This window comes from Roseospira goensis, assembly GCF_014197795.1.
Classification (GTDB): domain Bacteria; phylum Pseudomonadota; class Alphaproteobacteria; order Rhodospirillales; family Rhodospirillaceae; genus Rhodospira; species Rhodospira goensis.
This window is the reverse complement of record NZ_JACIGI010000024.1, coordinates 1-55,890: the sequence shown is the minus strand read 5'-3', so window position 1 is coordinate 55,890 and position 55,890 is coordinate 1. Positions and strand designations below refer to the sequence as shown.

The 55,890-nt window shown below is 72.4% G+C and carries 46 protein-coding genes; 32 read left to right on the top strand and 14 right to left on the bottom strand.

Annotated elements, in window-relative coordinates; genetic code table 11:
• The first annotated feature begins 321 nt into the window (after positions 1–321).
• Positions 322–999, top strand: coding sequence for a YceI family protein (locus GGD88_RS13430; RefSeq protein WP_184436283.1), 678 nt, complete (start codon positions 322–324; stop codon positions 997–999).
• A 13-nt stretch (positions 1,000–1,012) separates the two neighbouring features.
• Here GGD88_RS13430 and GGD88_RS13425 read toward each other — a convergent pair whose 3' ends face one another.
• Genes GGD88_RS13425 through GGD88_RS13415 form a run of 3 tightly spaced genes read right to left on the bottom strand, consistent with a single transcriptional unit; the run spans position 1,013 to position 4,648 of the window.
• A complete protein-coding gene (locus GGD88_RS13425; protein ID WP_184436281.1) occupies positions 1,013–1,780 on the bottom strand; it encodes an ABC transporter ATP-binding protein in 768 nt (255 codons plus the stop codon).
• Positions 1,777–3,279: a hypothetical protein gene (locus GGD88_RS13420; protein ID WP_184436279.1), complete on the bottom strand. Its 1,503-nt coding sequence runs from the start codon at positions 3,277–3,279 to the stop codon at positions 1,777–1,779. Before GGD88_RS13420 ends, GGD88_RS13425 begins: the two co-directional genes overlap by 4 nt.
• Complete coding sequence (locus tag GGD88_RS13415; protein ID WP_184436276.1) at positions 3,272–4,648, bottom strand: EAL domain-containing protein; 1,377 nt, start codon at positions 4,646–4,648, stop codon at positions 3,272–3,274. Before GGD88_RS13415 ends, GGD88_RS13420 begins: the two co-directional genes overlap by 8 nt.
• Positions 4,649–5,129: 481 nt before the next feature.
• Between GGD88_RS13415 and GGD88_RS13410 the strand changes: the two genes are divergently transcribed.
• The 14 genes from GGD88_RS13410 to GGD88_RS13345 all read left to right on the top strand — a co-directional run bounded on the left by GGD88_RS13410 (position 5,130) and on the right by GGD88_RS13345 (position 22,882).
• Positions 5,130–5,897, top strand: a complete 768-nt coding sequence (locus GGD88_RS13410; RefSeq protein WP_246423760.1) for a metallophosphoesterase family protein — start codon at positions 5,130–5,132, stop codon at positions 5,895–5,897.
• 235 nt (positions 5,898–6,132) lie between these two features.
• Positions 6,133–7,779, top strand: a complete 1,647-nt coding sequence (gene fliF, locus GGD88_RS13405) for a flagellar basal-body MS-ring/collar protein FliF (protein ID WP_184436274.1) — start codon at positions 6,133–6,135, stop codon at positions 7,777–7,779.
• Positions 7,780–7,809: 30 nt separating this feature from the next.
• Entirely contained in the window at positions 7,810–8,829 is a 1,020-nt protein-coding gene (gene fliG / locus GGD88_RS13400) for a flagellar motor switch protein FliG (protein WP_184436272.1), read from the top strand.
• A gap of 109 nt (positions 8,830–8,938) precedes the next feature.
• On the top strand, positions 8,939–9,853 hold the full coding sequence (locus GGD88_RS13395; protein WP_184436270.1) for a FliH/SctL family protein: 915 nt from the start codon (positions 8,939–8,941) through the stop codon (positions 9,851–9,853).
• 129 nt (positions 9,854–9,982) lie between these two features.
• Complete coding sequence (fliN, locus tag GGD88_RS13390) at positions 9,983–10,261, top strand: flagellar motor switch protein FliN (RefSeq protein WP_425502595.1); 279 nt, start codon at positions 9,983–9,985, stop codon at positions 10,259–10,261.
• 5 nt (positions 10,262–10,266) lie between these two features.
• Positions 10,267–11,106: a motility protein A gene (locus GGD88_RS13385; RefSeq protein ID WP_184436264.1), complete on the top strand. Its 840-nt coding sequence runs from the start codon at positions 10,267–10,269 to the stop codon at positions 11,104–11,106.
• 27 nt (positions 11,107–11,133) lie between these two features.
• Positions 11,134–12,621 carry a sigma-54-dependent transcriptional regulator gene (locus GGD88_RS13380; RefSeq protein ID WP_184436262.1) on the top strand — a complete coding sequence of 496 codons (1,488 nt, stop codon included), beginning with the start codon at positions 11,134–11,136 and terminating at the stop codon, positions 12,619–12,621.
• A gap of 104 nt (positions 12,622–12,725) precedes the next feature.
• The gene (gene flhA / locus GGD88_RS13375; protein ID WP_184436260.1) at positions 12,726–14,906 is read left to right on the top strand and encodes a flagellar biosynthesis protein FlhA; all 2,181 of its coding nucleotides are present in this window, start codon (positions 12,726–12,728) and stop codon (positions 14,904–14,906) included.
• A gap of 202 nt (positions 14,907–15,108) precedes the next feature.
• Positions 15,109–16,167: a flagellar biosynthesis protein FlhF gene (locus GGD88_RS13370; protein WP_184436258.1), complete on the top strand. Its 1,059-nt coding sequence runs from the start codon at positions 15,109–15,111 to the stop codon at positions 16,165–16,167.
• Positions 16,164–16,955, top strand: coding sequence for a MinD/ParA family protein (locus GGD88_RS13365; protein WP_184436256.1), 792 nt, complete (start codon positions 16,164–16,166; stop codon positions 16,953–16,955). Before GGD88_RS13370 ends, GGD88_RS13365 begins: the two co-directional genes overlap by 4 nt.
• A 28-nt stretch (positions 16,956–16,983) precedes the next feature.
• Positions 16,984–18,996 carry a hypothetical protein gene (locus tag GGD88_RS13360; RefSeq protein ID WP_184436254.1) on the top strand — a complete coding sequence of 671 codons (2,013 nt, stop codon included), beginning with the start codon at positions 16,984–16,986 and terminating at the stop codon, positions 18,994–18,996.
• A 188-nt stretch (positions 18,997–19,184) separates the two neighbouring features.
• The gene (locus GGD88_RS13355; protein WP_184436252.1) at positions 19,185–20,042 is read left to right on the top strand and encodes a hypothetical protein; all 858 of its coding nucleotides are present in this window, start codon (positions 19,185–19,187) and stop codon (positions 20,040–20,042) included.
• An 81-nt stretch (positions 20,043–20,123) separates the two neighbouring features.
• Positions 20,124–21,455: an omega-aminotransferase AptA gene (gene aptA, locus GGD88_RS13350; RefSeq protein ID WP_184436250.1), complete on the top strand. Its 1,332-nt coding sequence runs from the start codon at positions 20,124–20,126 to the stop codon at positions 21,453–21,455.
• A gap of 356 nt (positions 21,456–21,811) precedes the next feature.
• Positions 21,812–22,882, top strand: coding sequence for a sensor histidine kinase (locus GGD88_RS13345; protein WP_184436248.1), 1,071 nt, complete (start codon positions 21,812–21,814; stop codon positions 22,880–22,882).
• Positions 22,883–23,045: 163 nt separating this feature from the next.
• On the opposite strand, the gene GGD88_RS13340 is transcribed toward GGD88_RS13345, so the two are convergent.
• On the bottom strand, positions 23,046–24,725 hold the full coding sequence (locus tag GGD88_RS13340) for a glycine/sarcosine N-methyltransferase (protein ID WP_184436246.1): 1,680 nt from the start codon (positions 24,723–24,725) through the stop codon (positions 23,046–23,048).
• Positions 24,726–24,748: 23 nt separating this feature from the next.
• Positions 24,749–25,924, bottom strand: coding sequence for a methionine adenosyltransferase (gene metK / locus GGD88_RS13335; protein WP_184436244.1), 1,176 nt, complete (start codon positions 25,922–25,924; stop codon positions 24,749–24,751).
• Between the two features lie 616 nt (positions 25,925–26,540).
• Here metK and GGD88_RS13330 point away from each other — a divergent pair.
• Both GGD88_RS13330 and GGD88_RS18900 read left to right on the top strand, forming a co-directional pair.
• Positions 26,541–27,191 (top strand): DUF3047 domain-containing protein, encoded by a 651-nt coding sequence (locus tag GGD88_RS13330; protein WP_246423757.1) that lies wholly within the window; start codon positions 26,541–26,543, stop codon positions 27,189–27,191.
• 318 nt (positions 27,192–27,509) lie between these two features.
• Positions 27,510–28,394 (top strand): cold shock domain-containing protein, encoded by an 885-nt coding sequence (locus GGD88_RS18900; protein WP_184436240.1) that lies wholly within the window; start codon positions 27,510–27,512, stop codon positions 28,392–28,394.
• A gap of 72 nt (positions 28,395–28,466) precedes the next feature.
• Here the strand turns inward: GGD88_RS18900 and GGD88_RS13320 are convergent, their stop codons facing one another.
• From GGD88_RS13320 to GGD88_RS13310, 3 genes are all read right to left on the bottom strand, one after another.
• The gene (locus GGD88_RS13320; protein WP_184436231.1) at positions 28,467–29,687 is read right to left on the bottom strand and encodes a trypsin-like serine peptidase; all 1,221 of its coding nucleotides are present in this window, start codon (positions 29,685–29,687) and stop codon (positions 28,467–28,469) included.
• A 238-nt stretch (positions 29,688–29,925) separates the two neighbouring features.
• A complete protein-coding gene (locus GGD88_RS13315; protein WP_184436229.1) occupies positions 29,926–30,159 on the bottom strand; it encodes a BolA family protein in 234 nt (77 codons plus the stop codon).
• A 196-nt stretch (positions 30,160–30,355) separates the two neighbouring features.
• The gene (locus GGD88_RS13310; protein WP_184436227.1) at positions 30,356–32,638 is read right to left on the bottom strand and encodes a primosomal protein N'; all 2,283 of its coding nucleotides are present in this window, start codon (positions 32,636–32,638) and stop codon (positions 30,356–30,358) included.
• A 90-nt stretch (positions 32,639–32,728) separates the two neighbouring features.
• On the opposite strand from GGD88_RS13310, the gene fsa reads away from it, so the two are divergent.
• The 4 genes from fsa (at position 32,729) to GGD88_RS13290 (ending at position 36,272) form a co-directional block, all read left to right on the top strand.
• The gene (gene fsa / locus GGD88_RS13305; RefSeq protein ID WP_184436225.1) at positions 32,729–33,391 is read left to right on the top strand and encodes a fructose-6-phosphate aldolase; all 663 of its coding nucleotides are present in this window, start codon (positions 32,729–32,731) and stop codon (positions 33,389–33,391) included.
• Positions 33,392–33,439: 48 nt separating this feature from the next.
• Entirely contained in the window at positions 33,440–34,144 is a 705-nt protein-coding gene (locus GGD88_RS13300) for a DUF484 family protein (protein ID WP_184436223.1), read from the top strand.
• A 197-nt stretch (positions 34,145–34,341) separates the two neighbouring features.
• Positions 34,342–34,968 (top strand): SH3 domain-containing protein, encoded by a 627-nt coding sequence (locus GGD88_RS13295; RefSeq protein WP_184436221.1) that lies wholly within the window; start codon positions 34,342–34,344, stop codon positions 34,966–34,968.
• Positions 34,968–36,272, top strand: a complete 1,305-nt coding sequence (locus tag GGD88_RS13290) for an MFS transporter (RefSeq protein WP_184436219.1) — start codon at positions 34,968–34,970, stop codon at positions 36,270–36,272. Before GGD88_RS13295 ends, GGD88_RS13290 begins: the two co-directional genes overlap by 1 nt.
• Positions 36,273–36,358: 86 nt before the next feature.
• Here GGD88_RS13290 and GGD88_RS13285 read toward each other — a convergent pair whose 3' ends face one another.
• The 4 genes from GGD88_RS13285 to GGD88_RS13270 all read right to left on the bottom strand — a co-directional run bounded on the left by GGD88_RS13285 (position 36,359) and on the right by GGD88_RS13270 (position 40,841).
• Complete coding sequence (locus GGD88_RS13285; RefSeq protein WP_184436218.1) at positions 36,359–37,945, bottom strand: bifunctional GNAT family N-acetyltransferase/carbon-nitrogen hydrolase family protein; 1,587 nt, start codon at positions 37,943–37,945, stop codon at positions 36,359–36,361.
• Between the two features lie 100 nt (positions 37,946–38,045).
• Positions 38,046–38,657, bottom strand: coding sequence for a biotin transporter BioY (locus tag GGD88_RS13280; RefSeq protein WP_184436217.1), 612 nt, complete (start codon positions 38,655–38,657; stop codon positions 38,046–38,048).
• A gap of 163 nt (positions 38,658–38,820) precedes the next feature.
• The gene (locus tag GGD88_RS13275) at positions 38,821–39,906 is read right to left on the bottom strand and encodes a MaoC family dehydratase (protein WP_184436216.1); all 1,086 of its coding nucleotides are present in this window, start codon (positions 39,904–39,906) and stop codon (positions 38,821–38,823) included.
• A gap of 41 nt (positions 39,907–39,947) precedes the next feature.
• A complete protein-coding gene (locus GGD88_RS13270; protein WP_184436215.1) occupies positions 39,948–40,841 on the bottom strand; it encodes an HpcH/HpaI aldolase/citrate lyase family protein in 894 nt (297 codons plus the stop codon).
• A 346-nt stretch (positions 40,842–41,187) separates the two neighbouring features.
• Between GGD88_RS13270 and pdxY the strand changes: the two genes are divergently transcribed.
• The 10 genes from pdxY (at position 41,188) to GGD88_RS13220 (ending at position 50,981) form a co-directional block, all read left to right on the top strand.
• On the top strand, positions 41,188–42,069 hold the full coding sequence (gene pdxY, locus GGD88_RS13265) for a pyridoxal kinase (RefSeq protein WP_184436214.1): 882 nt from the start codon (positions 41,188–41,190) through the stop codon (positions 42,067–42,069).
• A 310-nt stretch (positions 42,070–42,379) separates the two neighbouring features.
• Positions 42,380–43,129 carry a peptidoglycan L,D-endopeptidase MepK gene (gene mepK, locus GGD88_RS18895; RefSeq protein ID WP_184436213.1) on the top strand — a complete coding sequence of 250 codons (750 nt, stop codon included), beginning with the start codon at positions 42,380–42,382 and terminating at the stop codon, positions 43,127–43,129.
• Positions 43,130–43,257: 128 nt separating this feature from the next.
• Positions 43,258–43,665: a cyclic nucleotide-binding domain-containing protein gene (locus GGD88_RS13255; RefSeq protein WP_184436210.1), complete on the top strand. Its 408-nt coding sequence runs from the start codon at positions 43,258–43,260 to the stop codon at positions 43,663–43,665.
• 231 nt (positions 43,666–43,896) lie between these two features.
• Entirely contained in the window at positions 43,897–44,199 is a 303-nt protein-coding gene (locus tag GGD88_RS13250; RefSeq protein ID WP_184436208.1) for a helix-turn-helix domain-containing protein, read from the top strand.
• A 460-nt stretch (positions 44,200–44,659) separates the two neighbouring features.
• Positions 44,660–45,511 (top strand): fructosamine kinase family protein, encoded by an 852-nt coding sequence (locus tag GGD88_RS13245; protein WP_184436206.1) that lies wholly within the window; start codon positions 44,660–44,662, stop codon positions 45,509–45,511.
• 112 nt (positions 45,512–45,623) lie between these two features.
• Positions 45,624–46,154, top strand: a complete 531-nt coding sequence (locus tag GGD88_RS13240; protein ID WP_184436204.1) for a GNAT family N-acetyltransferase — start codon at positions 45,624–45,626, stop codon at positions 46,152–46,154.
• A gap of 633 nt (positions 46,155–46,787) precedes the next feature.
• Complete coding sequence (locus GGD88_RS13235) at positions 46,788–47,183, top strand: DUF952 domain-containing protein (protein ID WP_184436202.1); 396 nt, start codon at positions 46,788–46,790, stop codon at positions 47,181–47,183.
• The gene (locus tag GGD88_RS13230) at positions 47,180–48,265 is read left to right on the top strand and encodes a quinone-dependent dihydroorotate dehydrogenase (protein WP_184436200.1); all 1,086 of its coding nucleotides are present in this window, start codon (positions 47,180–47,182) and stop codon (positions 48,263–48,265) included. The genes GGD88_RS13235 and GGD88_RS13230 overlap by 4 nt, the downstream gene beginning before the upstream one ends.
• Entirely contained in the window at positions 48,262–49,137 is an 876-nt protein-coding gene (locus tag GGD88_RS13225) for a TIGR01459 family HAD-type hydrolase (RefSeq protein WP_184436198.1), read from the top strand. The genes GGD88_RS13230 and GGD88_RS13225 overlap by 4 nt, the downstream gene beginning before the upstream one ends.
• 335 nt (positions 49,138–49,472) lie before the next feature.
• Positions 49,473–50,981, top strand: coding sequence for an autotransporter outer membrane beta-barrel domain-containing protein (locus tag GGD88_RS13220; RefSeq protein ID WP_184436196.1), 1,509 nt, complete (start codon positions 49,473–49,475; stop codon positions 50,979–50,981).
• Between the two features lie 178 nt (positions 50,982–51,159).
• Here GGD88_RS13220 and mutL read toward each other — a convergent pair whose 3' ends face one another.
• Positions 51,160–53,043, bottom strand: coding sequence for a DNA mismatch repair endonuclease MutL (gene mutL, locus GGD88_RS13215; protein WP_425502594.1), 1,884 nt, complete (start codon positions 53,041–53,043; stop codon positions 51,160–51,162).
• The gene (pgi, locus tag GGD88_RS13210) at positions 53,040–54,728 is read right to left on the bottom strand and encodes a glucose-6-phosphate isomerase (protein WP_184436194.1); all 1,689 of its coding nucleotides are present in this window, start codon (positions 54,726–54,728) and stop codon (positions 53,040–53,042) included. The genes mutL and pgi overlap by 4 nt, the downstream gene beginning before the upstream one ends.
• A gap of 190 nt (positions 54,729–54,918) precedes the next feature.
• On the opposite strand from pgi, the gene cobA reads away from it, so the two are divergent.
• Complete coding sequence (cobA, locus tag GGD88_RS13205; RefSeq protein WP_184436192.1) at positions 54,919–55,770, top strand: uroporphyrinogen-III C-methyltransferase; 852 nt, start codon at positions 54,919–54,921, stop codon at positions 55,768–55,770.
• The last annotated feature ends 120 nt before the right edge of the window (positions 55,771–55,890 follow it).

Sequence of the window (55,890 nt, the reverse complement as noted above, 5' to 3'; positions counted from 1 at the left end):
AGGACATGGGGCCTCCCACTTGATGCAAGGGAGTCCCCTACAGAATCCATTTCAAGCTCGACCGCTACCCCGATTTCTCAAATGCGATTCCCTTGGGGACGACCCCGCCCGACTCCCGTCCGCTCCCATTGCGACTCCGAATCGGTCCAGCCTGGACGGCGCGCGCCCGCGCTCCCATGTCTCCCGGGATGCCGTCACGGCGCCGTCACGGGGCCGTCGTGGCGCCGCCCGATTGCAGCCCCAGACACTCACCCCGACTCACACTCACCCCGACTCACACCCGACCACAATCAAAAGACGATCGCACAGGGAGACGCCAGGATGATCACCCCGCTCGCTTCCCCTCCCCGTCCGCGCCGGCGCGCCCGGGCCGTGGCCGCCGACGCCGGCGCCGGCGCCCGTCGCGTTCGCGTCGTCCTCGCCGCCGGGCTCGGCCTGCTGCTGGCGCTGGCCGCGGCCCAGGCCGCCCGCGCCGCCACCTGGACGCTGGACGACGGCGCCTCGTTCCTCAGCTTCGCCTCGATCAAGGCCTTCGACATCGGCGAGGTGCACAGCTTCAGCGACCTCTCCGGCGGCGTGGCCGAGGACGGCACCGCCACGGTCCGGATCGACCTGGGCTCGGTCAACACCGGCATCGACATCCGCAACGAGCGCATGCGCGACATGCTGTTCAACGTGGCGCAGTTCCCGGTCGCCACCATCACCGCGTCGGTGCCGCTGGACAACATGGAGAGCCTGGCGGTGGGGGACAGCGCGGTGCGCGACGTCACCGCCCAGTTCTCGTTGGTCGGGGAGAGCAACGACCTCGCCATGCCGGTCATGGTCACCCGCCTGGGCGAGGGCCGGGTGATGGTGCAGCCGCTCCAGGTCCTGATGGTGCAGGCCGACGACTACGCCCTGGGCGAGGGCATCCGCAAGCTGCGCGAGGTCGCCGGGCTGGAGCACATCAGCCACGCCGTGCCGGCCACCTTCACCCTGTTCTTCGACCGCACCGAGTAGCCCTCGCCCGCCGTCACGCCGGCGCGGCCTCGTCGGGCCGGCGCGCGATGTCCAGGAACACCTCCTCCAGGGTGCGCCGGCCGTACCGGGCGATCAGGTCGGCCGGCGGTCCCTGGTCGTGGATGCGGCCGGCCTTCATGATCAGCACCTCGTCGCACAGGCGCTCGACCTCGGCCATGTTGTGCGACGCCAGGAACATGGTGGCGCCGACACGCCGGCGCCAGCGGTCGAGGTAGCCCCGCACCCAATCCCCGGTGTCGGGGTCGAGCGAGGCCGTGGGCTCGTCCAGCAGCAGCAGCACCGGGTCGTTCAGCATTGCCTTGGCCAGCGCGACCCGGGTCTTCTGCCCGGCGGACAGCTTGCCGGCCGGGCGGTTCAGCAGGCCGGTCAACTGAAGGTCCTCGGCCACCGTGCGGATGCGCCCGCGCACGTCGCGCACGCCGTAGAGGTGGGCGTAGACCACCAGGTTCTCGCGCACGGTCAGGCGGTGCGGCAGATCGACGTAGGGCGAGGAAAAGTTCATGCGCGCCAGCGCCAGGTGGCGCTCGTGCCGCATGTCGCGCCCCAGCACCCGCAGGCTGCCGTCGCTGGGCAGCAGCAGGCCGACGATCATGGAGATGGTGGTGGTCTTGCCGGCGCCGTTGCCGCCCAGCAGGCCCACGGTGCGGTTCAGCGGCACCGAGACGTCGAGGCCGGCGACGGCGGTCACGGTCTCGCCCGCCGGCCCCGCGAACACCTTGGTCAGCCCGCGCGCCTCGATCGCGGCCGGCGTCTCGCTCATGGCTCCGCTCCCGTCCCGTCCGCGCCGGCCCCAGCGTTGCTCCCGGCGTTGCTCCCGGCGTTGCTCCCGGCGCCGAAGCCAGCGACCCCGCCGGCCAACAGGGTATCGACGTGATGGCCCTGGAACATGGTGATCTCCAGCTCACGGCCCAACGCCACCGCCGCCGGATCGTCGCAGCGCGCCAGGATGGTCCGGGCGCCCTCGCCGCGGCGCAGGCGCTCCGCAAGGGCGCGGCCGTCGCCGGCCGCCATCTGCGCCGGCAGGCCGGCATGCCAGAACAGTTTCATCAGGTCGACCCCCAGGCGGTCGCGGTCCAGCAGCCCCAGGGTACGCGGGTCCAGGTAATCCACGCACACCCGGTAGCCGCGCTGGTGCACGAAGTCGCGGGCGAACGCGAACGCCTCCAGGTCGGCGAAAATGTCCTCCACCCGCAGTTCCAGCACCACGGTGCCGTGCAGACCGGCGGCCAGGGCCTGCTCGAACTTCAGGAACGCCTCCGACAGGATGGTCTGGACGTTGATGTTGATGGAGAAGCCGCCCTTCGTCAGGCGCGGCCCCTCGCGGTTGAGCCAGGCCAGCACGCGCCGGTCCAGGGTCTCGGTGAAATGCTGGAACAGCCACCGGTTGGCCATCAGGTCGACCCGGGGCGCAATGGTGTCGCGCAGTTCCGGAATCGAGACGTACAGTTCGGAGAACAGCGGATGCGGCGGCGCCGCGCCCACCAGGGCGCACACCGCCTGGCGGCGTACGTGGTTCGACAGGTCGGCGCGCGCCAGGCCGTTCTCCAGACGGTCGAGAATGTCGGCGTCGATGGGCCGGCGGCCCCCGGCGCCCGCCGCTGCGGGCCGCCCGCGCCCCTCGGCGGCGAACGGCCGCCAGTCGGGCTCGACCTCATCGCCGTCGGCGGCGCCGGCGCGACGATCGCCCGGTCCGCCGGCGCGCGCCGGCTGGCCCGCCACGGATACGCCGAGCCGCGCGGCGGCGGCCTGTTCGGCGGCCTCGGCGGCGGCGCGCGCGGCGTCGCCCTTGGCCATGCCGGCGCGGGTGCCGTCGCGGCGCGCCCGCGCCTCGGCCTGGGCGATGGCGTCGGACTCGTAATGCTCGGCCAGCGCCCGCAGGCGCGGGAAGTCCGTCTCCAGGTCCCACCACTGCAACAGCGGGCTGTCGCGCCCGGGCGGGTCGTCGAAGTGGACCGCCAGCGGATCCTCCGGCATCAGGAACCGCAGCCGCACCAGCAGCGCCCGCACCCGGTCGGTCTCGTCGCGCGGGAAGCCCAGCAGGTAGTCCCCCTCCGGCAGCCGGAAGACGCGCGCCAGCCCGGAGCGCACCAGCGGGTCCAGGGCCGCCTCCAGGGCGCGCAGGGCGTCGTCGTCGCGGTTGTCCGGCCGCAGCTCGGCCACCCTCAGCCTGAGCATGCGCAGGCCAAAGTGGGTGGCCGCGATCTCGCGCACGTAGTCCGCCAGCAGGAAGCCGGAGCGGATGGCGGGCGGGTCAGCCATCGTCGGCCTCCGGGCGGGGATCGACCATCTCCGCCAGCCGGCGCGGCAAGGCCCGCAACTCGGTCACCGCGTTGAGCCGCGGCGGGTTGGGGCAGCTCGCCCGCGTCGGGCCGGCGGCGGCGCGGCGGCGCTCGACGCACTGGGTCAGGGTGCACAGCGCCCGCTTGGGGCACCCGGTCATGGTGGTGGCGCCGATCACGCGGTCGACGAAGAAGCCCTGGAACCGCCGCAGGCCCCGCCCCAGGCCCCACAGCAGCGCGGTCTCGTCCTCGACGTGGCTCAGCACCACCCGGTCCGGGCCGAGCGCCTGGAGCAGCACCACGGGATGGGGACCGTCCCACACGCTGGCCGGGTCGGCCAGATCGGGATCCCAGACCAGCTTGAGGCCGTCCACCGCCAGACGCGCCGGGTCCAGCAGCGCGAGGGTGCGCGGGGTGACACCGTCGAGCACCAGCGTGTGGCCGCGCGCGTGCAGCCGCTCGGCGGCCTCCGCCAGTCGGTCCAGGTAGGTGAAGGTGTCGATCACGCGCACCTCGACGACCAGGCGCGTGCGGGCGGGCAGGGCGCGCTCCAGCGCGTCCAGGCCGTCGCCGAGCACCGTCTCCAGGTTCAGGTTGAGCGCCATGGTCTCCGGCAGCAGGGCGCGGTCCAGGCGGGCCAGGGCGTCGGTCAGGCGGCGGTCGAGCAGCCGGCACACCTCCTGAAACAGCCACCGGTTGGCGGTCAGGTCGAGGTCGGGGGCGCAGCGCCGGCGCACTTCGGCCAGCGCGACGAAGACCTCCTCGTGGACCAGATGGCCGCGCCGGGCCTCGTCGATCTCCACCACGGCCTGGCGCTGGATCAACGGCTGCGGGTCGAGCTGCGCCAGTGCCTCGGCCACGCGGATCAGCAGGCGCGGCGCCAACGCCCGGTCTTCCGTCGGCACGGTGCGCTGGATCACCCGCCAGGGATCCACCCGGCCCTGGCGGATGGCCTCGATGCGGCCGCGCAGGGTGCGGCCGTCGTGCTCCAGCTCGTAGGCGGCCGCGAACAGGTCGCGCCCGTCGGGGGTCTCGGCGCGGCTGCCCGGATCGGCCCGGAACAGCGCCCGCAGCCGCTCCACCTGGGTCTCCAGCGCGCTGGCCGGGACGTCGCGGCCGACCACCACCAGATCGCCGTTGGACAGCAGAAACACCTCGCAGCCGTACCCCGTGACCAGGGGCGCGAACAGATGGGCGGCGATGCGCAGCCGGATCCAGGTCCGGTTCGCCGGTCGCAGCCGGGACAGCGAGACGTAGACCGCCCGGCAGCCCTCGGGCGCCCGCGACAGCCGCTCCAGGCCATCCAGAAGACTCTGGTCCCCATGGACGAGGGAATTGCTGGGTGTCATATGCTAGAGTGCTACCAAGTCGAAGGGGTCTGCGGCCGGCTCGCCGCGCACGGAGCTGGCCCCAAGGCCGACACCATCGACGATATCATGGTTCGGCCGGGTGTCGCCAAGATGCAGACCCGCCGCGTGCAGGCCGGACCCGGAGTGGCGTTCAAGGTGGAGGTGGAGGTGAAGTTGGGGTCGGGGCCGGGGCGGCGGCACGGCACGGACCCGGGGAAACGGGCTGGCGCATCCGGCACGATGGGGTGCCATGCCTTATTCGGGGCGCGATTGGGCGCGCGCAACGGGTCCGGCACGGCCCGAGGCACCAGACCGCCCCGCGATCCCCAGGCCGGGCGCGACGCCGGTACGGCCGTCACGGACGTCCGGCAGACAAAGGCCCGGCAGACAAAGGCCCGGCAGACAAAGGCCCGGGGGACAATGGACCGGCGGGCAATGGACCAGCGGGACACGACCGGGAGGGAGAGGTCGAGACGTGACGATGATGGAGGGAGCATGGCCTGTCGACTTCTGGATTCCGGCACCCGGCCGGGTTCCGGAGGGCGTCAGGGTTTATGCCATCCCCGACATTCATGGCCGCGCCGACCTGGTGGAGCGGCTGCTCGGACTCATTGATCTCGACCTGGCCCGCAGCGGCGCCGAGCCGGAGCGGGCCGTGGCCGTGTTCCTCGGCGACTACATCGACCGCGGACCGCGTTCGCGCCGGGTGCTGGACATCATCACCAACGGCATGCCCAAGGGGCTGGAGACGGTCTTCCTGATGGGCAATCATGAACATTTCGTGTTGTCGTTCCTGGACGGCGAGGCCGAGCCCGCCGGCTGGCTGTTCAACGGCGGCATGGATACGCTGGCCAGCTACGGCGTGCCGGTGCCGGACACCGGATACCTGACGGCCGAGTCGGAGAACAACCTCAGGGCGGCCCTGCTGGATGCCCTGCCCGAGCGGCACATGATCTTTTTGCGCAACCTGAAGCTCATGCATCGCGAGGGCGACTACCTCTTCGTCCATGCCGGCGTGCGCCCCGGCGTGACGCCCGAGCATCAGGCCACCGACGACCTGCTGTGGATCCGGGGGCCGTTCCTGACCAGCACCGCCGACTTCGGCGCCGTGGTGGTGCACGGCCACACCATCACCCCGCGCCCGCTGGTGCTGGCCAACCGGATCGCGCTCGACACCGGCGCGCACGAGACCGGACGCCTGACCTGCGGGGTGTTCGAAGCCGACCGGCTGCGCTTCCTCCAGACCTGACGCGCGCCCGTCCCGGCGCGCGCCCCGCGCGCGTCGCTCCCGGCAACTTCTGCCTACCGTTAAGGAGTTCTTCAGCCTCGCTGGCTAGCCTGTGCGTGGGTCAGCGGCGGTTGCGGCCGCCCGCCCCCGGTGCGGAGCGGTCCGAATACCGTCCCGCCACGACCCGCCCGATCACAGGTTTTCCGCGTCGCCGCCCTGCCCGCAGGCCGGCGCGCCCGACCAGAGAGGCCATGCCGTGAGCGGCTTCATGGACCAGATGCGCGGTCTCGGACCGGCCCGCCTCGCCGCCATGGCGGGCGTGGCGGTGGCGCTGATCGGCCTTGTCATCTTCTTCGCCACCCGCTTCGCCAGTCCGCAGTACGAGTTGCTCTACAGCGGGCTGAACCAGGCCGACGCGCGCGCCATCGTGCAGAGCCTGGAGGACCAGAACATCCCCTACCAGATCGCCGGCAACGGCACGGAGGTCCGCGTCCCCGCCGACCAGCGCGACCGCATGCGCCTGCAAACGGCGGAGCTGGCAGCCGGCGGCGGTGCCTCGGTGGGGTACGAGGTGTTCGACAACACCAGCGCCCTCGGCTCCACCAGCTTCATGCAGCAGGTGAACCTCAAGCGGGCGCTGGAGGGCGAGCTGTCGCGCACCATCCGCTCCATCGACGGGGTGCAGAACGCCCGCGTCATGCTGGTCATGCCCCAGCGCGAACCGTTCTCGCGCGAGACCAACGATCCCTCGGCCTCCGTGACTCTGGCGCTCAACGGCCGCCGCCTGGACACCAGTCAGGTGGTGGCGATCCAGAACCTGATCGCGGCCTCCGTCCCCAAGATGTCCACCCAGCGCGTCTCCATCGTGACCAACCGCGGCGAGATGCTGACCCGCGGCATGGACAGCGACGGCAGCCTGGCCGCGCTGACCCGAGAGGACCAGCGCCGGGCGACGGGCGAGAAATACGCCCGCAAGATCGAGGACCTGCTGGGCGCGACCCTGGGCATGGGGGCGGTGCGCGCCGTGGTGACCGCCGACATGAGCTTCGACCGCGTGGTCACCAACGAGGAGGTCTACGACCCCGACCAGCAGGTGGCGCGGTCCACCGTCACCGTGGAGGAGACCCTTCAGAGCAATGACCGCGAGCCGGCACCGGTCACCGTGGGCCAGAACCTGCCCGAGGGCCAGTTCAACCAGACCGACGGCGCCGGCACCTCGACCAGCGAGAACCGCACCGAGGAGACGGTGAACTTCGAGATCTCGCGCCGGGTCACCAACCAGGTGCGCGAGGGCGGCGTGATCGACCGCCTCAACATCGCCGTCCTGGTCGACCACGCCCGGGTGACGGCCGCCGACGGCACCGTGACCTACGAGCCACGCAGCCCCGAGGCGATGGAGCAGATCACCGCCCTGGTGCGCTCGGCGGTGGGGTTCGACGCCACCCGCGGCGACCAGATCGAGGTGACCAACCAGCGCTTCGCCGCCATGGACGACATGATGGGCGAGGAGCCCTGGATGTTCATGGGCTTCACCAAGGACGAGATCATGCGCATGGCCGAGGGCCTGGGCGTGGCCGTCGTGGCGGTGCTGGTCATCCTGCTGGTGGTGCGTCCGCTGGTCACCCGCGCCTTCGAAAGCCTGCCGTCGGGCGCCGACGGCGGCGGCACGGGCCTGCTGTCGGCCGAGGCCGCCGGCGCGCCGCAGCTTCCGGGACCGGCCACCGCCCCGGTGCCCATCGGGCTGGGCCTCGACGACATGGAAGACGCCGACGAGCTGATCGACATCGAAAAGGTCGAGGGCCGGGTGAAGGCATCGAGCCTGCGCAAGATCGGCGAGATCGTCGAGAAGCACCCCGAGGAAGCCCTCAGCATCATCCGCAATTGGCTCTATCAGGAAAGCTGAGCCCCGCCATTCGTCAACGGAGGTCGCGCCGTGGCCCGCGTCAAGGAAGACTACCGCAGCCTCACCGGACCCCAGAAGGCCGGCATCATGATGCTGTCGCTGGGGGAGGAATACTCGGCCAAGCTGTTCTCCATGATGGACGACGAGGAGATCCGCGAACTTTCGCAGGTCATGGCCAATCTCGGCACCATCAGCTCCAACCTGGTCGAGCGCCTGTTCGTCGAGTTCGCCGACGCCATCTCCAACACCGGCTCGCTGGTGGGGTCCTACGACACCACCGAACGCCTGCTCATCCGGTCGCTGCCCAAGGACCGGGTCGAGGCCATCATGGAGGAGATCCGGGGCCCGGCCGGCCGCACCATGTGGGACAAGCTGGGCAATGTGAACGAGCAGGTTCTGGCCAACTACCTGAAGAACGAGTATCCGCAGACCGTCGCCGTCGTGCTCTCCAAGGTCAAGCCCGACCACGCCGCCCGCGTCATGTCGCTGTTGCCCGAGAACTTCGCCATGGAAGTGGTGATGCGGATGCTGCACATGGAGGCGGTGCAAAAGGAGGTGCTGGACGGCGTCGAAAAAACGCTGAGGACCGAATTCATGTCGAACCTGGCCCGCACCGCACGCCGCGATGCCCACGAGATGATGGCCGAGATCTTCAACAGCCTCGACCGCAACACCGAGAACCGGTTCGTCACCGCCCTGGAGGAGCGCAACCGCGAATCCGCCGACCGCATCAAGCAGCTCATGTTCACCTTCGAGGATCTGGTGCGGGTGGACTCGCAGGGCGTCCAGGTGCTGTTGCGCCACGTCGAGAAGGACAAGCTGGGGCTGGCCCTCAAGGGCGCCTCCGACAGCGTCAAGGAACTGTTCTTCAAGAACATGTCCGAACGCGCCGGCAAGATGCTGCGCGAGGACATGGAATCCATGGGGCCGGTGCGGGTGCGCGAGGTCGACGAGGCCCAGAACTCGGTGGTCTCGCTCGCCAAGGAGCTGGCCAACAGCGGTCAGATCGTCATCTCCGATGGCAAGGAGGACGACGAGCTGGTGTACTGACCGCCCGTCCCGACTCCTGCGGGCGTCGGCCTGCCTCCGTGTCCCGTTCCCCCGGGCGCCCCCCTGCGCCCGCCCCTTGTTCCCGCGATCCCAGCGGAGCCCGTTGTCCATGGCCACCGTGCAGAAGTTCCTGTTCGACCGCTCCTTCGACGATCCCGACGTGCGCCGGGCCGCCGAACGCCGGCTCGATGCCGCGCGGGCGCGCGACGACGAGGCCGAGCACCGGCGCCGCGACGACGGCGGCCGCAGCGGCGACGAGGACAGCGGCGAAGCCTATGCCGGGCTCGACCGGCGCCGGCGCGCCAGCGACGACCCGCCGCCGCCGCCCCCCGACCTGTACACGGCGGCGCAACTCGAAGCGGCCCGCGAGGAGGGCTATATCAAGGGCCACACGGCGGCGCTGGAGGAGGCGGCCACGGCCGACGGGCACGTCAGCGCCACCGCGCTGCGCACCATCGCCGAGGCCGTCCACCACATGGACGCCGCCCATGCCACCCATGTGGCCGGCCTGGAGAAGACCGCCACGCGTCTCGCGCTGGCGATCGCCCGGCGCCTGCTGCCGGCCACCGCCGAGCGGGTGGCGGCGGAGGAACTGGAGCATCTGGTCGCCCATCTGCTGCCGGACCTGATGGACCAGCCGCGGCTGGTGATCCGGGTGCACGGCGCCCTCGCCGAGACCGTGCGCGCCGGCGTGCGCGACCTTCAGACCACCAGCGGCTATGAGGGCCGCATCGTGGTGCGCCCGGACAATGCCCTGGGCCGCGCCGACTGCCGCCTGGAATGGGGCGACGGCGGGGTCGAGCGCGACACCGGGCAACTCTGGGAGGAAATCGAGGCCGCCGTGGAACGCCATCTGCGCGAGCCGGTGCCCCCGGCGCCGGCGGCCGCCCCCTCCGCGACCGAGACGCCCCCGGCGCCGCCCGCAGCGTCCGCCCCAGCGTCCGCCACAGCGTCCGCCACGGTTCCGAACGAAACCTGGCCGTCCGGACCGGCCCTCGAAGCCGCCCCGGCAGAGACCGCGTAACCCCCGCCACCACCGGCCGGCCCGTCGGCCGCCGAGAGGGAGACCAGCATGTCCGACGAGAACGACTTCAGCCTCGACGAACTGGGCGATGCGCAGCGCGCCGAGGCCGCCGAGGACGCCGCCGAGGACATGGGCGCGCACGTGCCCGACCGGCCGCGTTCGGCCTCCGATCTGGAGGCGGTCTACGACATCCCGGTGCAGGTCTCGGCCGTGCTGGGTAAGTCCCACATGCAGGTCAACCAGCTTCTCAAGTTGGGCCGCGGCGCCGTGGTCGAGCTGGACCGCAAGGTCGGCGAGGCCATCGACATCTACGTCAACAACCGTCTGGTCGCCCGCGGCGAGGTGGTGGTCGTCGAGGAGCGCCTGGGCGTGACCATGACCGAGATCATCAAGACGGACCGGAGCTGACCGGCATGGCCGACGGCGGTCCTTTTCTCGACCGGTCGCGCCGGGCGCTGTCAGCGGACAGTCACGCCGGGGTCGATCTGGCCACGGTGATCGGCATCGGCGGCGCGCTGGCCCTGATCGCGCTGGCCATGCTGCTGGGCGGCTCACCGGGGTCGTTCCTGGACATTCCGGCGATCCTGATCGTGGTCCTGGGCACCCTGGCGGTGACCCTGGCCGCCTTCACCTTCGACGAGGTGGCGGCCGCCTTCGCCGTGCTGCCGCGCACCGTGCTGCATCCACGCCTGGATGCCGGCGACGCCGCCGACCGCATGCTCGACCTGGCCGAGGAGGCGCGCAGCCGCGGCCTGCTCAAGCTCCAGGGGGCGCCGCTGGAAGGCACCGCCGACGAGCCGTTTCTGTACAAGGGCCTGTCGCTGGTCATCGACGGCACCGCCGAGGACGAGGTGGAGGCCATGCTGCGCCAGGAGATGGACGCCACCGCCGCCCGCCACGCCCGCAGCGTCGGGGTGCTGCGCCGGGCGGCCGAGGTCTCGCCGGCCATGGGGCTGATCGGAACCCTGGTCGGCCTGGTGCAGATGCTGGGCAACCTGGACGACCCGGCGCGCATCGGCCCCAGCATGGCGGTGGCCCTGCTGACCACCTTCTATGGCGCCATCCTGTCCAACGTTGTCTTCGCGCCCCTGGCCAGCAAGCTGGAACGCAACGCGGCCGAGGAACAACTCGTGAATCATCTTTATGTCGTGGGGGTCGTGTCGATCGCCCGCAAGGAAAACACCCGGCGGCTGGAGATGCTGCTCAACAGCGTCCTGCCGCCGCATCAACGGGTGCGCCGGGTCCATGTCTAAGCCTCACATCTCATCGCGGGTCCAGCCATGCGCGTGCTGATCATCGGCGCCATGGAGGGCCAGGTGGGCGCCGCCGCCCGCATCGCCGTGCAGCGCGGTGCCAAGGTGGCGCAGGCCGACGACGTGGCGGCGGGCCTGGAGGCGCTGCGCGGCGGTCGCGGCGCCGACCTGGTGATGGTCGACGGCCAGTTCGACGTCGCCGGCCTGATCGACGCTCTCGCCGCCGAACACATCGTCGCCCCGGTGGTGGCCTACGGCGTCGGCACCGACGCCCGCATCGCGGTGCGGGCCATCAAGGCCGGCGCCAAGGAGTTCATCCCGCTGCCGCCCGACCCCGCCCTGATCGCCGCCGTGCTGGAGGCGGTGGCCGAGGAGCGCCACGCCCTGGTGTTCCGCGACCCCGCCATGGCGCGCGTGGTGCGCATGGCCGAGCAGGTCGCCCCCAGCGACGCCAGCGTGCTGGTGACCGGGGAGTCCGGCACCGGCAAGGAACTGATCGCCCGCCACCTGCACCGCAAGAGCCGGCGCGCCGACGGCCCGTTCATCGCCGTCAACTGCGCCGCCATCCCCGAGGCCCTGCTGGAAAGCGAGCTGTTCGGGCACGAGAAGGGCGCCTTCACCGGCGCCGTGGCGCGGCGCATCGGCAAGTTCGAGGAGGCCAACAACGGCACCCTGCTGCTCGACGAGATCTCCGAAATGGACGTGCGCCTGCAGGCCAAGCTGCTGCGCGTCATCCAGGAACGCGAGATCGACCGCATCGGCGGCAAGCAGCCGGTCCGGGTCAACACCCGCATCGTCGCCACCTCCAACCGCGACCTGCGCGCCGAGGTGGCGGCCGGGCGGTTCCGCGAGGACCTGTTCTTCCGGCTCAACGTCATCACCCTGGCGCTGCCGCCGCTGCGCCAGCGGCCGCAGGACATCGACCTGCTGGCCGGGCATTTCGCGCACAAGTACGCCGAGGCCAACCAGATTCCGGACCGGCCGCTGGCGGCGCCGGCGCTGGCGGCGCTCAGGGCGCATCCCTGGCCGGGCAACGTGCGCGAACTGGAGAACACCCTGCACCGCGCCGTGCTGCTGGCGGACGGTGACGAGATCGGCGTGGAGGCGGTCATGATCGAGCCCGACGGCAGCCCCCTGAGCCCGCACGGCCCGGAGGCCGCGGCGGCGCCGGGCGCGAACGGCGGCCACGGCGGACACGGCAGCCCCGGCGCCGACCCGGCGGCGCCGTCCGCGGCCGGTTCCGACGCGGCCACGCCCGGTGGGGGGACGGGCGGCGGGGTCGGCGGTCTGGTCGGACGCACGGTGGCCGACGTGGAACGCGACCTGATCATCGACACCCTGCGTCACTGCCTGGGCAACCGCACCCACGCGGCCACCATCCTGGGCATTTCCATCCGCACCCTGCGCAACAAGCTGCGCCAGTACGCCGACGAGGGCGTCGCGGTGCCGGCCCCCGGCGGTGGCTCGCCCTCGGCCGGCGCCGGTCCCGAGACCTCCACGGCGCCCCGGGCCTGAAGACGGCCCGCGACGCCAGACCCTGACGGCAGCCCGTGACGGTTGGCCCCGACGACCGCCCGTGACCCCCTCGGGCGGCCCCCGCGAAACGAAAGACGACGGCGATGGCCGAAGAGACCGGATCACAGGGACAGGTGGTGACCGCCGACGGCGAGGGCGGCGTGCCGGACGGCACCGCAGGCACCGGCGGCGGTGGCGCCGGGGCGGGCGCGCTGGGCGCCATCGGGCGCCGCATCCAGGAAACCCTCTACAGCGGCGAGATCGGGCTGGCGCTCGGCGTCATCGCGATCCTGGTCGTGCTCATCCTGCCGATGCCGCCGTGGCTGCTGGACATCATGCTGGCGCTGTCGCTGACCTTCTCCACCCTGGTGCTGATGACGGTCATCTACGTGCGCAAGTCCATGGAGTTCAACTCGTTCCCCATGGTGCTGCTGATCGCCACGCTGCTCCGGCTGGCGCTCAACCTGGCCTCGACCCGCCTCATCCTGGCCAACGGCCATGAAGGCCCCGACGCCGCCGGCGAGGTCATCCAGGCCTTCGGCGGCTTCATCATGGGCGGCAACTTCGTGATCGGGGTGATCGTCTTCGCCATCCTGGTGCTGGTCAACTTCATGGTCATCACCAAGGGCGCGACCCGCATCGCCGAGGTTTCGGCCCGCTTCACCCTGGACGCCATGCCGGGCAAGCAGATGGCCATCGACGCCGACCTGTCCACCGGCCTGATCACCGAGGACGAGGCCCGTGCCCGGCGCGAGGAGATGCAGCGCGAGGCGGACTTCTTCGGCGCCATGGACGGTGCGTCGAAGTTCGTGCGCGGCGACGCCATCGCCGGCATCCTGATCACCGTCATCAACATCGTCGGCGGCATGGTCATCGGCATGGTCCAGGGCGGCCTGAGCTTCGGCGAGGCCGCCGACGTCTACACCCGCCTGACCGTGGGCGACGGCCTGGTGTCGCAGATCCCGGCGCTCATCGTCTCGGTCGGGGCCGGCCTGATGGTCGCCAAGGGCGGCCTGAAGGACAGCGCCGAGTCCACGCTGGTCACTCAGTTCAAGGCGTATCCGCGCGCGCTTGGCATGTCCGGTCTGATGGCGATGGCCCTGGCGCTGCTGCCGGGCACGCCGTTCCTGCCCTTCACGCTGCTGGCGCTGGCGGCCGGCGGGGCGGCGCTGTACCTGGACCAGAAGGCCCGCACCGCCGCCCGGACGGCGGCCGAGGCGACGCCCGCCGAGCCCCCCGCGCCGGTGGCCGAGGAACCGATCTCGACCGCGCTGCGCATCGACCTGGTGCGGCTGGAGCTGGGCTACGGCCTGCTGTCGCTCATCAACAACGCCACCAGCTCGCGCCTGACCGACCAGATCAAGGCATTGCGCCGCTCGCTGGCGATGGAAATGGGCTTCGTCATGCCCTCGGTGCGCATTCAGGACAACATGCAACTCGGCGCCAACACCTACGTGATCTACATCAAGGAGGTCGAGGCGGGGCGCGGCGAGCTGCGCCCCAACATGCTGCTGGTCATGGATCCGCGCGGCGAGTCCATCACCCTGCCGGGCGAGAAGACCACCGAGCCCACCTTCGGGCTGCCGGCGGTGTGGTCGGACCGCTCCAACCGCGAGGAGGCCATGTTCCGCGGCTACACCGTCGTGGACCCGCCGACCGTGGTGACCACCCACCTGACCGAGGTGGTCAAGGACAACATGGCCGACCTGCTGTCGTTCGCGGAGACCCAGAAACTCCTCGACGAACTGGACAAGGAACACCAGAAGCTGGTGGCCGACCTGATCCCGACCCAGATCTCCACCAGCGGGGTCCAGCGTGTGCTCCAGAACCTGCTGGGCGAACGGGTCTCGGTGCGCGATCTGCCGACCATCCTGGAGGGCATCAGCGAGGCCACCGCGACCACCCGCAACATCCTGCTGGTGACCGAGCACGTGCGCGCCCGCCTGGGGCGTCAGCTCTGCGACGCCAACGTCAACGCCGACGGCATCGTGCCCCTGGTCACGCTGTCGGCGCAGTGGGAGCAGGAGTTCGCCCAGGCGCTGGTGGGCCAGGGCGAGGAGCGCCAGCTCTCGATGGCCCCGTCGCGGTTGCAGGAGTTCATCATGACGGTGCGCCAGACCTTCGAGCGCTTCGCCATGCAGGGCGAGGCGCCGGTGCTGCTGACCAGCCCCGGCATCCGGCCCTACGTGCGCTCCATCGTCGAGCGCTTCCGGCCCAGCACCGTGGTCATGTCGCAGAACGAGATCCACCCCAAGGCGCGCATCAAGACCCTGGGGCAGATCTAGGCGTCCCGGCCCCCCCCTGGTCAAACGGCCAGCGATGTTAGGACAGAGTTAAGGGAGGGGTGCGTACCATCGGCGCAGGGGTGGGCCAAGCATCGCCCGCCGCCTCCTCCGGTCGTGGGACCCTGCCTCCACCCCCCGGTGCCCCCGGCATCGCCGGGGCCGCCGGCGCGGCCCGACCGGATCACGAGAGGACCGCCGGTTCATGCGGCTGAAATGCTACTCCGCGCCCAGCATGGCCGAGGCCATGGCCCTGATCCGCCAGGAACTGGGGGACGACGCCATCATCGTCTCCACCCAGCGGGCGGCCGGCGACGGCGGCATCCGGATCACCGCGGCGGTCGAGGAACCCGGCTCCGACGGCGACCTGCGCACCGCCCTCGCCGACGAAACCGGCGCCGCGGGCCAGGATCTCAGCGACGGCCGCGTGCTGGAGGCGCGCGCCGCCCTGGCGTACCACGGCGCCCCCGAGCGCCTGACCGAGCGCCTGCTGGCCCAGGTCCGCGCCGCCGCGTCGCCGGACCCGGTCGAGGCCTGCGCGGCCGCCCTGGAGTCCGTGTTCGCCTTCGCCCCCCTGCCCGAACGCAAGTCGCCGCGCCCGTTCCTGATCGTCGGCCCGCCCGGGGTCGGCAAGACCATCGCGGTCGCCAAGCTGGCGGCGCGCGCCCGCCTCGCCAACCGCCCGGTCGGCGTCATCAGCGCCGATTCCGTGCGCGCCGGCGCGGTCGCCCAGCTCGCCGCCTTCACCCGCATCCTGGAGGTGGACCTCAAGCGGGCGCGCGGTCCCGACTCGCTGCGCGCCCAGGTCGCCGACAGCGTCGGCGTCCACGATCTGGTGTTCATCGACAGTCCGGGCATCAACCCCTTCTCGACCCACGACACCGCGTTCCTGCGCGAGCTGATCGAGGCCGCGGACGTCGAGCCCATCCTGGTCCTCGCCGCCGGCATCGACCCCATGGAGGGGGCCGAGGCCGGCGAGAGCTTCGCCCGCGTCGGCGCCACCCGCCTGATGGCGACCCGGCTGGACATGGCGCGCCGCCTCGGCGGCATCCTGGCCGCCGCCGACCACGGGCAACTGATGTTCAGCGAGGTGACGATCAGTCCCCACGTCGCCAACGGCCTGGTGCCGATCCACCCGCTGTCCCTGGCCAAGCTGATCCTGCCCCGCCGCGCCCAGGAGGGAGCGCCGACGGGACAGACCCGCGGAGATCCGGCTGACGGTCCGGACCCGTCCTCCCCCTCCGTCGCCGAGGCAACCCGATGACCAACCTCGATCCCACCATGGCCCCGCGTGCGCCGGCTCCGGAGTCCGGCCACAATGTCCTGGCCATCGCATCCGGCAAGGGCGGTGTCGGGAAAACGTGGTTCGCCATCACCCTGAGCCATGCCCTGGCCAAGCGTGGCAAGCGGGTGCTGCTGTTCGACGGCGACCTGGGGCTCGCCAACATCGACATCCAGTTGGGGCTGATGCCGCGCTATGACCTGGGCAGCGTGGTTGCCGGCAAGCTGACCTTGAACCAGGCCGCGACCACGTTCGACACCGGCGGCTTCGACGTCATCGCCGGCCGCTCCGGCTCCGGCAGCCTGGCCAACATCCCGGCCAGCCGCCTGCAACTGGTGGCCGACGACCTGGTGCTGATGGGGCGCGACTACGACCATGTGCTGATCGACCTGGGGGCGGGGGTCGAGAAGGCGGTGCGCCAGCTCGCGCGCGCCGCCAGCACGCTGCTGGTGGTGACCTCGGACGAACCGACCGCGCTCACCGACGCCTATGCCTTCATCAAGATCACCGCCATCGAACGCCCGGACGCGACGCTGAAGGTGGTGGTCAACGCCGCCAACTCGACCCGCGAGGGCGAGCGGACCTACAGCACCCTGCTGAAGGCGTGCCAGGGCTTCCTGCGCATCTCGCCGCCCCTGGCCGGCGTGGTGCGGCGCGACACCCGGGTGCGCGAGTCGATCCGCAACCAGATTCCGCTCCTGACCCGCTATCCCAACAGCGAGGCGGCGCTGGACGTGGAGGCGCTGGCCGACCGTCTGCTGGCCGAGTGACCCGAGCGGCGGCCGGAGGCCCGCGCCCATGAGCACCGTTCCCCCCCCGGCACCGCCGCCCGTACCGGCCCCGGCGCCGGCCCCCGCCGGACCCGCCACCGCCACGGTGACCACGCCGCCGCCGGCCCTGGCGCGGCTGCCGGCGGCCACCCTGCTGGAGGCCCAGGTGGTGCAGGCGGCCCAGCGTGGCCAGCCGGCCCAGGTGCAGACGGCGCTCGGTCCCGTCACCCTGCGGGCCAGCGTGGCGCTGCCGGCCGGCGCGGACATCACCCTGCAACTGCTGTCGATCGCCCGCGGCGAGGCGCTCCTCAAGATCACCGCCCTGAACGGCCGCCCGCTCGCCGCCCCTGCGCCGGCCTCGGGCGGCGCCAGCCCGCCGCCGACGCCCCCGAGCGGCGCCGCGACCCCGACCGCCGCCTTGACCGGGCAGGCCCCCGTGGATGCGGTCGGCGGCGCCGGCGGGCGCGGCCTGCTGACCGCCACCGTGGTGCGCGGGCCGACGGCCGCCCAGCCGGGGACCCCGGGGCCCGCCACCGGGACGATCCTGGGCGAGCCGGCCCCCGTTGGGACCCGCGTCAGGGTCCGGCTGGTCGCCATCCAGTCTCCCGGCCAGTCCCCCAGCCAGTCTCTGGGCCAATCTCCGGGCCAGTTTCCGGGCCAGGCCGCGTCGGGTGCGGCGGCGGCCGGCGGCGCACGCCCCGGTCCCGTCGGCACGGGCGGCCCGGGGACGGTCACCCCTGCCGGAACGACGGGGGCCGCCACGTCCGCGTCGGCGTCCCCGGCCGCCGGCGGCGCGGGCGCCCCGGGCCCCGCCCCAGGAGCCATCCCAGGACCCGTCCCGGGCGCCGCCTCCGGCCGGTTGGCGCCCACCACGGCCCCCGGAACCGGACCGACACCGGGACCAACGGGGGGACCAACGGGGGGACCAACGGGGGCCGGCGGATCCGGCACGGCCGCGCCCACGGCGGGCGCCGCTTCCCCCACCCCGGCGGGCACGCCGGCCAGCGCGGGCGCCGCTGCGGACGGGCCGTCCCCGACGGCCACGGCGGGGCGGGGCGGCGCCACCGCGCCCACCCCGTCCGGCGCCCCCCCGCCGCCACCGGGCGCGGCCGGCGACGGCGCCAGCGCCGGACCAGCCGCGGCCCGCCTGAGCGGCACCCTGTTGAGCGGCGGCCCGGCCGGCCAGAGCCTGTTGCGCACCCCGGCCGGCACCCTGGCGCTGACGGTCCGGCTCGACGCGCCGCCCGGCAGCCAGGTCACGCTCGACCTCGCGGCCCGCCTGCCCCCGCCCGCCGTGGGGACGGCCGGCGCCGCGACCCCGGGCCTGCCCCAGGGCGGCACCACCGGATGGCCGGCCCTGAGCGAGGCGGTGGAGACGCTGAGCCGGGCCGATCCAGCCGCCGGCCGCGCCCTGGAGGCCGCGATCCCGCGTGCGGGACCGCAGCTCGCCGCCGCCATGGTCACGCTGTCGGGGGCGCTGCGCGCCGGCGGCGACATCCGCCAGTGGCCCGGCGAGTCCACCCTGCGCGCGCTGGAGCGCGCCGGCCCGGGCGGCGCCCGGCTGGCCGCGGCCCTGAAGCGCGACCTGGGCGATCTGGCCGGCCGCACTCGCGAGAGCCCCGGCGGCGAGTGGCGCGCCCTGACGCTGCCCCTGGCCGACCATGCCGAGATCAGCCCGATCACCATCATCACCCGGGTGATGGGCGGGCGCGGCGACGCCGACGGCACCGACCCGGAGGACGGCGGCGGCGGAGCGGAGGCGGGCCAGCGGTTCCTGGTCGACGTCACCCTGTCGCGCCTGGGGCGGCTCCAGATCGACGGCCTGATGCAGACCAAGGCCCGGCGCCTGCATCTGATCCTGCGCACCGCCCAGCCGTTGCCGGCCGACATGCGCCACGACCTGCTCGGGCTGGCCCAGAGCAGCCTGAGCGCGCTGGGCCTGGAGGGCGGGCTGTCGTTCCAGGCCGACGGCGCGTTCTTCACCCCGGTGCCGGAGGCCGTCCCGGCCCCGGTCACCCCGAAGGGCGGCGTGATCGCGTGACTCCGGCCGACCACGAGATGGCCCCGGATCGTCGGCCCGCCGGCGTGACCACGCGGCGCGGGCGTTTCCCGGGTGCCCAGAGCGGGCGGCGGCGTGCTAAGACCGGACGGCAGACCGGCCGGGACCGGCGGCCGCCGCCGTCCGGCTCTGCGTCCCCCGTCCCTGCTGCCGCGAGGCGCCGCGCGCCGATGATCGTCGAATGGATCCGTCACCGTCTCACCCCGGCGCCGCGCGGGCTGCGCCGGATGGGCTACCTGCGCGAACTGATCGCCGTGGACGCCCGCCGCCGCCGCAACCGGCGGGCCTGGGGGCCGCACCTGCGGGCCACGCACAGCGTGATCCTTGACCAGGTGGCCCAGCTCGACCGCTGGAACCAGGTGGTGGTGGTCGGCGCCGGCCTGCTCAGCGACGTGCCGGTGGCCACCCTGGCGCTGCTGTTCCGCCGCGTGGTGCTGGTGGATGTGCTGTTCATGCCGTCGGTGCGGCTGACCGCGTTGCGCATCCCGTCGGTGGAGCTGGCCCCGTGCGACGTCACCGGCGTGGTGGAGGCGGTGCGCACCCTGCCGCGCGGGGCACCGCTGCCGCCGTCGCGGCCGGTGATCCCGGGCCTGGCCGACGCCGACCTGGTGGTGTCGTGCAACGTGCTGTCGCAATTGCCGCTGCTGCCGGCGCGTTGGCTGGCGCGCCACCACGACACCGACGAGGCGGCGCTGCTGGCCTTCCGCCGCCGCCTGATCGCCGACCATCTGCACCTGCTGATGGAGGCGCCCTGTCCGGTCTGCCTGGTCACCGACACCGAGCGCCAGGAGATGACGGCCGACCGCCCCACCGCCGCCGAGGACCTGCTGTGCGGTATCGTGCCGGACGTGGAGGGCGCGACCTGGTGGTGGCGGATCGCGCCGCGGCCCGAGGAACTGTGGCTGCACGACGTCCGTCACCACGTCATGGGCGGCCGGCTGCGCGGCGTGCACATGCCGCGCGACGGCGCGGCACGGCCCGGCGCGGCCGCGCCGGCGGACCAGCCGGGCGTGACCGGCGGGGGGTGAGCGGCGGGGGGTGACCAGCGGGGTCGGGCCGGCCTATCCTTGCGATCGCGTCTCGACCCCGTCCGCCGGAGCCCGCCCGCCATGACCTTCGACCCGCACGCCCCCGTGGCCAACGACCTGACCGCGTTCTGGATGCCGTTCACCGCCAACCGCCAGTTCAAGGGCGCGCCGCGCCTGCTGGTGGCGGCCGAGGGCATGCACTACACCAGCCACGACGGCCGCGCGATCCTGGACGGCACCGCCGGCCTGTGGTGCGTCAACGCCGGTCACGGGCGGCGCGAGATCGTCGAGGCCGTCCGCGCCATGGCCGGCCAGCTCGACTACGCCCCGGCGTTCCAGATGGGCCACCCGCTGGCCTTCGACCTGGCCAACCGGCTGGTCCAGGGGATGCCCGAGGGCATCGACCATGTCTTCTTCACCAACTCGGGCTCGGAGGCGGTGGAGACCGCCCTCAAGATCGCCCTGGCCTACCACCGCACCCGCGGCGAGGGCAGCCGCACCCGCCTGATCGGGCGCGAGCGCGGCTACCACGGGGTCAACTTCGGCGGCATTTCCGTCGGCGGGATCGTCAACAACCGGCGCCTGTTCGGCGGCCTGCTGGGCGGCGTCGACCATCTGCCCCATACCCACCTGCCGGAACGGAACGCCTTCACCCCGGGCCAGCCGGCGCACGGCGCCCACCTGGCCGACGAGCTGGAGCGGCTGGTGGCGCTGCACGGGGCGGAGACCATCGCCGCCGTCATCGTCGAGCCCATGGCCGGCTCGACCGGGGTACTGCTGCCGCCCCGGGGCTACCTGGAGCGGCTGCGGGAGATCACCGCGAAACACGGCATCCTGTTGATCTTCGACGAGGTCATCACCGCCTTCGGCCGTCTGGGCAGCGCCACCGCGGCCGAGCACTTCGGCGTCACCCCCGACATCCTGACCACCGCCAAGGCGATCAACAACGCCGCCGTGCCCATGGGGGCCACGTTCGTGACCGGCGCCATCCACGACGCCTTCATGACCGGGCCGGACCACCTCATCGAACTGTTCCACGGCTATACCTATTCGGCCCACCCGCTGGCCTGCGCCGCCGCCATGGCCACCCAGGAGCTGTATCGCGCCGAGGGCCTGCTGACCCGCGCCCGCGACCTGGAGGCGGCCTGGGCCGACGCGGTGTTCTCGCTGAAGGGCCTGCCCCACGTCATCGACCTGCGCTGCATGGGCCTGATCGCCGGCATCGAGCTGGAACCGCGCCCCGGCGAGGCGGGCAAGCGGGCCTTCGAGGTGTTCCTGAAGGCCTACGAGATGGGCCTGCTGATCCGGGTCACAGGCGACATCATCGCGCTGTCGCCGCCGCTCATTATCGAGCCCGGGCAGATCGACCAGCTCTTCGGCACGCTGGCCGAGGCGATCCGGGCAGTACCCTAGCGCGGATCGCAATCGGCTGTAACCGGGGGCGGCCAACGCCCCCCACTCCGGACGAGTCCAGCTATTCGCATGCGACCCTCAAGACCTGACACCACTTCTGATCACCACAAGGAAGACCGTGCCCAATCTCGGTCAGTGTGATAGTCTGCGCGTGAAGAATGGTCCGGCTATCCCCAGGTGTATAGTCTCCGGGTTTATTCGCGCATTGCGCCCTTCGTTTTTTGGAGCCTCGTCTCGCGGATACCGCGATCGCAGCCTCCAACCGGTCCGCGCCGCTGAGGCGCCGGTGCCGCGTTCACCGTCCGCCGTACCACGGCGGACGGGCCCCGTCCCGTCTTCTGCCGCAGGCCCCCGCGATGACCCCGTCAGGCCCCCGCCCCCGTCCCCCCTCCAGCGCCCCGGATGACGGCACCGAGCCCTCCGTCAGGGCCGACCGGCGCTGGGCGCGGATCGAGGCCCTGGTGCTGCTGTTCACCGGGTTGACGGTGTTCCTTGTGGCGATCGACCTGGACGCCTTCGAGTGGCTGGCCGCGTATACCCGGCGCTACGAGGACTACGAGGTCGACGAGTTTTTCACCGCCGCCATCGTCATGGCCGGGTTCCTGCTGGTCTTTTCCATCTCCCGCATGGTGCAGTTGACGCGGGTGTTGCGGCGATTGGAGCGCACCCAATACGAGTTGCGGGAGGCCGTCGCGTTGTCGGACCGGTTGCGGACCGAAGCGGAGGCCGCCACCAAGGCCAAATCGAACTTCCTGGCCGCCACCAGCCACGAGCTGCGCACCCCGCTCAACGCCATCCTCGGCTTCGCGGAGATTATGCGCGACCGCCACATCCCCAACGCCGACCTCGACACCTACGCGACCTACGCCGGCGATATTCATCGCAGCACCACCGACCTGCTGGCCATCCTGGAGGACCTGCTTGACATCTCGAAGGTCGAGGCCGGCCGCACCACGCTGACGTTGGAAGCGGTGGCGGTGCGCCCCGTGGTCGACCGCTGCCTGAACACCCTTCGGGAACGCGCCCGCGAGCGGCGCCTGCACATCAGCGTCCGCATCGCCGACGACGACGGCACGGTGTGGGCCGACGCCCATGCGCTGCTGCGCATGATCACCAACCTCGTCACCAATGCCATCAAGTATAACCGGCCCGGCGGCTCCATCGTCATCCGGGCCGGCACGGTGACCCCGGCGCGCTACGAGATCAGCGTCTCGGACACCGGCATCGGCATCCCGCGCAAGGACATCCCGCGCATGCTGCTGCCCTACGAGCGCGGCGCCGGCACGACCACGGCGGCGGAGCCCGGGGTCGGGCTCGGCCTGGCCATCGTCAACACGTTGATGGCCCGCCACGGCGGCACGGTTCACGTGGACAGCCTGGTTGGCGAGGGCACCACGGTCACCCTGCGCTTCCCCGCGGTGACCTGACGCGGTCCCCGCGCCTCCGGACTCGCCGCGCGAGTCCGGTTTGTCGCAATCGGCTGAAACGCGCCCGAACGCGCAACCGCCCCACCCCGGCGGGCGGGATGGGGCGGCTTCGCGGGGATGCGCCGCCGGGCGCCGGACGACGCCGACGCCCGGCGGCCCGGGATCACGCCTCCGGCTTGCGGAAGTGCAGGATGCCCCAGACCAGGTGCCCGGCGGTGCCCGCCTTCACCCAGTTGTCCAGGCCCACCAGCATGCGGTCCAGGTAACCGCGGCTGGAGAGGCGGGCGACCTCGTTGTACTGCTCGCGCAGCACCTCGGCGACACGGCCGTAGTGCTTGGGCAGGTGATCCGTCAGGTCGGTGACCGAGACGGTCTCGAAGCCGACGCGCGCGGCGGCCTCGCGGTAGAACTTCACCGAGCCCAGGTTCTCCAGGTGGATGCGGTCGTACACCGGCTGCAGCACGCCGTCGGGCACGTCGTCCACCTCCATCGGGTCGGTGAAGATCAGGTGCCCGCCGGGCTTCAGCACCCGGAACGCCTCCTCCAGCACCAGTTCGCGGTCGCCGGCGTGCAGGATGGCGTCCTGCGACCACACCACGTCGAAGCGCGCGTCGGGTTCCGGCACGTCCTCGAAGCTGCCGTGCACGACGGTGATCTTGTCGGCCAGCCCCTGCTCCTCGGACAGGCCGCGGTTGCGGGCGTTCTGGGTCTCGGAAATGTTCAGGCAGTGCACCCGGCAGCCGCGCAGGGCCGCCAGCCGCCGCGCCGCCCCGCCGTAGCCGGCGCCGATGTCCAGCACCCGGCTGTCCGGCCCAAGCTGCACCTGTTCGGCCATGGTGTCGACGGTGCGCCGGCTGGCGTCCTTGATGGTCTCGCCGGCCTGATCGGTGTACAGGCCGATGTGGATGTCCTCGCCGCCCCAGATGTGGAAGTAGAAGTTGTCGGCGTCGTCGCTATCGTAATAGGTCTCGGCCACCGAGGCGATCTTGTGCAGGTCACGGTCGCCGCGCCCGGCCTCGTAGCTCTTGTCCACGATGTGGATGAAGAAGTCCGGGTCGTCCTCCTGGTAGGTTTCCTGGAAGTCCCCGAAGGTGCGGATGCGCTGGAACCCGGCCTCGCTCAGCAGCCGCCGCATGTAGTTCTTGCGCAGCGGGAACATGTTGAGCTTGTACTCGGACTTGTCCGGGAAGGCGTAGCGGAAGCGCGTCAGGCCCTCGTCCACGTGCTCGGGCTCGGCCGTCACGCGGTCGCCGCAATAATAGAACTTGTGCTTGGTGGAATAGCCATTGTCCAGAATGGCGTCGTAGTTGCGCTGGTCGATGATCAGCACGCCGTCATGCTTCAGCGCGGCGTAGAACTCCGCCAGTGCGCGCCGCCGGTCCTGCTCCTGGAACAGGTGGGTAAAGCTGTTGCCCAGGCAGATGATGGCGTCGAACTTGCCGTGGATATCGCGGTTCAGGGTGCGCCAGTCGGCGTGACAGGTGCGCAGGATGATGTGGTGATCCTTGGCGTTCTCGAACGCCTTGGCCAGCATCGCCGCCGAGCCGTCCACCGAGGTGACGTCGAAGCCGGCCTTGACGAGCTGCACCGAATGGAAGCCGGTGCCGCAGGCGACGTCCAGGACCTTGGTCTTGCCGCGGGCCTTCAGCATGTCGATGAAGAACTGCCCCTCGCTCTCGGCGCGGGCGCCCCAGTCGATCAGCTCGTCCCATTTCTCGACGAAGGTCTGGACGTATTCGCCGCGGTACAGGTCGCTGTCGCGGGCGGCGATGGGATCGTCGCCGATGTCCTGTTCGCGGGCCACCAGGTCACTGTTGCGGTCGCGGAAGTCGATCGTGTCCATGGTCGGGGGTCCTCCTGTTCGGCCTATTCGGCGGCGGGGCGGGTGCCGGCCGCATCGGCCAGCGCCGCGGCGCGATCGGTCGCCTCCCAGGGCACGCCGGCGCGGCCGAAGTGGCCATTGGCGGCGGTCTGGCGGTAGATCGGGCGCAGCAGGTCGAGCATCGCGATGATGCCCTTGGGCCGCAGGTCGAAGTGGGTGCGCACCAGGGTCTCGATGCGGGCTTCGGGGATGGTGCCGGTGCCGAAGGTGTCGACCCGCACCGAGACCGGCTGGGCGACGCCGATGGCATAGGCGAGCTGGACCTCGCAGCGGTCGGCCAGGCCGGCCGCCACCACGTTCTTGGCCACGTAGCGGGCGGCATAGGCGGCGGATCGGTCGACCTTGGACGGGTCCTTGCCCGAGAAGGCGCCGCCGCCGTGGCGGCCCATGCCGCCGTAGGTGTCGACGATGATCTTGCGGCCGGTCAGGCCGCAGTCGCCGACCGGACCGCCGATGACGAAGCGGCCGGTGGGATTGATGTGATAGGTGGTGGCGTCGTCGAGGAACGCCGCCGGCACGCATGGCTTGACGATTTCCTCGATCACCGCCGCGCGCAGGGTGGCGTGGTCGACGTCCTCGTCGTGCTGGGTCGACAGCACGATGGCGTCGATGCCGGCCGGCCGGCCGCCCTCGTAGCGGACACTGACCTGGCTCTTCACGTCCGGCCGCAGCCACGGCAGCGTGCCGCTCTGGCGCACCGCGGCCTGGCGCGCGGTCAGACGATGGGCGAGCTGGATCGGCAGCGGCATCAGGTCGTCGGTCTCGCGGCAGGCGAACCCGAACATCAGGCCCTGGTCGCCGGCGCCCTGCTCCAGGTCGAGGCCGCGCCCCTCGTCGACGCCCTGGGCGATGTCCGGCGACTGCTTGTCCAGTGCCACGAGAACCGCGCAGGAGCGGCCGTCGTATCCATACCGCGGGTCGTCGTAGCCGACGTCGAGGATGGTATCGCGGGCCACCTGGGCGTAGTCGACGTGGGCCGTGGTGGTGATCTCGCCGGAAAGGATGCACATCCCGGTGTTGACCATGGTCTCGCACGCCACGCGGGCGGCGGGGTCCTGGGCCAGGATGGCGTCCAGGATGGCGTCCGAGATGCTGTCGGCGAGCTTGTCGGGGTGTCCGGCACCCACCGATTCGGAGGTGAAGATATAGCTGTCGGTCAAGACGCTCGGTCTCCCTGGTCAGGGCCGCGGGTGCGCGTCCGCGACCGACGCAAGGGATCGGTCGGGCACGGCGCCCGCAGGCACGGTGATCGGTCGGTCGCGAGCCGTGGGACAAACGGACGCACGGACCCGTGGCCCGCCGCCGGCAGAAAACGACACACTGCTGTCCCGGGCGCGCCGCCGTGACTGCGGCGCGCAGAGTTGCCCTGCGGCCCGCGCCTTCGGCGGTGCACGACAGGGACGCGAGTAAACCCACGCCGAATCGGACCGACGCGCCGGAATGGCGCCGCCGGCCAGGGTGGAGGCGGCCGCCGACGCGGGGTGGCGTCGTTGAGTGGGGCGCGGCCGTCCGTTCGCGCTGCACAGCGTACACGGACCGGGGCGCGGGTTCTAGGCCCGTGTTCCAACTTTCGGTCCATGACGGATCGGGCGAACGAGACCGGGCGCCCGGTTCTCAAGTGAATCCGGGCACCCCGGACCGGGGTCGGGGCGGGCCGGTGACGGTTTCGTGTCGCTCCTGCGCCGCCCCCCCTGGGCGCCCGGGTCTTGCATCGCCACGTGTCCGGGCGGTGGTCCCCGTCGTAAGGATCAGGTCATGCGCCGAGTCGCCCCTGTCATGCGCCGAGTCGTCCCCGCCGTCGTCGCCCTGCTGGCGACGGGCCTCCTCGCGCCGGCCGGCGCAGAAACCGAGCAGACCGCGTTCGCGCCGGCGGACCTGCTGGCCTGGGAGCGTCAGGTCTTCGTCGGCACGACGGCCTACGCCCTCGACCACGTGGCGGGCCGGCCGGCGTTGCGGGCCACGTGCCGCGACAGCGCCTCCGGCCTGGTCCGGCGCCAGACCGTCGACCTGACCAAGACGCCGATCCTGGAATGGTCGTGGCGTGTCGAGGCGGTTCCCGCGGCCGGCCCGAGCGAGCGCACCAAGGCCGGCGACGACTACGTGGCACGGCTGTACGTGATCCGGGACGGCGGTCTGCTGCCCTGGCGCACGCGGGCGGTGAACTACGTCTGGGCGGCCGGAGAGCCCGCCGGGGCCGACTGGCCCAATGCCTACGCCGATCAGGCCCACATGGTGGCGGTGGCCTCCGGGCCACCGGCCGCGCCGGGCGCCTGGGTGACCGCCCGCCGCGACGTGCGGGCCGACTTCCGCCGCTTCCACGACCTGGCGGTGGACGCGATCGACGCCGTGGCCCTGATGACCGACTGCGACGACCGCGGCGGGACCTGGCGGGCCTGGTACGGCCCGGTGCGCTTCGTGCCCCGGTAGCGCCGCGGCGACCGACACCCGATTCGCCCCCGGACACACCCGAAAGCAGGCCAAAGGACGGTGATACGGCCATAGGTGCGTGACGCCGGAGGCTGTGGCCGGGGCGGGTGGTCCGTCCCGCAGGCGCTATACCAACGAACGAGATCTCCTCCGTTGGGCGTTGACATTGCCCGGCCGAACGCTTCCCCTGAGGTAGCATAGCCGCTCGGTTTTTCGGGCTTACCCAGCGTGTGGGGTTGCCAGCATCCCTGGTGCCCCTGCATAGTTCATAGGCGCTTGGTGCTGGAGCGCGCCTTTTGTGGGCGGAGGGGGACGACCATGACCAAGGTCACCGTCAAATGGTATAACCCGAAAAAGGGCTTCGGTTTCGTCCGTCCGGAAGAGGGACTGCCGGACGCGTTTCTGCATGTCTCCGCGGTCGAGGCCCGCGGTCTCGACCGCTTGCCGGAGGGCACCCAGCTCACCTGCACCCTGATCGAGGGACCGAAGGGCTGGGAGGTGCAGACCATCGACGCGGTGCTGGAGGTGCCCGAACCCAGTTGTGCCGCCGACCCGGAGACGCTGAACGAGGGCCTCACCGGCGTGGTGAAGTTCTTCAACGCATACAAAGGCTTCGGGTTCGTCACCCGGGACAGCGACCAGGCCGACGTGTTCGTGCACGTGCGCACGCTGGAACAATGCGGGCTGTTCGATCTGGTCGAGGGCCAGACGGTGCGCATGACGGTCAGCGAGGGTCCCAAGGGCCTTCAGGCCGACGTGGTCGCGGTGGTGGCCGAGCCGGAGCGCCCCACCGGGCCGCTGCTGCGCTGGCGCGCCGCCTACGCGCTGGGAGATCCGGAGACCGACGCCGAACACCGCGAACTGGTGACCCTGGTGAACAGCCTGCACGACCGCTGGGCCGCCAACGCCGGCCGCGACGAGATCGCGCGCCTGTTCGACCGCCTGCTGGCCAGCGCGGTCTGCCACATGGACCGCGAGGACGGCCGCTGGGGCCGCGGTGCCGGCGAGCCGCTGGCCGCCAGCCGCTGGCGCTGGCTCAAGGACATGACCGACTTCCGCAGCCGCCACCTGGCGGCGCCGCGCCCGCCGCGCTTCACCGAGGACATGGCCGAGTTCCTGCGGGCCTGGGTGACGGCGCATATCCTGGCCGAGGTCGGCTCACAACCGCGCGTGGTGGGGGCGACCGCCGCCGCCGGGTCCTGAGCGGGGCCGCCGGCGCGGGAGCCGCGAGGGGCCGCCGCGGTCAGCCGAACAGCGCGTCAGCCGAACAGCGCGTCAGCCGAACAGCGCGTCCGCGCCCTCCAGCGCCGCGCCGGCCGGATCGCGCGCGCCAACCACCGCGACCCCGCCGTCGTCGACGATCGCGTCGGCCCCCGCCAGGCGCAGGGGCGCGGCCAAGCCCGCCCCGCTCTCCAGCACCGTGGCGGCGGCGCCGTCGTAGGCATCCTGGCGCCGCGCATCGTCCAGCAGGTACAGCACCGCCTCGGCCATCACGTCGGGAACGCTGCGCCCGGCCGTCAGGCTGCTCTCGAAGTAGTCGACCGCGCCCGCGTAGCCCGCGCTCTGTGGCGACAGCCCCATGTGGCCGACCACGATCACGTCGATCTTGGCGCCGAGCGTGGACAGGCCGCTGAACTGGCCCTGGAACTCCGACCATGCGGACAGCACCGCGGCGGTGCCCGTCACGGTCGACCACGCGGCGGCGGAGACCTCGGCCGCGATGGCGTCGTCCGGCGGGCGGCCGAGCATCAGGTTGAACACGGCGATATCGGCGGAGTCGAACGGATCGGACGGCGGGTCGTCGTCGGGCGCCGAGCCGTCGGCCAGCAGGGCGTCGTTCTCCGTCATCACGTCGCTGATCCACCACCAGTGATCCCGGAACGAGGTGGCGACCAGCCCGGTGGAGACCACCCCGACGGCGAACGGACCGTCGCCGTAGTCGTAGTACACCGGACCGCCGGAGTTGCCCGGGTTCACCTCCAGGTCGTTGTTGTAGTACAGAACGCTGTCCTGGCTGTGATGCCAGACGGAGCCGCCGTCGTACATCAGGGCGCGGCCGTACAGGGCGGGATGGCCCAGCAGCCCGACGGCCCCGCCGGAGAACCCGGGGTCGACGCCGAACCAGCCGTACACGTCGCCCACGGGCTCGCGCAGCGAGATCAGCGCCATGTCGTACTCGGAGCCGCGCAGGGTATTCAGCCGCAGGTCCCCGGTCTCCAGCAGGCCGTCCCCGTCCGGGTCGAAGTCCGGGTAGTAGTGATACTGGAAGTCGTCGTAGAATACGTTGTCCGGCGCGCCGGGTTCGTACGACGGCGCGACACGGACATAATCGGGCGTCCCGCCGAGGGTCTGGTCGTACAGGACGTGCGAGGCGGTGACGATATCGTTGCGCCCGACCAGGAACCCGGTGCCCGTGAAGGTCTGCGTGCCCCAGGTGGACTCGATGAAGACCACGGCGCGGGCCGGATACTGGTCGTCGTCGGCTTGATAGGTCATGACGCCGATCCCCTGGCGGCCGATCTGGGCCCGGGAAGGTTGCGCCCATCCTTCGGCCCGGTCAACCGGCTCCCCCGCCGCGCGCCGCCACCCTGGGCGGGCCGGCGCGAGGCTGGACGGACCCGGCCCCCGCCCGCGCCCGACTCCGGGCCGTCGTGCCCCACAGACGCCCGAGAGACACCCGGGAGACGCCCGGGAGGGGGGGCGAGGTGCGCGACGGCCGAAACCGGGGGTCGGCTCAGTCGGGCGCCCGGGTCTGCAACGCGAGGGCGTGCAGTTCGCCGCCCATCTTCCCCTTCAGGGCGGCGTAGACCATCTGGTGCTGCTGCACCCGGGTCTTGCCCCGGAACTGCTCGGAGACGATCTGCGCCGCGTAGTGGTCGCCGTCACCCATCATGTCGTCGATCGCCACCTGAGCGTCCGGGAACGCCTCCTTGATCATGGTCTCGAGCGTGCCGGGGTCCATGGCCATGGTCGGAGTCTCCCTGTGTGATACCGGCCGGTATGATGTCGCAAGCCTGCGGCCGCGTGGGCGGGCGGCCGGCCGGACCGACCGCCCTGCGGCGGGGGTGTCGGGCTCAACCTACCCCAGCGCGCGGCGCGCGGCCAGCACCGGGGCCGCGCCTTGATACGGGCCGGCCCGTCGCCCCCTCCCCGGGCGCGCCGCCTCACAAAAATCCATACGGGTCCACGTCCACCTTGACCCGCACCCCCGGGGGCAGCGGGGCGGCGGCCTCCAGCCAGGCCCGGACCAGCGGCTGCACCCGCACCGAGCGCGCCGCCTTGAGCAGCAGGCGGTGGCGGTGCTGGCGGCGCAGCACGGCCAGCGGCGCCGGTGCCGGCCCCAGCACCTCGACGTCTTCGGCCTGGGGCGCGGTGCGGCCCAGGGCCTTGCCGGCGGCGATCACGGCCTGCTCGTCCAGCCCCGAGACGATCAGGGCCACCAGCCGCCCGAACGGCGGCATGCGCAGGGCCTGGCGGGTCTCGGCCTCCAGGGCCAGGAACCGCTCGGCGTCGTCGGCGGCCAGCGCCTGCATGACGGGGTGGTCGGGGTCGCAGGTCTGCAACAGCACCCGGCCCGGTCGCTGGGCCCGCCCGGCGCGGCCGGCCACCTGGTGCAGCAACTGAAACGTGCGCTCGGCCGCGCGCAGGTCGCCGCCGGCCAGCCCCAGGTCGGCGTCCACCACTCCGACCAGGGTCATCAGCGGGAAGTGGTGGCCCTTGGCCATCACCTGGGTGCCGATGACGATGTCGACCGCCCCCTGTTCGATGCGTTCCACCAGCGCGGCGGCGGCGGTCGGCCCGGTCAGGGTGTCCGACGCCGCCACCGCCAGCCGCGCCGCCGGAAAGCGCGCCGCCACCTCCTCGGCCAGCCGTTCCACCCCGGGGCCGCAGGCGGCCAGGGCGTCGGGGGCGTCGCAGGCCGGGCAGCGCTCCGGCAACGGCAGCCGGAAATCGCAGTGATGGCAGCGCAGCTCGCGGCGCTGGCGATGCTCCACCAGCCAGGCGGCGCAGTTCGGGCACTGCAACCGGTGCCCGCAGGCCCGGCACAGGGTCAGCGGGGCGTAGCCGCGCCGGTTCAGGAACAAGAGCGTCTGTTCGCGCCGCGCCAGGGTGGCTGCCATGGCGTCCAGCAGCGGCGGCGCCAGGAAGCTCTGGGCCGGCACACCCTGACGGTCCCATTTTTCCGGCGCCTGCGCGCGCAGGTCCACGGTTTCCAGGGTCGGCATTTCCGCGCCGCCGTGGCGCCGCGACAGCCCCACATGGGCATAGCGCCCGGCGCGGGCGTTCAGCACCGTTTCCAGCGACGGCGTGGCCGACGCCAGCACCACCGGCAGCCCGCCGGCACGGGCGCGCACCACCGCCATGTCGCGGGCGTTGTAGGGCACCCCGTCCTCCTGCTTGTAGGCGCCGTCGTGCTCCTCGTCGACGACGATCAGCCCCAGGTCGGGGAACGGCAGGAACAGGGCCGAGCGCGCCCCCACCACCACCGGGGCGCGGCCGAAGGCCACCGCGCGCCAGATGTCGCGGCGCTGGGCCCGCGGCAGGTCGGAATGCCAGGGCACCGGCGGGGCGCCGAAGCGGGCCTGGAACCGCTCCGGCCAGCGCGCGGTGAGCGCGATCTCCGGCAGCAGCACCAGGACCTGGCGGCCCTGGGCCAGGGTCTCGGCCATGGCCTCGAAATAGACTTCGGTCTTGCCGGAGCCGGTCACGCCCTCCAGCAGGGTGACCGAGAAGCCGCGCCGGGCGGCGTCCCGGAGCGCGTCCGCCGCGTGCGCCTGATCGGGCGACAGCGTCGGGCCGGGGTGGCGCGGGTCGGGTTGGGGGACCGCCGGCTCCTCCACCACCGGCACCGGGGCCAGCGCGCCGCCCTCGGCCAGGCCCTTGACCACCGCCGGCCCGACGCCGGCGCGCCGGGCCAGGTCGGCGGCGGTCGGCGGCGGCGCGGCTGGCGGCCAGGCCGCGGCGGCGGCCAGGGCCTTGCGGCGGGCGTCGGTGGCGCGCAGGGCGGTCTCGCTCAGGTCCGTCACCCGCGCGGCATAGCCGGTGCGCGGCCTGGGCGGCTCCAGGGCCTCCGGCACGCTGAGCGCCATGCGCAGCACCTGCCCGGCCGGGGCCAGCGTGTAGGCCGCGCACCAGTCGATCAGGGCGCGCAGGGCGGCCGGCATCGGCGGCACGGCCAGGCGCTCCAGCAGCGGGCGCAGCTTGTGCTCGGGCACGTCGGCGGCGCCCTCGCCCCACACCACGCCGACCTCGACCCGCCGGCCGAGCGGCACCCGCACCAAAGCGCCCGGCTGCGGCGGCGGGTCCCAGTCCGGCGGCACGGCGTAGTCGTAGGGCGCGTCCACCGGCACCGGCAGCCGCACCGCCACCCGGGGCGCGGCCCCGAACAGGGAGCCCGGCGGCGCCGGGGGGCCGTCCGGGGGTGAACTGGCGCGCCCGGATGTCATCGGCTACACTCCGCCCGGCGCCCGCGACGGGCGCGACGGGGCCCGCGTCGGCCGGGCCAGCGGGATGAAACCAGAGGACCCCTCCGCGTCATGAAGTTCTTCGTCGATACGGCCGACGTGGCCGAGATCCGCGATCTTGCCGCCACCGGCCTGGTGGACGGCGTCACCACCAACCCCAGCCTGGCCGCCAAGACCGGGCGGGACTTCCTGGACATCGTCACCGAGATCTGCGCCCTGGTGCCGGGGCCGGTCAGCGCCGAGGTGGTGGCCACCGAGACCGACGGCATGCTGCGCCAGGCCCGCGCCCTGCGCAAGATCGCCCCCAACGTCACCATCAAGCTGCCGCTGACGCCGGACGGCCTGCGCGCCTGCAAGACCCTCTCCGACGAGGGCACGATGGTCAACGTCACGCTGTGCTTCTCCGCCGCCCAGGCCATCCTGGCCGCCAAGGCCGGCGCCACCTTCGTCTCGCCCTTCGTCGGCCGTCTCGACGACATCGGCCACGACGGCATGGCCCTGATCGCTGATATCGTGCAGATCTACGGCAACTACCCGGCGTTCTCGACCGAGGTGCTGGTGGCCTCGGTACGGCATCCGATTCACGTGGTCGAGGCCGCCCGCCTGGGGGCCGACGTGGTCACCCTGCCGCCCAAGGTGCTGCGCCAGCTCTGCGCCCATCCGCTGACCGATACGGGTCTGGCCGCCTTCCTGGCCGACTGGGCGAAGACCGGCCAGACCATTCCGGAGGCGTGACGTGACGCGCCCGCCCGATCCGACGACCCGTGCCGGCCGGAGGCCGTCTTGAACGACAACAGCCCGCCCCTGACCGACGACGACGTGCTGGCCTTCCTGGCCGAGAATCCGGCCTTCCTGGACCGGCATCCGGAGGCGATCCTGCATCTCGTCATGCCGGCGTCCCGGCACGGCGCCGACGTGGTGGACATCCGCGACTTCGCCATCCGCCGCCTGCAGGAGGAGCTGCGCGACATGCGCGACGGCACCGATGCGCTGATCCAGACCACGCGGATCAACATGTCGCTGCTCAAGCGCACCCACCAGGCGGTGCTGACCGTGCTGGCGGGCGACGAGAAGGGCGCGCTGGGCGAGACCGTGGCCGACGACCTGCCGCTGCTGCTCGACGTCGACGTGGCGGCGCTGCGGTTCGAGAACGCGGGCCGTCTGCCGGCCCGGGCGGCTCCCCTGGCGACGCTGCCGGCGGGCTACGTCGACCAGGTCGCGCCGCGGGCGCGGCCGATCGCGCTGCGGCCCCAGGCCAGCGGGGACGCCCGCGTGTTCGGCCCCGGCGCCGGACTGGTGGCGAGCGATGCCCTGGCCCGCCTGGAGCCCGGCAACGGTCACCCGCCGGGGCTGCTGGCGCTGGGCTCGCGTCGGGACGGGGCCTTCGACGAGGACCAGGCCAGCGACCTGCTGTCCTTCGTCGCCCGCGTGGTCGAGCACTGCGTGCGCCAGTGGACCTTCGGCGACCGCCCCGACGCGCCCGGCTGAGCACGCAGGCGACTCCCGCGTCTCGGGGCCATGCCGCGGCGCGGGATCGTCGGTCCGCCCCTTGACCCCTGGCGGCGTGACGCCTCTATTATATCGGCCGACGGGAGGACGGACCTCCCCGTCGGCGGGCCGGCCCGATGGCCGGCCCCGCCCCTTCCGGTTGTCCGCGCGCAGGCACAGGAGCACGCGATCCCGCGATGACGGCGCAGCCCCCCCGCCCCGCCCTCCCCGCGCCGCCGCGCGCTCGCGGCCTCGTGGCGACCCTGGCCGTCGGGCTCGCCGCCGCCCTGGTGCTGGCGGGACCGGGACCGGCGCGGGCCCAGGGGACCGAACCTGAGTCCGCCCCGGACGCCGCGCCCGCCACGCCCGCCCCCGAGGAGGCCGTGCGGGTGGGGCCGAGCGGCCGGCCGCTGCCGCGCTTCGCCGCGTTGGGCTCCGATCACATCAACATGCGCACCGGGCCGGGCACCCGCTATCCCGTCACCTGGGTCTACAAGCGCCGCGGCCTGCCGGTCGAGGTGACGCGCGAGACCGAGGACTGGCGCGAGGTGCGCGACCCCGACGGCGCCGAGGGCTGGATGCACAAGGCCATGCTGTCGCACAGCAACCGCATGGCGCTGGTCACCGGAGAGACGCGCCAGATCCTGCTGCGCCGGCCCGAGCCGGCGGCCGAGGGCGTGGCCGAGGTCGAGCCGGGGGTCATCGTCAAGCTGTTGCAATGCCCGCGCGACGGCCGGCACTGCCGGGTCGAGGCCGGGCGGTTCCAGGGCTGGCTGCTGCGCGCCGCGCTGTGGGGCGTCCATCCCACGGACTACGTGGACTGATGGCCGCGCCCGGCGCCGCGCCCCGGTTCGCCCCGGTGGCCGCGTGGTGCTTGTATGACTGGGCCAACTCGGCCTTCCCGACCGTCATCGCCACCTTCGTCTTCTCGGCCTACTTCACCACCGCGGTGGCGGAGACCCCGGAGCAGGGCACCACGCTGTGGGCCTGGGCGACGGCGCTGTCCGGCCTGCTGATCGCGGTGCTGAGCCCGACGCTGGGCGCCATCGCCGACCGCGGCCGGCGGCGCAAGCCATGGCTGGCGGCGTTCTCGCTGCTGACCATCGTGGCCGCCGGCCTGCTGTACCTGGTGGAGCCGGACCCGGCCTTCGCCCTGCTGGGGCTGGCGCTGGTGGTGATCGCCAACACCGGCTTCGAGGTCGGCATCGTGTTCTACAACGCGTTGCTGCCGGCGGTCGCCCCCCGGCCCTGGCTGGGCCGGGTGTCGGGCTGGGCCTGGGGCCTGGGCTACGCCGGCGGGCTGGCCGGGCTGGTGCTGGCGCTGTTCGGGCTGGTGCAGGCGGACCCGCCGCCGTTCGGGCTCGACCCTGGCGACGACGCCTTGGAGCACATCCGCGCCACCTGCCTGCTGGTGGCGGTGTGGTACGCCGCCTTTGCCTGGCCGCTGTTCGTGTGGGTGCCGGACCGGGCGCCGGACGAGCCCCGGACGGTGGCCGCCCTGTCGGCCCCGGCGGCGGTGCGCCAGGGGTTGGCGACGCTGTGGACCACCCTGAAGGCGCTGCCGCGGCGCGATCCCAACCTGTTGCGGTTCCTGATCGCGCGCATGCTCTATACCGACGGTCTCAACACGCTGTTCGCCTTCGGCGGCATCTATGCCGCCGGCACCTTCGGCATGGGCTTCGATGAGATCGTGATGTTCGGAATCGCCATGAACGTCGCCGCCGGCCTGGGCGCCGCCGGCTTCGCGTGGGTGGACGACTGGATCGGCTCGCGCGCGACGGTGCTCCTGGGGCTGGTGGGTCTGACCGGCTTCGGCATCGGCATCCTGCTGGTGGAGGACGTCACCTGGTTCTGGGTCCTGGGGCTGGCGATGAGCGTCTTCTTCGGCCCGGTGCAGGCCCCCAGCCGGACCCTGATGGCGCGCCTGGCGGCGCCCGAGCTGCGGGCCGAGATGTTCGGGCTGTTCGCGCTGTCCGGGCGCATCACCGCCTTCCTGGGGCCGCTGGTGCTGGGCTGGGTGGTGGCGCTGACCGACAGCCAGCGCCTGGGCATGGCCTCGATCCTGCTGTTCCTGGTGCCGGGGCTGCTGCTGATGCTGACGGTGCGCGACCGGCCGGCGGCGGATTGATCGCCATCCGCGCGCTGGCGACGAACCGACATCGCGCCGCGAGTCCGGTGTGCCGCAAGCGGCCATCGAGGCGTGGTCTTGGCCCCCTACCCTTTGCTCTTCCAGGCCACCGAGTAGAGGTCGAAGCGGCGGTCGCGCAGGTTCTGCACCGTGCCGCCCTGACGGGCCGCCGCTAGGTCCTCCATGCGCAGGTCGGCGAAGGCGACCATCTCCACGTTCGGCGTGGTGTCGGCGGCGATGCCGTCGCGCGCGAACGGCATGTCGCAGGGCGTCAGGATGCAGCTCTGCGCGTATTGGATATCCATGTTCTCCACGTTGGGCAGGTTGCCCACGTTGCCGGACAGCACGACGTAACACTGGTTCTCCACCGCCCGGGCCTGGCAGCAGTAGCGCACCCGGAGGTAACTCTGGCGCTCGTCGGTGCAGAACGGCACGAACAGGATCTGCGCCCCCTGGTCCACCAGGTGCCGGGACAGCTCCGGGAACTCGCTGTCGTAGCAGATCAGCACGCCGATGGGCCCGCAGTCGGTCATGATGGTGTCGACGTCGTTGCCGCCGTCGATGTTCCACCAGTAGCGCTCGTTCGGCGTAGGGTGGACCTTGACCTGCTGGTGCACCGAGCCGTCGCGCAGACAGACGTAGCAGATGTTCAGGATGCGGCCGTCCTCGCCCCGGGTCGGGTGCGAGCCGCCGATGATGTTGATGTTGTAGCTGACGGCGAGGCGGCTGAGCAGCTCTTTCAGCGGCTCGGTGTAGCGGGTCAGGGTGGCGATGGCCTCGGTGGACGGGATGCGCTGGTTCTCGATCGACAGGAGCTGGAGGGTGAACAGCTCCGGGAACACCACGAAGTCGGCGCGGTAGTCGGCGACCACGTCCACGAAATACTCGACGTTGTGGCCGAACTCCTCGAACGAGCGCACCCGGCGCTGCTGGTACTGCACGATGGAGACGCGGACCGTGCGCTGCGAGTAGCGCGAGCGCGCCGAGCGCCCGCCGGCCCCCGCGCCGCTGTGCTTGGGGTTGCGCCACACCATGTGGGCGGCGTAGCCCAGCGACTCGCGGTCCGACGGCAGATAAGCGGGCAGCACGCCGATGGGCTCGAAGCCGTTGCGCATCTGGAAGGACAGCACCGGATCGCGCATCTTCTTGGCCCGCACCGCCTCGACGTAGGCTTCGGCCGAGCCCACCTTGCGGATGCGGCGGTGCAGGCCGGGCAGCCGGCCGCCGAACACGATGCCCTTCAGGCCCAGGCGCTGGCACAGCGCCTTGCGCTGGCCGTACAGGCGCTGGCCGATGCGGAAGCCGCGGTAGTCCGGATCGACAAACACTTCCATGCCGTACAGCCACTCGCCGTCCGGGTCGTGGCGCGACGCCAATCCGCCACCGCTGATCTCCATCCAGGTGTGGGGGGCAAAGGCGGCCGCCTCGCCGATGCGGAAGGTGGCGCAGTAGCCCACCACGCGACCGTCGTAGACCGCCACGAACTGGCCATCCGGGAAGTTCTGCATCTGGCCGCGCAGGTGCGCCCCGCTGTACGGCGGCACGTCCGTGTACACCTTGGCGCACAAGGCGCGAATGGCCGCGATGTCGTCCAGTGCGGCGCGGCGCACCACCAGCCGCGGCGTCTGCTCGTCGGAGCGGGTGTCGGCGGGGGTCTGCGGATCGGCGGCCATCGGCGGCTCCTGGGCTGGGGATGCGGTACTCCGGACAGCAAAGGACCCCCACGCGGGGGGTCCTCGCCGGTCTGGTCGGGGTGGTCGGGGTGGTCGGCCGTCAGGCGCGGCGGCGGCTCACCAGGCGCCAGGCCAGCGGCAGCACCGCGGCGGCCAGCGCGATCTTGAGGGCGGCGCCGACCAGGAACGGCAGCACGCCGTTGAGGAACGCCGCCTCGGCGCCGATCAGGCCGGTCAGGTAGACGAACCCGAGCCCGAAGATGATCGCCGTGCCCAGCGCCATGCCGGCCAGGGTGCGGGCGACGGTGCGGTCCCAGCCGCGCTCGGCCAGCCAGCCCAGGACGGCCGCCGAGACCAGGAAGCCGATCAGGTAGCCGCCGGTCGGGCCCATCATGTAGGCCAGTCCGATGCCGCGCTCGGGCGTGTTGGCGAACACCGGCAGGCCGAGCGCCCCCTGGGCCAGGTACAGGGCCACGGTGGCCGCCCCCAGCTTCCAGCCGTAGGCGGCGCCGATCACCAGCACCGCGAAGGTCTGCATGGTCATGGGGACCGGCCACATGGGCACCTGTAGCTTGGCCGAGACGGTCAGCAGGGCGCTGCCGAGCACCGCCAGCAGCAGCGCGCGCAACGCCGGCGACAGCGGGCCGGCGCCGGCGCGGGTCGGCCACAGGGCCTGGGCCAGGGTGTCGTGGGTCACAGTCGCTGGAGTCATGGGTCGTCCTTCTGTGGCGCGCCCCCGGGCCCGAGGGCCGGGGCGGGGGATGGGGACCGGTCAGGCCGGCGCAACATCGGTCGCACGGTGGAACGCGGATAGGGCCGGATCCTAGACGCGAACCGCGCCCCCCGCAAGAACACGTGCGACCGGGGCGCGGGTGTCACACCCGGCGCGGGATCAGCACGGTATAGTCCAGATCCAGCACCACCGTCTCCAGATAGTCGCCGGCCTCGTCGAGTCGGGGGAAGTCGGCGCAAACCTGGTCCTTGACCCCCACACTGCGCAGCCGCAGGGCGCCGACGTCGGAGCGGCCCGGGATCTCCATCTTGTCCAGCACCTCGGACCAGCAATGGATGGTGTCGCCGGCGAAGCTGGGCTTGGAGTGGCTCCCGGCGTTGATGGCGGCGACGCGGAACGCGTTGCCGAGCCCGTTGAACGACATCGCCCGCACCAGGCTGATGATGTGCCCGCCGTAGACCAGCCGCCGGCCCATCGGGCTCTGCACCTGCTTGAAGCGGTTGAAGTGCACCTTGGCGGTGTTCTGATAGAGGCGCGTCGCCATCTGGTGCTCGGCCTCCTCGATGGTCTGGCCGGTGCGGTGGTCGATGCGCTCGCCGACCTGGTAGTCCTCCCACAGGTCGGGCTGGCCGACCATGTCGGTGTCGTAGCCGTCGAGGTCGAGATCGTCGGGCACGGTCAGGTCGGCGGCCGGCACGACCGGCGCCAGGGTGGGGATCACCGGCGGCGCCACCGCGGCGCCGTCGCCGCCGGGCTCGCGCTTGCGCACCATGACCCAGCGCACATAGTCCACCACCATGTCGTCGTCCTGGTTGAACCCGGTGGTGCGCACCCAGACCACGCCGGACCGGTGGTTGGAGTTCTCCTTCAGCCCGATCACCCGCGAGACGGCGCGCAGGGTGTCGCCGGCGTAGACCGGGACGCCGAAGACGCATTCGGCGTAGCCCAGGTTGGCGACGGCGTTGAGCGAGATGTCCGGGACGGTCTTGCCGAACACGATGTGGAAGACCAGCAGGTCCTCCAGCGGCATGTCCTCGAAGCCCAGGTCCATGGCGAAGTCGGCCGAGCAGTGCAGCGGGTAGCGCGAGCCGTACAGGGCCAGATACAGGGCCTGGTCGCCCTCGGTGACCGTGCGCGGCGTGGCGTGCACGATCTCCTGGTCGATGCGGAAGTCCTCGAAGTAGTGGCCCGGGTTGGTCTTGCTCCGGGGGATGACGTCGCCAGTCATGGGGGGCGCTCCAGCGGGGGACGGGGCAGGGCGGCGGGCGTTCAGGCGTCCGTCCGGGCGAGGTCGGCCTCCAGCCCGGCGATGGCCTCGGCCAGCGCCACCTGGCGGCGGGCATCCTCGACGTGCAGGTTCTCGATCAGCTTGCCGTCCACGACCACGACGCCCTGGCCGGCGCGCGACGCCTCGGCGTGGGCCTCGATGATGCGGCGCGCCCAGGCCACGGCGTCCTCGCCGGGGGCGAACACCCGGTTGGCGGTGGCCACGGTCTTGGGGTGGATCAGGGTCTTGCCATCGAAGCCCAGTTCCAGCCCCTGGCGGCAGGCATCCTCGAAGCCGGCGTCGTCGTTCAGATCCAGGTAGACGCCATCGATGATCGCCAGACCGTGCGCCCGCGCCGCCAGCAGGCACAGCCCGAGCGCCGTGATCATCGGCAGCCGCATCGGGGTGTGCAGGCAGTGCAGGTCCTTGGCCAGATCCGACGTCCCCATGACGAAACCGCCCAGCCGGGCCGACGCGCCGGCGATCTCCTCGGCACGCAGCATGCCCCGCGGCGTTTCCATCATGCACCAGATGCGGGTGTGCTCGGGGGCGCCGTGGGCCGCCAGCAGGGTCTCGACCTGGCGCACGGTGTCGGCACTCTCGACCTTGGGCAGCAACACGCCGTCGCAGCCGCTGGTGGCGGCGGCCTGCAGGTCGGCATAGCCCCAGGGCGTGTTGAGGCCGTTGATACGGATCAGCACCTCGCGCTTGCCGTAGCCGGCGGCGGCGGCATCCACCACGTTGGCGCGGGCCTGCACCTTGGCGTCGGGGGCGACGGCATCCTCCAGGTCAAGGATGAGGCCATCGGCGGCCAGCGTTTTCGCCTTCTCCAGCGCGCGGGTATTGGAGCCGGGCATGTAGAGCACGCTGCGGCGGGGACGGGCGGGTGCGGCCATGACGCGGAACCTCCCTGGACTGCGGCCCGGGACGGCGGGCCTCGACGGTGGGCGGACGGACGGGCGGTCCCCGGGGCCACGCCAACGGTCAGGCCGGAACCGCCCGTTGGTGCAGCCCGGGGGCGCGAGGCGGCACACTATAAATCAAAGCCCGGGCGTGGCAAGCTGGGTGCCGCAGCGCACACATCGGTCCTCCCGTCACCCGCCCCGTCCCGCACCCGTCCCGCACCCGTCCCGCACCCGTCCCGCACCCGTCCCGCACCCGTCCCGCACCCGTCCGGTCGCCCGCGCGCCATGCCGGCGTGCCGCCGGCGGCCGGTCCCGTTCCCTCTTGCCTGTCGTTGTCATGCCGATCCTGTCCATTCAAAGCCATGTCTGCGCCGGCCACGTCGGCAACGCCGCCGCCGTGCCGGCCTGGCACGCCGTGGGGCGCGCCGTCTGGCCGGTCCATACCGTGCTGTTCTCCAACCACCCCGGCTACGGCCGCATGCGCGGACGGGCGGTCGACCCCGATGCGGTGGCCGACTGCCTGCACGGCCTGGCGGCGCATGTGGACTGGCCGCACCGCGTCGCCGTCCTGTCGGGCTACCTTGGCGCCCCCGGAACCGCCCGGGCGGTCGCCGACGCGGTCGACCAGGCCCGCGCGGACCGCCCCGACCTGCCCTATCTGTGCGACCCGGTGATGGGCGATACCGGACCGGGCATCGCCGGCGACGTCGGCCCCGGGCTCTACGTCGATCCCGCGATTCCGCCGGCCATGGCGGAGCTCCTGATCCCGCGCGCCACCATCGCCAAGCCCAACCAGTTTGAACTCGGCCTGCTCACCGGCCACCGCTGCGACAGCCTCGCCGACGTGATCGCGGCGGCCGAGGCGCTGCGGGCCAGGGGGCCGCGGATCGTCGTGGTGACCAGCGTCGAGGTGCCCGACGGCCCCGAGGCCGACGGCGCGCGCTGCCTGGTCACCGACGGCACCGGGGTGTGGCTGGTGGCGACGCCGCGGCTGCGCTTTCGGCGCGCCCCCAACGGCGCCGGCGACGTGCTGGCAGCCCTGTTCCTGCACCACTGGTTGGAAGATCGCCGCCCCCAGGTGGCGCTGAGCGCGGCGGTCTCGGGCCTGTTCGCGGTGCTGGAGGACACCCGGCGCGCCGGCGGGCCGGAACTGGCGCTGCTGACCGCGCGCCACCGGCTGGCGGCGCCCGAGCGGATCTGGCCGCCCATTCGGCTTTGAAACAAATGGTTCACCCACCTCAGTATTGCGAAGCAGTCCCCGGAGCGACGGGCCGGCCGCGCAAATCGGACGCGACGCCTGGCGCGAACCGGGCGGCGTCGGCCGCAGATCGCGGCCGGCAATGCCGTGTATAACTGTTACTGTACCGCCGATTTCCCTTGCTGTTTCCGAAACCTCGCGGTGTTTTCCCGGCGCGGCCGATTTTTGTCTTGAATCCACGCGCCCGAAGTCCGCATTCATGGGGCGCGACGCGGCCGCTCCCGGCCGTGGCCACAGGGTCCGGCAGAGGCCCGCCCGTCTTGAGACCAGCGTGAGGATCGCCGTGTGTAGCTGCGAGTCGTCCCCCGACCCGGACGTCGCCGACCCCGCTCCCCGTGCCCCCGCCGACAGGACCGGCGCCAGCCGGCGCGGTCTGCTGCTCGGCGGCGCCGCCCTCCTCGCCACGGCCGCCGCGCCGCTGGCCGGCGCGGCCGCGGCGATGCCTGTGCCGCCGGGCGCCAAGCCGGCGGCACCGTTCCTGTACCGGCTGGGCCGCAAGCCCACCCCGCCCGCGCGTCCGGGACCCGACGGCGCGGCGACGCCCGCCGCGCTCCGCCCCGCGCCGACCGGCGGCCCGGCCCAGCGCACGCTGACGCTGGACAACATCAACACCGGGGAGCGGCTGACCGTCACCTACATGGAGAACGGCCGCTACCTGCCCGACGCGCTGGCCGCGCTCAACCACCTCATGCGGGACCGCCGGACCGATGCGGTCGCGGCCATCGACCCGGCCCTGTTCGATCTGCTGTGCGACATCCGCATGCGGCTGGAGACCGCCCAGCCGTTGCAGCTCATCTCGGGCTACCGCGCCCCGGAGACCAACGCCCGCATGCGCCAGCGCGACCGCGCCGTGGCCCGCAAGAGCTATCACACCCGCGGCATGGCCGCGGATATCGCCGTGCCGGGCTGCAGCGTCGCCACGCTACGCCAGGTGGCGGTGGCGATGGGGCGGGGCGGGGTGGGCGACTATCCGCGCTCCGGCTTCGTCCACGTCGACGTCGGCCCGCCGCGCACCTGGTAGCCCCCCGCTCGGGCCGTCGTCCGCCTCCCCCTGGTCAGCCCCCTGGTCAGCCCCCTGGTCAGCCCCCGCCCGGACGCCTACTCTGGGGCCGGGTGGGCAGTGCGATGGGTGAGCAAGGAGAGCGAGCCGTGAGCGACCAGCAGCCGGGGGCCCTGACCGGCGGGGCCCTGGACCAGCACGAGATCCAGCTGGACGCGGGCCAGATTCTGTTCCGAGAGGGCGAGTTCGGCGACCGCGCCTATGTGGTGCGCTCCGGCCGGTTGGAGGTCTCGCGCCGCATCGGCAGCGCCGAGGTGGTAATCGCCGTCGAGGGACCCGGCACCATCCTGGGCGAGATGGCCCTGATCGACGACCACCCGCGCAGCGCGACGGTGCGCGCCATGGAGGACGCCCGCCTCACCGTGGTGCCCAAGGAGGCGTTCCAGTTCCATCTGGCCCGCACCGACCCGGTCATCCGCCTGCTGCTGGAGCGGTTCACGACCATCATCCGCTCCATCAGTGCCGAGAACGTGCGCCTGATCCTGGGAATCCGCTGACGGCCGGCCCCGCCCCCTCGACGAAGGTCGGATTGCGCCCCGGTCAGAAAACTGCAACAGTGCCGCCCGGTCACGCAGGTCGCGGGTCAGGGCGGCCGTAGAAATGTTTCCAATGCATGACAGTCATGCCCCAGCCGTGCATGACAGCCGGCGGCGGAACGCCGTACTGTGACCGTGTCCTATTGTTTTCATCGCACATTCGAGCCGCCGTTCGAGGAGGATGCCGTGGGCATGACCGAAGAGGGTTTCATGTTGACTGGGGAGGCGCGGGCGCGCCAGCGCGCGGGGGGCTGCCACCTGCGTCTGCTGCGGGAGAGCCGCGAGATCACCCGGGCCGAGCTGGCCGAACACCTCCTGAGCGTCACCGAAACCTTCGTCGCCGATGTCGAGGCTGGGCACATCCGCGTGCCGGCCGAGCTGACGGGCCGCTGGGCGCTGGCCCTGGGGCTGCGTCACGATGCGCTGGCCGATGCGCTCGGCCGTCTGTACGACCCGCTGCCGTTCGATTCCTACTGGACCAAGGCCGCCGCCTAGCGCGGATCGCGATCAGTCGGCACCACGACGTGGTTCGGAGGGATCGCGTGACTCCGCGCCACATGTATGGGTCGCAGCCGATTATCGCGACACTCCGACATCGCGCCGCGAGTCCGGGTTGTCGCAATCGGCTGTAACGCGGCCTGCCGCCCCCGCCGGGCGCGTGCCGCGCGCCCCATGCGGTCTTCTTCGTCCGAGCCCCCCGCCCGCCTCCGCCCCCCATGCTGGACCGGGGTGGCCGCGGCCCGTGCGGCGGATCGGCCAGAGGGTCCAGACCGGCGCCCCCAGACCGGCGCCCCCAGACCGGCGCCCCCAGACCGGCGCCCCCAGACCGGCGCCCCCAGACCGGCGCCCCCAGACCGGCGCCCGGGGGGACGGCTGGATCGTCGCGGGACGCCTTGACGGCGCCGGCCCGGGCGTGAAGCCTCATCCCCCTGGCACCGCGTCACGGGAGGAGCCGATGCGCGAGACCGCGCGCACCCGCATCGCCGAGGCGACCGGCCAACGGATCGACTCCAGCCGCCCCCTGGGCGGCGGCTGCGTCGGCGAGGTCTACGGCGTCCGCCTCGAAGACGGCCGCGATCTGGTCGCCAAGCTGGGGGGACCGGGCAGCGGCCTGGACCTCGAAGGCCGCATGCTGGGCGACCTGGCCGAGGCCGGCGCGCCGGTGCCGGCGGTGCTGTACGCCGACGAGTCGCTGCTGCTGATGACCGCGCTGCCCGGCGGCGATGCCCTGGGGCCGCGCGTCCAGGACCACGCCGCCCATGTCATCGCGGCCCTGCACGACGTCGCCGGCCCGCAGTTCGGCTATCCGTACGACACCGTCATCGGTGGTCTGCACCAGCCCAATCCGGCGGCCGACCGCTGGGTGCCGTTCTTCCGCGACCAGCGGCTGCTGTTCATGGCCGGCGAGGCCGCCCGCGCCGGCCGCCTGCCCCCGGCCTACCTGCGCCGCCTGGAGGCCCTGGCGGCCAACCTCGACGCGTACCTGGAGGAGCCCGCACACCCCAGCCTACTGCACGGCGACCTTTGGACCGGCAATGTGCTGGCGCAGGACAACCGAGTCTCCGGTCTGATCGACCCTGCCATCTACTGGGGTCATCCCGAGATCGAGCTCGCGTTCAGCACGCTGTTCGGCACCTTCAACGAGGTGTTCTTCAACCGCTATCACGACCTGCGGCCGATCCGGCCGGGGTTCTTCGAGGAACGCCGCGACCTCTACAATCTCTATCCGCTGCTGGTGCACGTGCGGCTGTTCGGCGGCGGTTATCTCGGCGGCGTGGACCGCACGCTGCGTCGGCTGGGGTACTGACCGGCGTCCCAGCGGCCGATCGAACCCGGGAGGGCCGGATGGCTGCCTTGCGAGTCGTCTCCGCCGGCGGCCGCCGCCGCCCGCCGGGTCCCGCGCCGCATGAGCGGCCGGCATGACCGGCGCGCTGGTCTACCGCCCGATGCGGCCCGGCGAGGCGGGCGCGGTCTGCGACCTGGTGCTGCGGGCCTTCCGCGCCGCGATCGCGCCCGGCACCAGTGCGCGCGGGATCACGACCTTCCTTGGCCTGCTGTCCTACGACTGGCTGGGGCGCACCGCCACGGCGCCCGGCTCGTGCGTGCTGGTCGCCGCCTACGAGGATCGCCCGGTCGGCGTGATCGCGGTGGAGCGCACGCCGGCGACAGGGCGCGAGGGGCATATCGCCCTGCTGTTCGTCGATCCATCGCACCAGGGCGAGGGCATCGGGCGCGGCCTGCTGCGGGCCGCCATCCGGCACGGCCACGCGGCAGCGGCCCCGCTCGCGGCCCTGACGGTCAACGCCTCGACCAACGCGGTCCGGTTCTACGAGTCCGTGGGGTTCCGGCGCAGCGGCCCGACCGAGACCGACGACGGGCTGTTCACGGTGCCGCTGCGCAAGACGGTGGCGTCGGTTGCGGGGCGTGACGCCGCCGGGGATGGGCGATGACTGGTCGGACGCAGGATCGGCGACGCAGGATCGGCGACGGACCGCACAACGACGAACCGGCCGCCCGAGGGGGTGGGGCGGCCGGTCCGGTCTGAATTCGGTGGGTCCATCACGTGGCTGAGGCGTGTGGCCCTTGGTCGGGTGCGACACGGGATGCTGGCTGAGGGCTCCGGGGTCGCTGAGGTCCGAGGGTTGGCTGGCTGATTAGGACGGATGATCCGGGGTCGGTTGCTCTTTGCCTTGCGGAGGGTGGAAGGGGCCATGGCCTTGCCCGCTTCCGATGATTTGAAGGTAGCACCCGGCACCTGACGTCCGTCCTACGGCGCCATGACGAATTCGTAATATGGCGTCGCGCTTCGGGGCGCCTGGCCCTTGTCCCGACAAGTCAGGACAGGAGCCGGCCAGGATCACGGGGCGCCACGTCGGGCCGGCAGGACCGGGAAACGGCTTACGACCCCGTTCACCCGATTGCCCGGACCGTGCCACGCAGAGGGCTTTCGCGGATTGTGGCAAATGGGCTAGTCTCCCGCCCACACGAGAGGAGACCCGAGACCCGACTCGGGGGCCCACCGCCGCACCGGACCGGGCGCCCGCCGATCTCCCGACCCCCGACCCCAGACCCCATGGAGTCGCATGACCGCCGCCCCGCCCGCGCAGGAGCCGCCCCGCCTGGTCTACCGCCTGTGCCACGCCGACGACTGGCGCGCCGCCGTGCGTGACGGCGTTTTCCGGGGCACGGCCGACGACACCCGCGACGGCTTCATTCACCTGTCGTCCGCCGATCAGGTGATCGAGACCGCCGACCGCCACTACGCCCGGGTGCGTCCGCTGATGCTGCTGGCGGTGGACAGCCACCGTCTGGATGGCGAGCTGCGCTGGGAGCCCAGCCGCGGCGGCGCCCTGTTCCCGCACCTGTACGGCACCATCCCGTTGGAGGCGGTGTTGTCCGCCCTGCCCCTTGCCGAGGACCGCGAGGGCCTGTTGATGTTCCCCACCCTGTCGAACTCGCCTGGAGAACTGGGACCATGAGCCGCGTCGATTCCATGTTTCTCGGTCTGTTGCAGGCCATGGACCCGGAAAAGGCCCATGACCTCAGCATCCGCACCCTGGCGCGCGGCCTGGGTCCCTCGCTGCCGCCACCGGACGACCCGGCACTGGCGGTCACGGTGTGGGGCCGGCCGTTCCGCAACCCGCTCGGGCTGGCGGCCGGCTACGACAAGACCGCGCTGGTGCCGGACGCCTGCCTGCGCATGGGCTTCGGCTTCGTCGAGGTCGGCGGCATCACGCCGCGGCCGCAGCCGGGCAACCCGCGCCCGCGTCTGTTCCGCCTTCAGGACGACGGCGCCGTCATCAACCGCATGGGGCTGAACAACGACGGCATGATCGTGGCCTACGACCGGCTGTCGCGGCGCCCGCGCTGGGAGGACCGCGGCCTGGTCGGCGCCAATCTGGCGATGAACGCCGATACGCCCATCGAGCACGCCGCCGACGACTACGCCACCCTGGCCTGCGTGCTCGGGCCGCACTGCGATTTCCTGGTGCTCAACCTGTCCTCGCCCAACACCGAGGGGCTGCGCCAGCTCCAGTCCCCCGATTCGGTGCGCGCCATCGTGCGCCGGGTGCGGGCGGCGATGCCGACGCGGGCGCGCCCGCCGCTGTGCCTGAAGGTCTCGCCCGACCTGACCAACGCCGAACTGGAGGCGCTGGCCGACGTGGCGCTGGAGCCGGAGAACCCGCTCGACGGCATCGTGTGCGTCAACACCACCACGGCCCGCCCCGAGAGCCTCACCCACCCCGCCAAGGCGGAAGCGGGGGGGCTGTCCGGCGCCCCGCTCAAGGCGCGCGCCCTGGAGGTGTTGCAGGTGCTGGCGGCGAAGCTGTACGGGCGCGTCCCGCTGATCTCGGTGGGCGGCATCGAGACCGCCCAGGACATCCTCGCCCGGCTGCGCGCCGGGGCCAGCCTGGTGCAGATCTACACCGTGCTGGCGTACTTCGGGCCGCGCCTGGTGCCACGCCTGAAGACCGACCTGCTGGCGCTGCTCCAGGAGCAGGGCTTCGCCACCGTCGAGGAGGCCATCGGCGCCGACCTCAAGGGCAGCGCCGCCGCATGACCCTGCCCCTGCTGCCCGGCCTGGCGCCGCTGGTGGGCGACCGGGACGGCCTGATCCTGGACCTGTGGGGCGTCATCCACGACGGCCACAGCGCCTACCCCGGCGTGACCGAGACCCTGGCCCGCCTGCGCGACGCCGGCTTGGCCACCGTGCTGCTGACCAACGCCCCGCGCCTGTCCGGCCCGATCGCCGACACCATGGCGGACATGGGCATCGGCCGCGACCTCTACGGCGGCATCCTGTCGTCGGGCGACGCGGTGCACCAGGCGTTGCGCGACCGCACCGATCCGGCCTTCGCCGCGCTCGGGCCGCGCTGCTGGCACCTGGGACCGGCGCGTGACCGCAGCATCTTCGACGGTCTCGACCTGACCCTGGTGGAGACGCCGGAGGAGGCCGACTTCGTGCTCAACACCGGGCCGTGGTCGTTCGACGAGACGGTGGCGGACTACGCCGACCGGCTGGCGCGCTGCCGGGCGCGCGCCCTGCCCATGGTGTGCGCCAATCCGGACATCGAAGTGATCCGCGAGGGCCGCCGGGTGATCTGCGCCGGCGCCCTGGCGGTGCACTACGCCGAGAGCGGCGGCACGGTGATCGACCGCGGCAAGCCCGACCCGGCGATCTACGACCTGGCGCTGGCGCGGCTCGGCATCACCGACCGCCGCCGCGTGCTGGCGGTGGGCGACGGCCTGCAGACCGACATCCGGGGGGCGGCCGCCGCCGGCCTCGACGCCGTGTTCGTCACCGGCGGACTGTACGCCGAGGCCCTGGGGCTGACGGCGCACGGCGAAATGCCGGACCCGGCGCGGGTGGCGGCGCTGTGCGCGGCCGAGGGCGTGGCGCCGCTGGCCGCCATCCCGGCGCTGGCCTGGTAAGGCCGGAGGGCTCAGCCGGCCCCCAATTGCCTTTGCAGCAATGTGGACAAGCGGACGGCACCGTCACATCATGCCCAGGCACGCGGCGCGTATGCCGGTTTGGCCGCTCGAACGAACCCGCGCGAGGCGAAACGGCATAATGACCGCCTCCGGACCCTCGGCCTGCGGCCGAACCGGAACACACGTCCCCCCTAGCCACCCTAGCCACCGCATATCCAGGTCTTCGCGATACGGAGTGACGGAGCAGTGGATGGAACAGGCCGAGGCCCTGCGCCCTCCCACATCCGCGCTCCTGATCCGGTCGCGGCGGCGCGATGATAACCCAGGAGACTGTCATGGCGATTGGTGATCTTACGGCCCAGCAGCAGACCAATCTCAACGCGCTCGGCGTCGCGATGTTCAACGCGGCCCCCGGGGCCACGGTACTCGATGAATGGGCGGCCGCCGTCAGTGCCGGCACCTCGATCGATGCCCTGGCCAACGCCCTCACCGCGACGGAGCTGTTCGTCACCCAATTCGATGGCCTGACCACCCTCGATGCCCAGATCGGGCTTGTCCTCACCAACCTTGGACTGACCAACGGCACGGACGCCTACACAGAGGCACAGGCGGCGTTCCGGGATCTGCTGCAAGCCGGCACGCCCGTCGGGACCGTCATCGTTTCGGCCGCCGACTACCTGCTCAACAGCACCTCGCGCGCCGCGATCTTCGACACCGCCGCCCAGACCCTCGCCAACAAGGTGGAGGTCGCGGCCTACTATGGCATCGAGCGCGGTCAGAGCGCCGACACGCTGGCCGAACTCCAGAGCGTCTTGGACGGGGTCACGGACTCCAGCGCCAGCGTTGACACCGCCAAGGCAGCGATCGATGCCGCCAGCGGTGCCACCCTCACCGTGACCGTCACCGGCGACGCACCGGAGCAGACGCTGGACTTCGGCGGCACCGCCAGCGGCACCATCTCCATGACCCTCGACGGAGACAACGTGGCCACCATCAGCCGCGGCGGTGTCACGGCTACGACCAACCCGGACCTCGACGAGGTGGCGACCCTGAATGTCGCCACCGACCAGCGGCTGGCGCTGACCAAGGCCCAGCTCGATCTGGTCACCAACGTCATCGGCAGCGGCGGGGCCATCGTGGAGGTCTCCGGGGTGACCCAGGCGGCGCTGACCACGGACCTGGCGAAGATCACCGTCGACCTGGGCGTGATCGGCCTGACCGTGGCGGCGGGCGAGACCGGCACGTTCGACGTCTCGGCCGAAGGCGGCTTCGTCGGCGCGGTCGACGCCAGCGCGGCCGGCTCGGTCACCCTGGTGGGCGGCGACGGCATCCAGCGCCTGACCGGCGGCACGCAGAACGACAACCTGACCGGCGGGGTCGACGCCGACCTGCTGACCGGGGGCAGCGGCGCCGACACGTTCATCTACGCGGTCGGCGACGGCAGCCAGTACGCGTTCGAAGGGGCGACCGTGGGCGCCGACGCCAGCGCACCGTCCGCCGGCGACAGCTACACCTCCCTTGAGGTCATCACCGACTTCAACACCGGCGGCGGCGGGACGATGACGGTCGCCAACGCCGGCATCGGCGCCGACGCGGGCACCGCCGGTCGGGTCGAGGCCAACGAGGCGGTGTTCGTCGCGGGATCGTACGACTCCGATACGGGGGTGTTCACGGTCGGCGACGGCACCACCGACGACGCCTCCAACGCCGACCTGCTGGTGCTGTGGGACGGCGACGCGGCCGACGGCGTGCAACAGGAGGCGGTGGTGCTGGTCGGCATCGACACGGTCGGCGTCGAGGCGCTGACCCCCGGCTTCAGCGGCGCGGACCTGTTCTTCGCCTGAGCGCGCGGCGCCCGCGGGTTGGGCCGCCGGCCCATCCGGTCACGCGCCACAGGATCGAGCGTTGACGCACCGCCCCGGAGGCCCTCGGGCCTCCGGGTTCGGTCCGCCGGGGGCGGTGTTTGATCGGCCCGACCATCGAAGCCTGGAGCGGATCGCGCCACAGTCGCAGACTTCCGCCCTACCGCCGCCCGAACAGCCGCTCGATATCCGCCAGGCGCAGCTCCACATAGGTTGGGCGGCCGTGGTTGCATTGCCCGCTGTGCGGCGTGGCCTCCATCTGGCGCAGCAGGGCGTCCATCTCCGCCGTCCCCAGCCGCCGCCCGGCGCGCACCGAGCCGTGGCAGGCCATCGTCCCGCAGACGTCGGCCAGCCGGTCCTTCAGCGCCAGGGTCTGGCCCCATTCGGCCAGGTCGTCGGCCAGGTCGCGCACCAGCCCGGCGGCGTCGACATGGCCCAGCAGGGCGGGGACCTCCCGCACCACCACGGCACCGGGGCCGAAGCCCTCCAGCACCAGCCCCAGGGTCGCCAGTTCCTCGGCACGCGCCACCAGCCGCGCCGCCGCCGTCTCGTCCAGTTCGACCACCTCGGGCAGCAACAGCCCCTGGCGGGCGATGCCGCCTTCGGCCAGCGCCTGTTTCATGCGCTCGTAGACCAGGCGCTCGTGGGCGGCGTGCTGGTCGACGATCACCAGGCCGTCGGCGGTCTCGGCGACGATGTAGGTGCTGTGGAGCTGCGCCCGGGCACGGCCCAGCGGCGGGGCCTCAGGCTCGGGATCGGAGTCGGGCTCCGAGACGGGCGGCGTGGGGGCCGCCGTCTCGCGAAACCCGGAGTCCGGGGGCGACTCGGCCGGGGCCTGCCAGGCCCGCGCCGCCGCCAACGCGTCCGGCGCCGGCCGGGGTGGGCCGCTCCAGCCGCCCCCGCCCCGTCCGCCGCCGCCCCCGGCGAACGGCAGCCGCGCGGCGGGCGGCTCCTGGCCCTCGGGCCGCGCCCGCCCCAGCATGCCGGCGGCGACGGTGGTGCTGGCGCGGTGCCCGGCCGCCGCCAGCGCGTGGCGGATGCCGGAGACGATCAGCCCGCGCACCAGGGCGGCGTCGCGGAACCGCACCTCGGCCTTGGCGGGGTGGACGTTCACGTCGACGGCCGCGGGGTCGATATCCAGGTAGAGCACCACCACGGGATGACGGTCGCGGGCCAGAAAGTCCTGATAGGCGCCCCGCACCGCGCCCTGTAGCAGGCGGTCCCGCACCGGGCGGCCGTTGACGAACAGAAACTGGTCCTGGCTGGTGGCGCGGTGGAAGGTGGGCAGCCCGGCAAGCCCACTGAGCCGCACGCCCTCGCGCTCCAGGTCCACGGCGACACTGTTCTCGCCCACCTCGCGCCCCAGCACCGCCCCCAGACGCGCCCGCCGGGCGCCGTGGCGGTCGTCCAGAAGGTCGGCCGTCAGGGCCGGCGCCCGCAGCGGCGTCCGCGCCCCGTCCGAGAGGGTGAACGCCACCTCCGGATGGGCCAGGGCGAGGCGCTTGATAATGTCCACCGCGTGGCCCTGCTCGGTGCGCGCCGCCTTGAGGAACTTCAGCCGCGCCGGCGTGGCGAAGAAAAGATCGCGCACCTCCACCCGGGTGCCCGGCGGATGGGCGGCCGGCTCGACCGCGCCGACGGCCCCGCCCTCCACCACCAGCCGCCAGGCGCCGTCCGCGCCCGGCGGGCGGCTGGTCAGGGTCAGGCGGGCGACCGAGCCGATGGACGGCAGCGCCTCGCCGCGGAAGCCCAGGGTGCGGATGGCGGCCAGGCCGGCGTCGTCGGCGAGCTTGCTGGTGCAGTGCCGGCGCACCGCCAGCGGCAGGTCCTCCGGCCCCAGGCCGCAGCCGTCATCGACCACCACGATGCGGCCCTTGCCGCCGTCCTCCAGGGTGACGTCGATGCGGGTCGCGCCGGCGTCCAGGGCGTTCTCGACCAGCTCCTTCACCGCGCTGGCCGGGCGCTCGACCACCTCGCCGGCGGCGATGCGGTCGACCAGGGTCGGCGGCAGCGCCCGAATCACCGAAGGGGCGCCGCCGGTCACGAGTCGCGCAGGGCCTTGTAGGCGTTGATGAGGCCGTTGGTGGAGCCGTCGTGGCCGGTGACCGGGGCGTCGCCGGCCAGCTCGGGCAGGATGGCCTTGGCGAGCTGCTTGCCCAGCTCCACGCCCCACTGGTCGAAGCTGTTCACCCCCCAGACGGCGCCCTGGACGAACACCTTGTGCTCGTAGAGCGCGATCAGCATCCCCAGGGTGTACGGGTCGACGCGCTTGACCAGCAGGGTGTTGCTCGGGCGGTTGCCGGGGAACACCTTGTGCGGCAGCAGGGCGGCGATCTCCTCGGCCGTCTTGCCCTGGGCCTCCAGCTCGGCGCGGGCCTCGTCCGCGGTCTTGCCCATCATCAGGGCCTCGGCCTGGGCGAACACGTTGGACAGCAGGATGGGGTGGTGCTCGCCCATCGGATTGTGGCTCAGCGCGGGGGCGATGAAGTCGCAGGGGATCAGCCGCGTGCCCTGGTGGATGAGCTGGTAGAAGCTGTGCTGGCCGTTGGTGCCGGGCTCACCGAAGATCACCGGGCCGGTGTCGCCCACCACGGGGCTGCCGTCCAGGCGCACGCGCTTGCCGTTGCTCTCCATATCCACCTGCTGGAAGTGGGCGGCGAAACGGTGCAGGTACTGGTCGTACGGCAACAGGGCGTGGGCGGCAGCGCCGTGATAGGTGATGTTCCACACCCCCAGCATCCCCAGGATCACCGGCAGGTTCTCGGCCAGGGGGGCGGTGCGGAAGTGCTCGTCCAGGGCATGGGCGCCGTCCAGGAACGCCTCGAAGCGGTCGAAGCCGATGGTGATGGCGACGGGCAGGCCGATGGCCGACCACACCGAATAGCGGCCGCCGACCCAGTCCCAGAATTCGAACATGTTCGCGGTGTCGATGCCGAAGGCGGCCACCGCCTCGGCGTTGGTGGACAGGGCGGCGAAGTGCTTGGCCACCGCGCCCTCGCCCAGGGCGCGGGTCAGCCAGGCGCGGGCGGTGTGGGCGTTGGTCAGCGTCTCCTGGGTGGTGAAGGTCTTGGACGCCACCAGGACCAGCGTGGTCTCGGGGTTGAGGCCGTGCAGGGTCTCGGCGATGTGGGTGCCGTCGACGTTGGAGACGAAGTGCGGCCGGATGCGGTCGTGCCAGTACGGCTTGAGCGCCTCGGCCACCATCACCGGTCCCAGGTCGGAGCCGCCGATGCCGATGTTGACCACGTCGGTCACCGGCTTGCCGGTCGCCCCGGTCCAGGTGCCGTCGCGCACGGCGGCGCAGAAGGCGCGCATCTGGTCGAGGACCCGGTTGACCTCCGGCATGACGTCTTCGCCGTCGACGCGAATCGGCCGGTCGGACCGGTTACGCAGGGCGACGTGGAGCACCGCCCGGCCCTCGGTGGTGTTGATGACCTCGCCCGCGACCATGGCGTCGCGCCTGGCCTCCACCCCGGTCTCGCGGGCGAGATCGCAGAGCAGATCCATGGTCTCGGCGGTGATGCGGTTCTTGGAATAGTCCACCAGCAGGTCGCCGAGCCGCCCGGAGAAGCGGGCAAAGCGGTCCGGGTCTGCGGCGAACAGGTCGCGCATGGTCGTGTTGGCCAGCGCGTCGCGGTGACGGGCCAGGGCCTGCCAGGCCGGACCCTCGGGCAGGACGGGGGACGGGGCAGCGGCGGCGGCTGTCGCAGAAGAGCGCGCGCGGGCCATGGAACCTCCACAGGCGGCGAGGGGCGAGAACGGGCGGGTGTCGGGGATCGCGAAAACGGGACGCAGTCTAGAGCAGATCCGGGCCTGGGGGAACCGGCCGCCCGACCCGGGCCGGCGGCTGGAGCCCCCTTAGGCAGCCCCTTGGGCAGCCCCTTGGCGGGACCGGCCGTTCGGGTGTAGAACCGAGCCCATGCCGATCCCGTTCCCGACAGAGCGCCGGTCCTGTGGCGTGCCGATCCCCTTGCCGCCGTTCCGGCCCGGCTGGGTGTGGCTGGTGGGCGCCGGCCCCGGCGACCCCGGCCTGCTGACGCTGCATGCCGTGCACGCCCTGGCCGAGGCCGACGTGGTGGTCCACGACGCCCTGGTCGACGCCGACGTGCTGGCCCTGGCGCGCCCGGGCGCCGAGATCATCTACGCCGGCAAGCGCGGCGGCAAGCCGTCGGCCAGTCAGCCCGACATCAGCCAGCGCCTGATCGCGCTGGCCCGCGCCGGCCGCCGGGTGCTGCGCCTGAAGGGCGGCGATCCGTTCATCTTCGGCCGCGGCGGCGAGGAGGCCCGCGCCCTGGTCGCGGCCGGGGTGCCGTTCCGGGTCGTGCCCGGCATCACCGCCGGCATCGGCGGGCTGGCCTACGCCGGCGTCCCGGCCACGACGCGCGAGACCAACGCCGCCATCGCCTTCGTCACCGGCCACGCCGCCAGCGGCGACGTGCCCGACAACGTGGACTGGACCGCGCTGGCCAAGAGCGCGTCGGTGCTGGTCATCTACATGGCGGTCAAGCACCTGGGCGCCATCGTCGCGCGCCTGATCGCCGGCGGCCGGTCGCCGGACGAGCCGCTGGCGTTCCTGTGCTCGGCCACCACCGCGCGCCAGCGGGTGGTGGTCTCGACCCTGGGGCGGGCGGTGGCCGACCGCGACGCCCAGGGAGTCGAAGCGCCGGCGATCGTGGTCGTGGGCGAGGTGGTGCGGCTGCGCGAGACGCTGGGCTGCTGGTGGGACCCGGCCGACCTGCTGGCGCCGGAGGCCGAGACGGCGGCGGAATAGGCGCGGCCCGGATCGCGCCCTTATATTTGGTTCATCACGGAATTCCGGGGAAGGCGGCGCGGATCTTGAGAAAGAAGTAGGCGTCATCGCGGAAGCCGTAGGCCATCCGCTTGATGACCT

Coding starts and splice junctions, on each gene's coding strand:
- GGD88_RS13245 (WP_184436206.1), top strand. CDS start 44,660: ATGCGCGAGACCGCGCGCACCCGCATCGCCGAGGCGACCGGCCAACGG.
- GGD88_RS13395 (WP_184436270.1), top strand. CDS start 8,939: ATGGCCACCGTGCAGAAGTTCCTGTTCGACCGCTCCTTCGACGATCCC.
- aptA (WP_184436250.1), top strand. CDS start 20,124: ATGACCTTCGACCCGCACGCCCCCGTGGCCAACGACCTGACCGCGTTC.
- GGD88_RS13410 (WP_246423760.1), top strand. CDS start 5,130: ATGATGGAGGGAGCATGGCCTGTCGACTTCTGGATTCCGGCACCCGGC.
- GGD88_RS13285 (WP_184436218.1), bottom strand. CDS start 37,945: ATGGCCGCCGATCCGCAGACCCCCGCCGACACCCGCTCCGACGAGCAG.
- GGD88_RS13320 (WP_184436231.1), bottom strand. CDS start 29,687: ATGACCTATCAAGCCGACGACGACCAGTATCCGGCCCGCGCCGTGGTC.
- GGD88_RS13425 (WP_184436281.1), bottom strand. CDS start 1,780: ATGAGCGAGACGCCGGCCGCGATCGAGGCGCGCGGGCTGACCAAGGTG.
- GGD88_RS13235 (WP_184436202.1), top strand. CDS start 46,788: ATGACCGCCGCCCCGCCCGCGCAGGAGCCGCCCCGCCTGGTCTACCGC.
- GGD88_RS13355 (WP_184436252.1), top strand. CDS start 19,185: ATGATCGTCGAATGGATCCGTCACCGTCTCACCCCGGCGCCGCGCGGG.
- GGD88_RS13230 (WP_184436200.1), top strand. CDS start 47,180: ATGAGCCGCGTCGATTCCATGTTTCTCGGTCTGTTGCAGGCCATGGAC.
- GGD88_RS13280 (WP_184436217.1), bottom strand. CDS start 38,657: ATGACTCCAGCGACTGTGACCCACGACACCCTGGCCCAGGCCCTGTGG.
- GGD88_RS13290 (WP_184436219.1), top strand. CDS start 34,968: ATGGCCGCGCCCGGCGCCGCGCCCCGGTTCGCCCCGGTGGCCGCGTGG.
- GGD88_RS13415 (WP_184436276.1), bottom strand. CDS start 4,648: ATGACACCCAGCAATTCCCTCGTCCATGGGGACCAGAGTCTTCTGGAT.
- pgi (WP_184436194.1), bottom strand. CDS start 54,728: ATGGCCCGCGCGCGCTCTTCTGCGACAGCCGCCGCCGCTGCCCCGTCC.
- GGD88_RS13220 (WP_184436196.1), top strand. CDS start 49,473: ATGGCGATTGGTGATCTTACGGCCCAGCAGCAGACCAATCTCAACGCG.
- fliN (WP_425502595.1), top strand. CDS start 9,983: ATGGGCGCGCACGTGCCCGACCGGCCGCGTTCGGCCTCCGATCTGGAG.
- GGD88_RS18900 (WP_184436240.1), top strand. CDS start 27,510: ATGACCAAGGTCACCGTCAAATGGTATAACCCGAAAAAGGGCTTCGGT.
- GGD88_RS13270 (WP_184436215.1), bottom strand. CDS start 40,841: ATGGCCGCACCCGCCCGTCCCCGCCGCAGCGTGCTCTACATGCCCGGC.
- GGD88_RS13365 (WP_184436256.1), top strand. CDS start 16,164: ATGACCAACCTCGATCCCACCATGGCCCCGCGTGCGCCGGCTCCGGAG.
- GGD88_RS13345 (WP_184436248.1), top strand. CDS start 21,812: ATGACCCCGTCAGGCCCCCGCCCCCGTCCCCCCTCCAGCGCCCCGGAT.
- flhA (WP_184436260.1), top strand. CDS start 12,726: ATGGCCGAAGAGACCGGATCACAGGGACAGGTGGTGACCGCCGACGGC.
- GGD88_RS13360 (WP_184436254.1), top strand. CDS start 16,984: ATGAGCACCGTTCCCCCCCCGGCACCGCCGCCCGTACCGGCCCCGGCG.
- GGD88_RS13430 (WP_184436283.1), top strand. CDS start 322: ATGATCACCCCGCTCGCTTCCCCTCCCCGTCCGCGCCGGCGCGCCCGG.
- fsa (WP_184436225.1), top strand. CDS start 32,729: ATGAAGTTCTTCGTCGATACGGCCGACGTGGCCGAGATCCGCGATCTT.
- pdxY (WP_184436214.1), top strand. CDS start 41,188: ATGCCGATCCTGTCCATTCAAAGCCATGTCTGCGCCGGCCACGTCGGC.
- GGD88_RS13275 (WP_184436216.1), bottom strand. CDS start 39,906: ATGACTGGCGACGTCATCCCCCGGAGCAAGACCAACCCGGGCCACTAC.
- GGD88_RS13295 (WP_184436221.1), top strand. CDS start 34,342: ATGACGGCGCAGCCCCCCCGCCCCGCCCTCCCCGCGCCGCCGCGCGCT.
- GGD88_RS13225 (WP_184436198.1), top strand. CDS start 48,262: ATGACCCTGCCCCTGCTGCCCGGCCTGGCGCCGCTGGTGGGCGACCGG.
- GGD88_RS13250 (WP_184436208.1), top strand. CDS start 43,897: ATGACCGAAGAGGGTTTCATGTTGACTGGGGAGGCGCGGGCGCGCCAG.
- GGD88_RS13380 (WP_184436262.1), top strand. CDS start 11,134: ATGCGCGTGCTGATCATCGGCGCCATGGAGGGCCAGGTGGGCGCCGCC.
- GGD88_RS13310 (WP_184436227.1), bottom strand. CDS start 32,638: ATGACATCCGGGCGCGCCAGTTCACCCCCGGACGGCCCCCCGGCGCCG.
- GGD88_RS13240 (WP_184436204.1), top strand. CDS start 45,624: ATGACCGGCGCGCTGGTCTACCGCCCGATGCGGCCCGGCGAGGCGGGC.
- GGD88_RS13340 (WP_184436246.1), bottom strand. CDS start 24,725: ATGGACACGATCGACTTCCGCGACCGCAACAGTGACCTGGTGGCCCGC.
- GGD88_RS13385 (WP_184436264.1), top strand. CDS start 10,267: ATGGCCGACGGCGGTCCTTTTCTCGACCGGTCGCGCCGGGCGCTGTCA.
- GGD88_RS13370 (WP_184436258.1), top strand. CDS start 15,109: ATGCGGCTGAAATGCTACTCCGCGCCCAGCATGGCCGAGGCCATGGCC.
- GGD88_RS13315 (WP_184436229.1), bottom strand. CDS start 30,159: ATGGCCATGGACCCCGGCACGCTCGAGACCATGATCAAGGAGGCGTTC.
- cobA (WP_184436192.1), top strand. CDS start 54,919: ATGCCGATCCCGTTCCCGACAGAGCGCCGGTCCTGTGGCGTGCCGATC.
- GGD88_RS13330 (WP_246423757.1), top strand. CDS start 26,541: ATGCGCCGAGTCGTCCCCGCCGTCGTCGCCCTGCTGGCGACGGGCCTC.
- GGD88_RS13420 (WP_184436279.1), bottom strand. CDS start 3,279: ATGGCTGACCCGCCCGCCATCCGCTCCGGCTTCCTGCTGGCGGACTAC.